At 70.7% G+C, this 57,671-nt stretch carries 46 protein-coding genes and 1 pseudogene (2 of these 47 only partly in view); 20 read left to right on the top strand and 27 right to left on the bottom strand.

The features are described 5' to 3' along the window. The 3 genes in view from MQN93_RS29925 to MQN93_RS29935 are tightly spaced (at most 57 nt apart) and all read left to right on the top strand, a layout consistent with a single transcriptional unit that may run on beyond the window. Nucleotides 1-602: the 3' portion of an ABC transporter ATP-binding protein gene (locus tag MQN93_RS29925; RefSeq protein ID WP_242711993.1), read on the top strand. It extends 322 nt beyond the left edge of the window; only the last 602 of its 924 coding nucleotides appear in the window; its start codon lies off the left edge, out of view; the stop codon is at nt 600-602. After that, nucleotides 599-1,372 (top strand): ABC transporter permease, encoded by a 774-nt coding sequence (locus tag MQN93_RS29930; protein ID WP_242711994.1) that lies wholly within the window; start codon nt 599-601, stop codon nt 1,370-1,372. The genes MQN93_RS29925 and MQN93_RS29930 overlap by 4 nt, the downstream gene beginning before the upstream one ends. A gap of 57 nt (nt 1,373-1,429) precedes the next feature. Then, entirely contained in the window at nt 1,430-2,440 is a 1,011-nt protein-coding gene (locus tag MQN93_RS29935; protein ID WP_037782654.1) for a COX15/CtaA family protein, read from the top strand. Between the two features lie 40 nt (nt 2,441-2,480). Here the strand turns inward: MQN93_RS29935 and MQN93_RS29940 are convergent, their stop codons facing one another. The 3 genes from MQN93_RS29940 to MQN93_RS29950 form a co-directional block, all read right to left on the bottom strand. Next, entirely contained in the window at nt 2,481-3,587 is a 1,107-nt protein-coding gene (locus MQN93_RS29940) for an amidohydrolase family protein (RefSeq protein WP_016436133.1), read from the bottom strand. A 56-nt stretch (nt 3,588-3,643) separates the two neighbouring features. Further along, nucleotides 3,644-3,976, bottom strand: coding sequence for a hypothetical protein (locus MQN93_RS29945; RefSeq protein ID WP_242711995.1), 333 nt, complete (start codon nt 3,974-3,976; stop codon nt 3,644-3,646). Between the two features lie 93 nt (nt 3,977-4,069). Next, entirely contained in the window at nt 4,070-5,023 is a 954-nt protein-coding gene (locus MQN93_RS29950; protein WP_037782652.1) for a heme o synthase, read from the bottom strand. Nucleotides 5,024-5,391: 368 nt separating this feature from the next. Between MQN93_RS29950 and tkt the strand changes: the two genes are divergently transcribed. Genes tkt through pgl form a run of 5 tightly spaced genes read left to right on the top strand, consistent with a single transcriptional unit; the run spans nt 5,392 to nt 12,079 of the window. Next, on the top strand, nt 5,392-7,479 hold the full coding sequence (gene tkt, locus MQN93_RS29955; RefSeq protein ID WP_242711996.1) for a transketolase: 2,088 nt from the start codon (nt 5,392-5,394) through the stop codon (nt 7,477-7,479). A gap of 33 nt (nt 7,480-7,512) precedes the next feature. Then, nucleotides 7,513-8,631 (top strand): transaldolase, encoded by a 1,119-nt coding sequence (gene tal / locus MQN93_RS29960; RefSeq protein WP_242711997.1) that lies wholly within the window; start codon nt 7,513-7,515, stop codon nt 8,629-8,631. A 3-nt stretch (nt 8,632-8,634) separates the two neighbouring features. After that, nucleotides 8,635-10,158, top strand: a complete 1,524-nt coding sequence (gene zwf, locus MQN93_RS29965) for a glucose-6-phosphate dehydrogenase (protein ID WP_016436128.1) — start codon at nt 8,635-8,637, stop codon at nt 10,156-10,158. Further along, nucleotides 10,155-11,300 (top strand): glucose-6-phosphate dehydrogenase assembly protein OpcA, encoded by a 1,146-nt coding sequence (gene opcA / locus MQN93_RS29970; RefSeq protein ID WP_242711998.1) that lies wholly within the window; start codon nt 10,155-10,157, stop codon nt 11,298-11,300. Before zwf ends, opcA begins: the two co-directional genes overlap by 4 nt. Beyond that, nucleotides 11,297-12,079, top strand: a complete 783-nt coding sequence (pgl, locus tag MQN93_RS29975; protein ID WP_242711999.1) for a 6-phosphogluconolactonase — start codon at nt 11,297-11,299, stop codon at nt 12,077-12,079. The genes opcA and pgl overlap by 4 nt, the downstream gene beginning before the upstream one ends. Before the next feature lie 99 nt (nt 12,080-12,178). Here the strand turns inward: pgl and MQN93_RS29980 are convergent, their stop codons facing one another. From MQN93_RS29980 to MQN93_RS30000, 5 genes are all read right to left on the bottom strand, one after another. Beyond that, nucleotides 12,179-13,018, bottom strand: a complete 840-nt coding sequence (locus MQN93_RS29980; RefSeq protein WP_016436125.1) for a carbohydrate ABC transporter permease — start codon at nt 13,016-13,018, stop codon at nt 12,179-12,181. Beyond that, nucleotides 13,015-14,352 (bottom strand): ABC transporter permease, encoded by a 1,338-nt coding sequence (locus MQN93_RS29985; RefSeq protein WP_242712000.1) that lies wholly within the window; start codon nt 14,350-14,352, stop codon nt 13,015-13,017. The genes MQN93_RS29980 and MQN93_RS29985 overlap by 4 nt, the downstream gene beginning before the upstream one ends. A gap of 6 nt (nt 14,353-14,358) precedes the next feature. Continuing rightward, entirely contained in the window at nt 14,359-15,687 is a 1,329-nt protein-coding gene (locus MQN93_RS29990) for an ABC transporter substrate-binding protein (RefSeq protein ID WP_242712001.1), read from the bottom strand. Nucleotides 15,688-15,746: 59 nt separating this feature from the next. After that, entirely contained in the window at nt 15,747-17,372 is a 1,626-nt protein-coding gene (locus tag MQN93_RS29995) for a glycoside hydrolase family 13 protein (RefSeq protein ID WP_016436122.1), read from the bottom strand. A gap of 172 nt (nt 17,373-17,544) precedes the next feature. Further along, on the bottom strand, nt 17,545-18,816 hold the full coding sequence (locus MQN93_RS30000) for an ABC transporter substrate-binding protein (RefSeq protein WP_242712002.1): 1,272 nt from the start codon (nt 18,814-18,816) through the stop codon (nt 17,545-17,547). Between the two features lie 126 nt (nt 18,817-18,942). On the opposite strand from MQN93_RS30000, the gene MQN93_RS30005 reads away from it, so the two are divergent. The 3 genes and pseudogenes from MQN93_RS30005 to MQN93_RS30015 all read left to right on the top strand — a co-directional run bounded on the left by MQN93_RS30005 (nt 18,943) and on the right by MQN93_RS30015 (nt 22,773). Beyond that, nucleotides 18,943-19,458, top strand: coding sequence for a PadR family transcriptional regulator (locus MQN93_RS30005; protein ID WP_016436120.1), 516 nt, complete (start codon nt 18,943-18,945; stop codon nt 19,456-19,458). A gap of 92 nt (nt 19,459-19,550) precedes the next feature. Beyond that, nucleotides 19,551-20,204: pseudogene (locus tag MQN93_RS30010) on the top strand (ABC transporter ATP-binding protein); the annotation flags it as partial. A 55-nt stretch (nt 20,205-20,259) separates the two neighbouring features. Then, nucleotides 20,260-22,773, top strand: a complete 2,514-nt coding sequence (locus tag MQN93_RS30015) for an ABC transporter permease (RefSeq protein WP_242712004.1) — start codon at nt 20,260-20,262, stop codon at nt 22,771-22,773. Between the two features lie 6 nt (nt 22,774-22,779). Here MQN93_RS30015 and MQN93_RS30020 read toward each other — a convergent pair whose 3' ends face one another. From MQN93_RS30020 to uvrC, 13 genes are all read right to left on the bottom strand, one after another. Continuing rightward, nucleotides 22,780-23,784, bottom strand: coding sequence for a proline-rich domain-containing protein (locus tag MQN93_RS30020; protein ID WP_242712005.1), 1,005 nt, complete (start codon nt 23,782-23,784; stop codon nt 22,780-22,782). A gap of 99 nt (nt 23,785-23,883) precedes the next feature. Next, complete coding sequence (gene pgi, locus MQN93_RS30025; RefSeq protein ID WP_242712006.1) at nt 23,884-25,539, bottom strand: glucose-6-phosphate isomerase; 1,656 nt, start codon at nt 25,537-25,539, stop codon at nt 23,884-23,886. Nucleotides 25,540-25,591: 52 nt separating this feature from the next. Continuing rightward, on the bottom strand, nt 25,592-26,860 hold the full coding sequence (locus tag MQN93_RS30030; protein ID WP_242712007.1) for an MFS transporter: 1,269 nt from the start codon (nt 26,858-26,860) through the stop codon (nt 25,592-25,594). A 129-nt stretch (nt 26,861-26,989) separates the two neighbouring features. Beyond that, a complete protein-coding gene (locus MQN93_RS30035) occupies nt 26,990-27,277 on the bottom strand; it encodes an RNA polymerase-binding protein RbpA (RefSeq protein WP_007448238.1) in 288 nt (95 codons plus the stop codon). Nucleotides 27,278-27,537: 260 nt separating this feature from the next. Then, nucleotides 27,538-27,774, bottom strand: coding sequence for a preprotein translocase subunit SecG (gene secG, locus MQN93_RS30040; protein ID WP_016436114.1), 237 nt, complete (start codon nt 27,772-27,774; stop codon nt 27,538-27,540). 108 nt (nt 27,775-27,882) lie between these two features. Continuing rightward, the gene (gene tpiA / locus MQN93_RS30045; RefSeq protein WP_016436113.1) at nt 27,883-28,659 is read right to left on the bottom strand and encodes a triose-phosphate isomerase; all 777 of its coding nucleotides are present in this window, start codon (nt 28,657-28,659) and stop codon (nt 27,883-27,885) included. Further along, nucleotides 28,656-29,876: a phosphoglycerate kinase gene (locus MQN93_RS30050; RefSeq protein ID WP_242712008.1), complete on the bottom strand. Its 1,221-nt coding sequence runs from the start codon at nt 29,874-29,876 to the stop codon at nt 28,656-28,658. Before MQN93_RS30050 ends, tpiA begins: the two co-directional genes overlap by 4 nt. 128 nt (nt 29,877-30,004) lie before the next feature. Then, nucleotides 30,005-31,012 (bottom strand): type I glyceraldehyde-3-phosphate dehydrogenase, encoded by a 1,008-nt coding sequence (gene gap / locus MQN93_RS30055; protein ID WP_242712009.1) that lies wholly within the window; start codon nt 31,010-31,012, stop codon nt 30,005-30,007. A gap of 227 nt (nt 31,013-31,239) precedes the next feature. Continuing rightward, nucleotides 31,240-34,194 (bottom strand): M14 family metallopeptidase, encoded by a 2,955-nt coding sequence (locus tag MQN93_RS30060; RefSeq protein WP_242712010.1) that lies wholly within the window; start codon nt 34,192-34,194, stop codon nt 31,240-31,242. A 177-nt stretch (nt 34,195-34,371) separates the two neighbouring features. Then, nucleotides 34,372-35,361, bottom strand: coding sequence for a DNA-binding protein WhiA (gene whiA, locus MQN93_RS30065; RefSeq protein WP_016436109.1), 990 nt, complete (start codon nt 35,359-35,361; stop codon nt 34,372-34,374). Then, nucleotides 35,352-36,419, bottom strand: coding sequence for a gluconeogenesis factor YvcK family protein (locus MQN93_RS30070; RefSeq protein ID WP_242712011.1), 1,068 nt, complete (start codon nt 36,417-36,419; stop codon nt 35,352-35,354). Before MQN93_RS30070 ends, whiA begins: the two co-directional genes overlap by 10 nt. Next, nucleotides 36,416-37,375 carry an RNase adapter RapZ gene (rapZ, locus tag MQN93_RS30075; protein ID WP_242712012.1) on the bottom strand — a complete coding sequence of 320 codons (960 nt, stop codon included), beginning with the start codon at nt 37,373-37,375 and terminating at the stop codon, nt 36,416-36,418. The genes MQN93_RS30070 and rapZ overlap by 4 nt, the downstream gene beginning before the upstream one ends. Continuing rightward, nucleotides 37,372-39,402 (bottom strand): excinuclease ABC subunit UvrC, encoded by a 2,031-nt coding sequence (gene uvrC, locus MQN93_RS30080; protein ID WP_242712013.1) that lies wholly within the window; start codon nt 39,400-39,402, stop codon nt 37,372-37,374. Before uvrC ends, rapZ begins: the two co-directional genes overlap by 4 nt. A 285-nt stretch (nt 39,403-39,687) precedes the next feature. On the opposite strand from uvrC, the gene MQN93_RS30085 reads away from it, so the two are divergent. The 3 genes from MQN93_RS30085 to MQN93_RS30095 all read left to right on the top strand — a co-directional run bounded on the left by MQN93_RS30085 (nt 39,688) and on the right by MQN93_RS30095 (nt 42,767). Next, a complete protein-coding gene (locus tag MQN93_RS30085) occupies nt 39,688-40,644 on the top strand; it encodes a hypothetical protein (RefSeq protein ID WP_016436105.1) in 957 nt (318 codons plus the stop codon). 168 nt (nt 40,645-40,812) lie between these two features. After that, the gene (locus MQN93_RS30090) at nt 40,813-41,859 is read left to right on the top strand and encodes a LacI family DNA-binding transcriptional regulator (RefSeq protein ID WP_242712014.1); all 1,047 of its coding nucleotides are present in this window, start codon (nt 40,813-40,815) and stop codon (nt 41,857-41,859) included. Further along, nucleotides 41,856-42,767, top strand: a complete 912-nt coding sequence (locus MQN93_RS30095; RefSeq protein ID WP_242712015.1) for a carbohydrate kinase family protein — start codon at nt 41,856-41,858, stop codon at nt 42,765-42,767. Before MQN93_RS30090 ends, MQN93_RS30095 begins: the two co-directional genes overlap by 4 nt. A gap of 82 nt (nt 42,768-42,849) precedes the next feature. On the opposite strand, the gene uvrA is transcribed toward MQN93_RS30095, so the two are convergent. Then, nucleotides 42,850-45,879, bottom strand: a complete 3,030-nt coding sequence (gene uvrA / locus MQN93_RS30100; protein WP_242712016.1) for an excinuclease ABC subunit UvrA — start codon at nt 45,877-45,879, stop codon at nt 42,850-42,852. Nucleotides 45,880-46,102: 223 nt separating this feature from the next. On the opposite strand from uvrA, the gene MQN93_RS30105 reads away from it, so the two are divergent. The 5 genes from MQN93_RS30105 (at nt 46,103) to MQN93_RS30125 (ending at nt 50,891) form a co-directional block, all read left to right on the top strand. Further along, nucleotides 46,103-46,789: a maleylpyruvate isomerase family mycothiol-dependent enzyme gene (locus MQN93_RS30105; protein WP_242712017.1), complete on the top strand. Its 687-nt coding sequence runs from the start codon at nt 46,103-46,105 to the stop codon at nt 46,787-46,789. Nucleotides 46,790-46,865: 76 nt separating this feature from the next. Next, the gene (locus MQN93_RS30110) at nt 46,866-47,522 is read left to right on the top strand and encodes an MBL fold metallo-hydrolase (protein WP_242712018.1); all 657 of its coding nucleotides are present in this window, start codon (nt 46,866-46,868) and stop codon (nt 47,520-47,522) included. An 821-nt stretch (nt 47,523-48,343) separates the two neighbouring features. After that, the gene (locus MQN93_RS30115) at nt 48,344-49,228 is read left to right on the top strand and encodes an ABC transporter substrate-binding protein (RefSeq protein WP_242712067.1); all 885 of its coding nucleotides are present in this window, start codon (nt 48,344-48,346) and stop codon (nt 49,226-49,228) included. Beyond that, nucleotides 49,225-50,142, top strand: coding sequence for an amino acid ABC transporter permease (locus tag MQN93_RS30120; RefSeq protein WP_242712019.1), 918 nt, complete (start codon nt 49,225-49,227; stop codon nt 50,140-50,142). The genes MQN93_RS30115 and MQN93_RS30120 overlap by 4 nt, the downstream gene beginning before the upstream one ends. Then, nucleotides 50,139-50,891 carry an amino acid ABC transporter ATP-binding protein gene (locus MQN93_RS30125; protein WP_242712020.1) on the top strand — a complete coding sequence of 251 codons (753 nt, stop codon included), beginning with the start codon at nt 50,139-50,141 and terminating at the stop codon, nt 50,889-50,891. Before MQN93_RS30120 ends, MQN93_RS30125 begins: the two co-directional genes overlap by 4 nt. 53 nt (nt 50,892-50,944) lie before the next feature. On the opposite strand, the gene aroQ is transcribed toward MQN93_RS30125, so the two are convergent. Beyond that, nucleotides 50,945-51,418 carry a type II 3-dehydroquinate dehydratase gene (gene aroQ / locus MQN93_RS30130; RefSeq protein WP_016436096.1) on the bottom strand — a complete coding sequence of 158 codons (474 nt, stop codon included), beginning with the start codon at nt 51,416-51,418 and terminating at the stop codon, nt 50,945-50,947. A 102-nt stretch (nt 51,419-51,520) separates the two neighbouring features. Between aroQ and MQN93_RS30135 the strand changes: the two genes are divergently transcribed. Continuing rightward, on the top strand, nt 51,521-52,567 hold the full coding sequence (locus tag MQN93_RS30135; RefSeq protein WP_242712021.1) for a S66 family peptidase: 1,047 nt from the start codon (nt 51,521-51,523) through the stop codon (nt 52,565-52,567). Between the two features lie 46 nt (nt 52,568-52,613). Here MQN93_RS30135 and MQN93_RS30140 read toward each other — a convergent pair whose 3' ends face one another. From MQN93_RS30140 to MQN93_RS30155, 4 genes are all read right to left on the bottom strand, one after another. Further along, on the bottom strand, nt 52,614-53,714 hold the full coding sequence (locus MQN93_RS30140) for a calcium:cation antiporter (RefSeq protein ID WP_037782642.1): 1,101 nt from the start codon (nt 53,712-53,714) through the stop codon (nt 52,614-52,616). Nucleotides 53,715-53,877: 163 nt separating this feature from the next. Next, the gene (locus MQN93_RS30145) at nt 53,878-54,879 is read right to left on the bottom strand and encodes a TerC family protein (protein ID WP_242712022.1); all 1,002 of its coding nucleotides are present in this window, start codon (nt 54,877-54,879) and stop codon (nt 53,878-53,880) included. 227 nt (nt 54,880-55,106) lie between these two features. Beyond that, nucleotides 55,107-57,110 (bottom strand): TerD family protein, encoded by a 2,004-nt coding sequence (locus MQN93_RS30150; RefSeq protein ID WP_242712023.1) that lies wholly within the window; start codon nt 57,108-57,110, stop codon nt 55,107-55,109. 107 nt (nt 57,111-57,217) lie between these two features. Further along, nucleotides 57,218-57,671 carry the 3' portion of a TerD family protein gene (locus MQN93_RS30155; RefSeq protein ID WP_037782640.1) on the bottom strand. Its footprint extends 125 nt past the window's final position, so only the last 454 of its 579 coding nucleotides appear in the window; the start codon falls outside the window, past its right edge; its stop codon occupies nt 57,218-57,220.

Here is a 57,671-nt window from a genome sequence, read left to right on the forward strand (position 1 = left end):
ACCCGCTGGACGTCGACGCCCTGATCGAGCGGCTGGGGCTCGGCTCCTGCGGCCGCACGGCCTACCGCCGGCTCTCCGGCGGCCAGCAGCAGCGCCTGGCGCTCGCGATGGCGGTCGTGGGCCGCCCCGAGCTGGCGTTCCTGGACGAGCCGACCGCGGGCCTCGACCCGCAGGCCCGCCACGCGACCTGGGACCTGGTGCGCGACCTGCGCGCCGACGGCGTCTCGGTCATCCTCACCACGCACTACATGGACGAGGCCGAGCAGCTCGCCGACGACGTCGCGATCCTCGACGCCGGCCGGGTCATCGCCCAGGGCTCCCCGGAGGACCTGTGCCGCGGTGGCGCCGAGAACACCCTGCGCTTCCTCGGCCGCCCCGGCCTGGACGTCGGCTCGCTCCTCAAGGCGCTTCCCGCGGACTGCAGCGCGGCCGAGCTGACGCCGGGTTCCTACCGGGTCAACGGCAAGGTCGACCCCCAGCTGCTGGCGACGGTGGCGTCCTGGTGCGCGCAGCACGGTGTGATGCCGGACCGCATCTCGGTCGAACGGCACACCTTGGAGGATGTCTTCTTGGAGCTCACGGGCAAGGAGTTGCGCTCATGACGACGGCCACCGGCACCTATACGCCGAAGCCGGGGGCCGCGCCGCTGCCCCGCATGATCGGCGCCCAGGCGGCGCTCGAGACGCGGATGCTGCTGCGCAACGGCGAGCAGCTGCTGCTCACGGTTGTGATCCCGACGCTGCTGCTGGTGCTGTTCAGCTCGGTGGACATCGTCGACACCGGCGCGGGCAGGTCCGTCGACTTCCTCGCCCCCGGCATCCTGGCGCTCGCGGTGATGTCCACGGCGTTCACCGGCCAGGCCATCGCGACGGGCTTCGAGCGCCGCTACGGCGTCCTCAAGCGCCTCGCCTCCTCGCCACTCCCCCGCTGGGGCCTGATGACCGCGAAGACGGCGTCGGTGCTGGTCACCGAGGTCCTTCAGGTGATCCTGCTGACGGTGATCGCCTTCGCGCTCGGCTGGTCGCCGCACGGCAACCCCGGCGCCGTTCTGCTCCTGCTGGTCCTCGGGACGGCCGCGTTCTCCGGCCTCGGTCTGCTGATGGCCGGCACGCTGAAGGCGGAGGCGACCCTGGCCGCCGCGAACCTGGTCTTCCTGCTGCTGCTCGTGGGCGGCGGGGTGATCGTGCCGATGGACAAGTTCCCGCAGGGCGCCCAGGACGTGCTCGGCCTGCTGCCCATCTCGGCCCTCTCCGACGGCCTGCGCGACGTGCTCCAGCACGGCGCCGCCGTGCCCTGGGGCGACCTGGGCATCCTGGGCGTGTGGGCGGTCGTGGGGCTGGCGGCCGCGGGGACGTTCTTCCGCTGGGAGTAGCTGGGAGCAGGGGACGTCATGGACCCTCGTGAACGAGTGCACAAGCGGCCGCCTACGATGGGGCGCGTGCCAAACGTGACCCGCGCCGACGCCGTGGCGGCCCTGCGCAACCCGCTCTCCTTCATCGCCGAACGCTGGACCCCGACACCCCGGACGGTCCAGCGGGCGGCTCTCTCCGCACTCGTCATGTCGGTGGTCATCGTCGTCACCGGCGGTGCGGTGCGCCTGACCGGCTCCGGTCTGGGCTGCCCGACCTGGCCCAAGTGCACGGACGACTCCCTGACCGCCACCAGCGCGATGGGCTTCCACGGGGCGATCGAGTTCGGCAACCGCATGCTGACGTACGTGCTGTGCGCGGCCGTCGGCTGGGCGATCATCGCCGCCCGCTCCCAGAAGCCGTTCCGGCGCGGTCTGACCCGGCTGGGCTGGGCGCAGTTCTGGATCGTGATGGGCAACGCGGTGCTCGGCGGCATCGTGGTCCTCGTCGGCCTCAACCCGTACACGGTCGCGGCGCACTTCCTGCTCTCCTCGGCCCTGATCGCGGTCGCGGCGCTCATGTGGCAGCGCACCCGCGAGGGCGACGCCGCGCCCCGGCCGCTGGTCGGAAAGCCGGTGCAGCAGCTGGTGTGGTTCCTCGTCCTCGCCTCGGTGCTGCTGATCGCGGTGGGCACGGTGGTGACCGGCGCCGGACCGCACGCGGGTGACTCCAAGGAGGTCGACCGGATCCCGATCGACTGGGAGACGGTCGCCAAGCTGCACGCCGTGCTCGCCTGGATCGTGGTCACCCTCACCTTCGCCCTGTGGTTCATCCTCAAGGCGGTCGACGCCCCCAAGGGCCCGCTCGCCCGCACCCGTGAACTGTTCCTGGTCCTGCTCGCCCAGGGCGTCATCGGCTACGTCCAGTACTTCACGCACCTGCCCGAACTCCTCGTCGGCCTGCACATGCTCGGCTCGGCACTGATCTGGATCTGGGTCCTGCGAGTGCTGTTCTCGCTGCGCGAGCGGCCGCCGGCGGTGGCGGACCTGCCGGGTCCCTCGGCCGAGGTGACGGTCGGCACGCGCGCGTAGAGCCGCTTCCCGTACGGCCTCGTGCAGCTCGGCGTACGGCTCACTCCAGCCCGTACACCCGGCGCGCGTTCCCCGCCGCCACCAGCCCCGCCACCCGCTGCGCGTCCGCGAGCGACCACGCCCCGTCGGAGACCCAGCCGCCCAGCACCCGGCCGAGGGCCTCGCGGAACAACCGAGCGCCGACCACGTGCAGTTCGGGCAGTCCGTGCGCTCCGCTGGAGAAGAGGATCTTGCCGAAGGGGGCGAGCTCCAGGATCTCCGCGAGGACCGTCGCCGCGCGGGCGCCGGTGCGCACCAGCGCCGCGCCCGAGTCGGCGTAGACGTGCGGGAAGACGCCGGCGAGATGGGCGGCGTGGCGGTGGTACGGATAGCCGTGCAGCAGGATCAGGTCGGTGCCCAGGCCCGCCGTCGCGCGGACGAAGTCCGTCAGCAGCACCGGGTCCGTGCGGTCGATGCGCTGGCCCGGTTCGCCGAGCCCCGCGTGCAGTTGGAGGGGCAGGCCCGAGGCGACCGCGATCCACAGCAGGTGCCGCAGCAACACGGGATCGCTGAGCTCCCCGCCCACCCGGCGGCCGCCCAGCCAGCGGGCCGCGGCGCCCCGCACCTCACCGGGCCCCGGAGGCTCGGGCGCGAGCGCGAGACCGTGCCGTACGCCCGCGACGGACGTGAAGGCCACGGCGTTCCCGGCGGCGCCGTGCACCGATTCGGCGAGGTTGGCGAGGAAGGACTCGACGGTGCCGGAGGTGTCGGCGACCTGTTCGGCGAGCAGTTCCAGACGGACGATCTCGCGGGCCTCGGCGTCACTCGCGGAGGCCATCTCCGAGGGACCGGTCAGATCGCCGGGCAGCCCCGTGTCGACCAGGTACGTCGTGATGCCGCTGCCCCGCAGCAGTCTGCGGCCCGCCTCCGGTACGCCGAGCTCACGGCGCCGGGCGAGATAGCGGGCGGGGGCGCAGTGCGGTTCCAGGCCGAGCAGCGGCGGGCACCAGCGCCGTACCGCGAAGCCCGTCTGGGTGTCGAAGAGGGTCGTGCCGGGTGCCGGCGGGCCCTCCGTGCGGGCCAGCTGGGCCTCGAAGGTGCCGAGGCCCAGCTCCGTCCTCAGTACGCCGTGGCAGTACTGGTCCACGAGGGACGGCGTTTCGATCATCCGGACTCCCGCGCAGTGGACCAGTGCTCTCACAGGTCCTAACGGGTGAACCGGCGTCAGGTGTTGCTCGAACCGCCCAGCTGGATCCCGGCCATGCGCTTCCACTCGTACGGGCCGGTGCGCACCTTGGCCGCGAACTCGCCGTCGAAGGACTCGTGGACGGTGATGCCGGCCTTCTCGACGGCCTTCTCGGCCAGCTCGTAGGAGGGCGCCATCAGGTCGCCCCAGCCGCCGTCCGCGCCGACGAGGACGATGCGCGCGCCGCGCTCGCCGACGTGGGCCACCTGCCCCTCGGCCCCGCCGTGCGCCTTGGAGAAGGCGCCGATCCGCTTGGCGAGCCGCGCCACCTTGCGCTCGGCCTTCGGGTCAACCTGCTCAGTCTCTGCCATGGCCAGGATGCTACCGACGAGTAGGACGAACGGCGACGGGCGGGGTGCGTGACCCCCGCCTCAGCGGGTGCTACCGCAGGACCTCAGCGGGTGCTACCGCAGGAAGGGGTCCACCGCCACCGCCACGAACAGCAGCGACACATAGGTGATGGACCAGTGGAACAGCCGCATCTCCTTCAGCTTGCCGCCCGTCACCTCGGCCTTGGCGCGGTTCTGCAGGGCGTGCGCCTCCCACAGCCACCAGCCGCCGGCCGCCAGGGCGACCGTCGTGTAGAACCAGCCGGTGTAGCCCAGCGGCGTCAGCAGCAGGGAGACGGCGACCATCACCCAGCTGTAGATGACGATCTGCTTGGCGACCACCTTGTTGGATGCGACGACCGGCAGCATGGGCACGCCCACGCGCGCGTAGTCCTCCTTGACCTTCATGGACAGCGGCCAGTAGTGCGGCGGCGTCCAGAAGAACATGACGAGGAAGAGGATGATCGGCGCCCACGACATGGAGTTCGTGACGGCGGACCAGCCGATCAGCACCGGCAGACAGCCCGCGATGCCGCCCCACACGATGTTCTGCGACGTACGGCGCTTGAGGATCATCGTGTAGACGACGACGTAGAAGAGGAGCGCTCCGAGGGACAGCCAGGCCGACAGCCAGTTGACGGCGAGGCCGAACAGCAGCGTCGAGACCACGGCGAGCGTGATGCCGAAGGCGAGGCACTCGCGCGGGCTGACCATGCCGGTGACCAGCGGGCGCTGCGCGGTGCGGTCCATCAGCGCGTCGATGTCGCGGTCGATGTACATGTTCAGCGCGTTGGCGCCGCCCGCCGACAGATAGCCGCCGACGCAGGTGAGCAGCACCAGCGTCAGGTCCGGCACGCCCTGCTGGGCGAGGAACATCACCGGGACGGTGGTGATGAGCAGCAGCTCGATGATCCGTGGCTTGGTCAGCGCCACGAACGCCTTGACACGGGCCCCGAACGGCCGGTGACGCGGGCTCTCGCTCGCACCGATTACCCCCGCTGGACGGGATTCGACGGCCGTCACGCACACCCCTACAGAGACATCCCAGCAAGCCTCACCCGTGTGAAGTCCCGGTAAAGGCTCGCGCGTACCACGCCACTTTAGACGTTGCCCATACCCCGGCCTTCGCGGGGGTGGGGTCGTGTTGGGCGGGGCCCGCCACCTGCGGCACACCGATGCGCCCGGTCGTCGTACTCGAGCTCGATTGAGCAGTCTCGCGAGCGGCTGCGTATTGAGATGCCGAACACCGATCAAGGCGGCCGGGAGGCGGATCCCCCGGAGTCCCGGCAGTCTGGAATGACTCGAAAAACTGCGCGTACTCACGGGGGTAGGCTCGACAGCGGCCGGTAGCGCCAAGTCACCGGCATTCGACATGTGGAGAGGAGCCCTGACTCAGGGTGAGCACCAAGCCGACCACCACAGACCTCGAGTGGACCGAGTTGGACCAGCGGGCCGTGGACACCGCCCGCGTCCTGGCCGCCGACGCCGTACAGAAGGTCGGCAACGGCCATCCGGGTACGGCGATGAGCCTGGCGCCCGCCGCCTACACCCTCTTCCAGAAGGTGATGCGGCACGACCCCGCCGACCCGGAGTGGGTGGGCCGCGACCGCTTCGTGCTGTCCGCCGGCCACTCGTCCCTGACCCTCTACACGCAGCTCTACCTGGCCGGCTTCGGCCTGGAGCTGGACGATCTGAAGTCCTTCCGCACCTGGGGCTCGAAGACCCCCGGTCACCCGGAGTACGGCCACACCAAGGGCGTGGAGACGACGACCGGCCCGCTCGGCCAGGGTGTCGCCAACGCGGTGGGCATGGCGATGGCCGCCCGTTACGAGCGCGGCCTGTTCGACCCGGACGCCGCGCAGGGCGAGTCCCCCTTCGACCACTACATCTTCTGCATCGCCGGTGACGGCTGCCTCCAGGAGGGCATCTCCTCCGAGGCGTCCTCGCTCGCCGGCCACCAGAAGCTGGGCAATCTGATCCTGCTGTGGGACGACAACCACATCTCGATCGAGGGCGACACGGAGACGGCCGTCTCCGAGGACACCGTCAAGCGCTACGAGGCCTACGGCTGGCACGTGCAGCGCGTCGCCCCGAAGCCGGACGGCGACCTCGACCCGCACGCGATCTACAACGCGATCGAGGCCGCCAAGGCGGTGACGGACCGGCCGTCGTTCATCGCGATGCGCTCGATCATCGCCTGGCCCGCCCCGAACGCGCAGAACACCGAGGCCGCGCACGGCTCGGCGCTCGGCGACGACGAGGTCGCGGCCACCAAGCGTGTCCTGGGCTTCGACGCGGAGAAGACCTTCGAGGTCTCCGACGAGGTCCTCAAGCACACCCGTCAGGCGCTGGAGCGCGGCCGCGAGGCGAAGGCCGAGTGGGAGAAGTCGTTCCAGCTGTGGCGGCAGAACAACGCCGAGCGCGCGGCCGAGTTCGACCGCGTCGCCAAGGGCGAGCTGCCGGCCGGCTGGGAGGAGAAGGTCCCGGTGTTCGAGCCGGGCAAGGGCATCGCCACGCGTGCCGCCTCCGGCAAGGTGCTGCAGGCCCTCGGTGCGATCGTCCCCGAGCTGTGGGGCGGCTCCGCCGACCTGGCCGGCTCCAACAACACGACCATCGACAAGACGAGTTCGTTCCTGCCGGCGGGCAACCCGCTGCCGGAGGCCGATCCGTACGGCCGCACGGTCCACTTCGGCATCCGCGAGCACTCCATGGCCGCGGAGATGAACGGCATCACCCTGCACGGCAACACCCGTGTCTACGGCGGTACGTTCCTGGTCTTCTCCGACTACATGCGCAACGCCGTGCGTCTGTCGGCGCTGATGCACCTGCCGGTGACGTACGTGTGGACGCACGACTCCATCGGCCTCGGCGAGGACGGCCCCACCCACCAGCCGATCGAGCACCTGGCCTCGCTGCGCGCCATCCCGGGCCTGAACGTGGTCCGCCCGGCCGACGCGAACGAGACCGCGATCGCCTGGCGCGAGATCCTGCGGCGCTACACCAAGGTCTTCGGCAAGGGCGCCCCGCACGGCCTCGCACTGACCCGTCAGGGCGTGCCGGTGTACGAGCCGAACGAGGACACCGCGCGCGGCGGTTACGTGATGCTGGAGGCCGACGGCGGCGAAGCGCAGGTCATCCTCGTCGCCACCGGTTCCGAGGTGCACGTCGCCGTCGAGGCGCGCGAGCAGCTCCAGGCGGACGGGGTGCCGACGCGCGTCGTGTCCATGCCGTGCGTGGAGTGGTTCGAGGAGCAGGACCAGGGGTACCGGGACAGCGTCCTGCCGCCGAACGTGAAGGCGCGGGTGGCGGTCGAGGCCGGGATCGGACTGACCTGGCACAAGTACGTCGGGGACGCCGGTCGCATCGTTTCCCTGGAGCACTTCGGTGCTTCCGCGGACGGCAAGGTCCTCTTCCGCGAGTTCGGCTTCACTGCGGAGAACGTGGCCGCCAAGGCCCGGGAATCCCTCGCGGCCGCCCAGCGCTGACGCTCATATACGACACGTAGGAGATGTAATTCCATGACAGACGCACTCAAGCGCCTCTCCGAAGAAGGCGTCGCGATCTGGCTGGACGACCTGTCGCGCAAGCGGATCACGTCCGGCAACCTCGCCGAGCTGATCGACCAGCAGCACGTCGTGGGCGTCACCACCAACCCGACGATCTTCCAGAAGGCGATCTCGCAGGGCGACGGCTACGACCAGCAGCTGACCGACCTCGCCGCCCGCAGGGTCTCCGTCGAGGAGGCCGTCCGCATGATCACCACGGCGGACGTGCGGGACGCGGCCGACATCCTGCGCCCCGTCTTCGACGCCACCGACGGCCAGGACGGCCGCGTGTCGATCGAGGTCGACCCGCGCCTGGCGAACAACACCCGGGCGACGGTCGCCGAGGCCAAGCAGCTGGCCTGGCTGGTCGACCGCCCCAACACGCTCATCAAGATCCCGGCGACCCCGGCGGGCCTGCCGGCGATCACCGAGGTCATCGGCCTGGGCATCAGCGTCAACGTCACGCTGATCTTCTCCCTGGAGCGCTACCGCGCGGTCATGGACGCCTACCTGGCCGGCCTGGAGAAGGCCAAGGAGCGCGGCCTCGACCTCTCGCTGATCCGTTCTGTGGCGTCCTTCTTCGTGTCCCGCGTGGACACCGAGATCGACAAGCGGATCGACGCCCTCGGCACCGACGAGGCCAAGGCGCTGCGCGGCAAGGCCGCGGTCGCCAACGCGCGCCTGGCCTACCAGCTGTACGAGGAGGTCTTCTCCTCCGACCGCTGGAACGCGCTGGAGAAGGCGGGCGCCCGCAAGCAGCGCCCGCTGTGGGCCTCCACCGGCGTGAAGGACAAGGCCTACAAGCCGACCCTGTACGTCGACGACCTGGTCGCACCCAACACGGTCAACACCATGCCGGAGGCCACCCTGGAGGCCACCGAGGAGCACGGCACGATCACCGGCAACGCCGTCGCCGGGACGTACGAGCAGGCCCGCGCCGACCTCGACGCCGTCGAGAAGCTCGGGATCTCGTACGACGAGGTGGTGCAGCTTCTGGAGGACGAGGGCGTCGAGAAGTTCGCGGCGTCCTGGAACGACCTGCTCAAGTCGACCGAGGCGGAGCTGGAGCGCCTCGCCCCCTCGGAGGGTTGATCTTTGTCGAGCAGCAACCCGCTGCGTGACCCCGCAGACCGACGGCTCCCGCGTATCGCGGGGCCGTCGGGCCTGGTCATCTTCGGCGTCACGGGCGACTTGTCACGGAAGAAGCTCATGCCCGCCGTGTACGACCTCGCCAACCGGGGTCTGCTGCCGCCGGGCTTCTCCCTGGTGGGCTTCGCCCGCCGCGAGTGGCAGCACGAGGACTTCGCCGCCGAGGTGCACGACGCCGTCAAGGAGCACGCCCGCACGCCGTTCCGCGAAGAGGTCTGGCAGCAGCTCATCCAGGGGATGCGCTTCGTGCAGGGCACCTTCGACGACGACGACGCCTTCGAGCGGCTGCGCGGCACCATCGAGGAGCTCGACAAGGCACAGGGCACGGGCGGCAACTTCGCCTTCTATCTGTCCGTGCCGCCGCGCTCCTTCCCCGTGGTCATCCAGCAGCTGAAGAAGCACGGCCTGGCCGACCAGAGCTCCGGCTCCTGGCGCCGCGCGGTCATCGAGAAGCCCTTCGGTCACGACCTGAAGTCCGCGGAGGACCTCAACAAGGTCGTCCACGAGGTCTTCGCCCCGGACCAGGTCTTCCGCATCGACCACTACCTGGGCAAGGAGACCGTCCAGAACATCCTGGCGCTGCGCTTCGCCAACACGATGTTCGAGCCGATCTGGAACCGGTCCTTCGTGGACCATGTGCAGATCACCATGGCCGAGGACATCGGCATCGGCGGCCGTGCCGGGTACTACGACGGCATCGGCGCCGCCCGCGACGTGATCCAGAACCACCTGCTGCAGCTGATGGCCCTGACGGCGATGGAGGAGCCGGCCTCCTTCGACGCGGACGCGCTGGCCGCGGAGAAGACCAAGGTGCTCGGGGCCGTACGGCTGCCGAAGGACCTGGGCCGCGACACGGTGTTCGGGCAGTACGCCGAGGGCTGGCAGGGCGGCGAGAAGGCGGTCGGCTACCTCCAGGAGGAGGGCATCGACCCGCAGTCGAAGACCGACACCTACGCGGCCATCAAGGTCGAGATCGACAACCGGCGGTGGGCGGGTGTGCCGTTCTATCTGCGCACCGGCAAGCGGCTCGGCCGCCGGGTCACCGAGATCGCGGTCGTCTTCCAGCGGGCGCCGCACTCCCCCTTCGACCACACGGCGACGGAGGAGCTCGGCAAGAACGCGATCGTCATCCGCGTCCAGCCGGACGAGGGCGTGACGGTCCGCTTCGGCTCGAAGGTGCCGGGCACCTCGATGGAGATCCGGGACGTGTCGATGGACTTCGCCTACGGCGAGTCCTTCACCGAGTCCTCCCCGGAGGCGTACGAGCGTCTGATCCTCGACGTGCTGCTCGGCGACTCGAACCTCTTCCCGCGCACCGAGGAGGTCGAGCTGTCCTGGAAGATCCTCGACCCGATCGAGGAGTACTGGGACCGGCACGGCAGGCCCGCCCAGTACCCGTCCGGTACCTGGGGTCCCGTCGAGGCGGACGAAATGCTCGCACGAGAGGGACGGAGCTGGCGCCGGCCATGAAGATAGACCTCACGGACACCACGGCCAGCAAGATCAACAAGGCGCTGGTGCAGGGCCGCCGGGCCATCGGCACGCCGGCCGTCGGCATGGTGCTCACGCTGGTCATCGTGACGGACGAGGAGAACGCGTACGACGCCCTCAAGGCGGCGAACGACGCCTCGCGCGAGCACCCCTCGCGCACGCTCGTGGTCATCAAGCGCGTCTCGCGCACCCCCCGCGACCGTACGCAGTCCCGGCTGGACGCCGAGGTCCGGGTGGGTGCGGAGGCGGGCACCGGCGAGACGGTCGTGCTGCGTCTGTACGGCGAGGTGGTCGACCACGCGCAGTCCGTCGTCCTGCCGCTGCTGCTGCCGGACGCCCCGGTGGTCGTCTGGTGGCCGGTCAACGCGCCGCTCGACCCGGCGAACGACCCGCTGGGCGCCCTCGCCCAGCGCCGGGTCACGGACACCTACGCCGCCGAGCAGCCGGTGCGGGAGCTGACCGCCCGCGCCGACACCTACACCCCCGGCGACACCGACCTGTCCTGGACCCGCATCACGCCCTGGCGCTCGATGCTGGCCGCCGCGCTCGACCAGGTCACCTGCAAGGTGGCGGCCGTCGAGGTGGAGGGCGAGGAGTTCAACCCGAGCTGCGAGCTGCTGGCGATGTGGCTGGCGGACCGGCTGGACGTGCCGGTGAAGCGGTCGCTGTCCAACGGCCCGGGGCTGACCGCGGTGCGCATGGCCACGGACACCGGCCGGATCGTCCTCGACCGGGCCGACGGCTCGCTCGCGACGCTGTCGATCCAGGGTCAGCCGGACCGTGCGGTGGCGCTGAAGCGGCGCGAGACGGCCGAGCTGATCGCGGAGGAACTGCGCCGGCTGGACCCGGACGACACCTACGCATCGGCACTGCGGTTCGGGGTGGAGCGGCTGAGCGAGGTGTCGGACGCGGGGGTCGCGTTCGACGAGGCGGCGGACGCCGTCCTGGAGCCGCCCTCCAAAAGTGACGAGCAGTCACCCGGCCTTGACGCCCCCTCGCCCGGCGGAGAGCCGGTCGAAGCCGCTGCTGAAGCTGCCGCGCCGGAAGCGGAGGCGGAGGCACCGGTGACGGACGCGCCCTCCGGGACGGCGGCTTCCGAGAAGAAGGCGGCGGCGAAGTGAGCACTCCGCAGCTGGTCGTGCACCGCGACAAGGAACTGATGGCGCAGGCCGCCGCGGCCCGTCTGATCACGAAGATCGTGGACGCGCAGGCCTCCCGCGGCTATGCGTCCGTGGTCCTCACGGGCGGCCGCAACGGCAACGGCCTGCTGGCGGCGCTGGCCGCCGCGCCGGCGCGGGACGCGATCGACTGGGGCCGCCTCGACCTGTGGTGGGGGGACGAGCGCTTCCTGCCGGAGGGCGACCCGGAGCGCAATGTCACGCAGGCCCGCGAGGCCCTGCTGGACTCCGTCCCGCTGGATGCGAAGCGGGTGCACGCCATGCCGGCCTCGGACGGGCCGCACGGCACCGACGTCGAGGCGGCGGCGGAGGGCTACGCGCAGGAGCTGGCGCGGGCCGCCGGTCCCGAGAACCACGGCGCGGTGCCCACCTTCGACGTCCTGATGCTGGGCGTCGGCCCGGACACCCATGTGGCGTCGCTCTTCCCGGAGTTGCCCGCGGTGCGGGAGACGGAGCGCACGGTGGTGGGTGTCCATGGGGCGCCGAAGCCGCCGCCGACGCGGGTGAGCCTGACGCTCCCGGCGATCCGCGCGGCCCGCGAGGTCTGGCTGCTGGCCGCGGGCGAGGACAAGGCGCAGGCCGCGGCGATCGCCCTCTCCGGCGCGGGCGAGGTCCAGGCCCCGGCTGCGGGCGCCCGCGGGCGCTCGCGCACCCTGTGGCTGCTGGACGCCGCGGCCGCCTCGCAGCTGCCGCGGTCGCTGTATCCGTCGGCGTCGCCCTGAGGTTCGTGTACGTACCTGAGGTTCGTGTACGCAGGGAAAGGCGGCGAGGGGCAACTCCCCTCGCCGCCTTCTCACTTCACCGGCCTCACTTCACCGGCCTCACTTCACCGACCCGGCCATGACTCCCTGCACGAAGTGCCGCTGGAACGCGAAGAACACGACCAGCGGCACGATCAGGGACACGAACGCGCCCGGTGCGAGCACATCGATGTTGCTCCCGAACTGCCGTATCTGCGACTGGAGTTGAACGGTCAGCGGCTGCGAGGAGCTGTCCGCGAACAGCAGGGCGACCAGCATGTCGTTCCAGACCCACAGGAACTGGAAGATGGCCAGGGACGCGATCGCGGGCCGCCCCACCGGCAGGACCAGCCGGGTGAAGATGCGCCACTCGCTGCCGCCGTCCATCCGGGCGGCCTCCAGCATCTCCTTGGGCATCTCGGCGAAGTAGTTGCGCAGCAGGAACACCGCGAACGGCAGCCCGTACGCCACATGGAAGAGCACGACACCGGGGATCGTCCCGAACAGGCCCAGCTCGCCGAAGAGTTTGGCCACCGGCAGCAGACCGATCTGGACCGGCACCACCAACAGGGCCACCACGACGAGGAAGACGCCCTCGCGGCCGGGGAAGTCCAGCCAGGCGAAGGCATATCCGGCCAGGGCGGCGAGCACCACGACCAGGAAGGTCGCGGGCACCGAGATGAGCACCGTGTTCCAGAAGGCCTGTGTCATCCCGGCGTTCTTCAGCAGCGCCGAGTAGTTGTCGAAGGACAGCTGACCGGGGCTGGTGAACGCCGTCCACCAGCCGCTGCTCGCCGAGTCCTGCGAGGAGCGCAGCGAGGACAGGAACAGCCCCGCCAGCGGAGTGAGCCACACCAGGCCGACCAGGACGAGGAAGGCCTGCACCAGGCCGCTGCTCAGCGTGCGCCGCACCGCGTTCATCGCTGACTCCTTCGGAAACGACGGACGTTGAAGACCATGGCGGGGACCACCAGCAGCAGAAGCAGCACACCGAGCGCGCTGCCGAGCCCCTGGTTGTTGCCGCCGCCGAACGACACCAGCCACATCTGCGTGGCGAGCACGGTCGCGTCCTCCTGCACGGGCCCGGGCGCGATGATGTAGACGAGGTCGAAGACCTTCATCACATTGATCACGAGGGTCACGAAGACCACCGTCAGCACGGGTGCGAGCAGGGGCACCGTGATCCGCCGGAAGATCTGCCACTCGTTGGCGCCGTCCATCCGGGCCGCCTCCAGGGCGTCACGCGGCAGCGTCGCGAGTCCGGCGCCGATCAGGACCATCGCGAAGCCCGTCCAGATCCACAGGTACGCCCCGATGATCGCCGGTGTGACGAGGGCGGGCCCGAGCCAGGAGACGCCGTCGTAGGGCTGCGCGAAGTTGGAGGCCGGGAGCTTCACCGTGTACGAGCCGGAGTCGAGGCCCTTGAACGCGAAGGAGCCGTCCGAGGACGTGGTCGTGGTGGCCGTCCTTCCGTCGTCGCCCACCGCCTCGACCTTCATCTGCGGAAGTCCGCTCTCGCGCCGGTCGACCTGGCCCTGCTTGCCGCCCCCGCCGGGGGTGAAGTCCAGGTAGACGACACCGCGCACCTCGTCGGCCGCCGCCTTGCGGGAGGCTGCCGCATAGGCGGGCTCGGCACCGCCGGGCAGGTCCTTGGGCGCCACGCCGACCAGGCCGAGCGCCACCGAACTCCCCGGCGACACCGCCTTGTTCGTGCGGTACGAGCCGTCCGTGCCCTTGGTGATCCCGAACCCCTCGCGGGCCCGCGCCGTCGGATACTGCGAGGTGCCCTTGAAGGCGTCGTGCACCGAGACCACGGCCGCGTTCAGGACGCCCTTGTCCGGGTCCTCGTCGTAGGCGAGCCGGAAGATGATGCCGGCCGCGAGGAAGGACACCGCCATCGGCATGAACAGCAGCAGTTTGAAGGCCGTGGCCCAGCGGACCTTCTCCACCAGGACGGCGAGGATCAGGCCCAGGCCGGTCAGCAGCGCCGGTGCCACCACGACCCAGATGGCCGTGTTGCGCACGGCCTTGAGGGTCGCGGGGTCGCGGAACATCTCGGTGTAGTTGTCGCCGCCCACGAAGCGCGTGCCGGACGCGTCGAAGAAGCTGCGGCCGATCGAGAACAGCACCGGGTACACCACGAGGGCGCCCAGCAGGAGCAGCGCGGGGAAGGCGAACAGCACGGCGATGGTCCGGGCCCGCTCAACGGCCCCGAGAGCGGGCGGACTTGCCTCTTTCACCACAGTCGCGGTCATGGGGCATCAGCCCTTGTAGGCCTTGGCGGCCGCGGTTTCCAGCTGCGCCGCGGTCCTCGCCGGGTCGGACGGGTCGCGCAGGAAGTCCTGGAGCAGCTTCCACTCGCCCGCGCCCTTCGTGCCGCCGAACGCCGCGGGCGCCTGGTCGGACATGTCGAAGCGGACCGAATCCCCGGCCCCGACGAGGGACTTGGCGGTCGCGCGGGTGACGTCGTCGCCGTACTCGCCGAAGTCGAGCTGCTTGTTCGGCGACAGGAAGCCGCCCGCCTTCGCCCAGACCGCGGCCGCCTCGGGGGTCGCCAGGTACTCCAGGAGCTTCATGCCGGCCTTGGCGTTCTTGCCGTCCTTGAGGACGACGGCCGCGTCACCGCCGCTGACCACGGGCGCCTTGCCGCCGTCGACCGCGGGGAAGGGGAAGAAGTTCGCGTCCGTGCCGATCGTCTTGCCGAACTGGTCCTTGGCGACCCCGGCGACGAAATCGCCCTCGTAGACCATGCCGGCCTCCGGCTTGGGTCCGAAGACCTTCTCCACCGAGCCCGGGAAGTCGGTGTTGAGGGCCTCCTTCTGGCCGCCGGCGATGAGCTGCTTGTCCTTGAAGAGCTTGCCGAGGGTGCCGAGGGCCTTGACCACCGACGCGTCGGTCCACTTCAGCTTGTGCGCGGCGAGGGCGTCGTACTTCTCCGGTCCGGCCTGCGAGAGGTAGATGTTCTCGAACCAGTCGGTGAGGGTCCAGCCGTCCTGTCCGGCGACCGAGAAGGCGGCGAGGCCGGAGTCGGAGACGGTGTGCCCGGCCTTCAGCATCGCGTCGTACGTCGTCGGCGGCTTGACGCCGGCCTGGTCGAGGGCGTCGGGGCTGTACCAGACCGTCGACTTGTGGGCGGCCTTGAAGTAGACGCCGTAGAGGGTGCCGTCGACGCTGCCGTACTTCTTCCAGACGGGTGCGTAGCCGGCGTCCACGGACTTCTCGGTGGTGGCCGACAGGGGCTTGAGCCAGCCCTTCTTCGCGAACTGCTGGAGCACGCCGACCTGCGGGACCATCACCACGTCGGGGGCGTTGCCGCCCTCGATCTTGCTGCCGACGACGGTGGAGACGTTGTCGCCGGTGGAGGTGAACTGCGTCTTGGCGCCGGTCTTCTCGGTGAACGCGTCCAGCACCTTCTGGAAGTTCTTCTGCTCGCTGCCGGACCAGACCCCGGCCACGGTGACCGTCTGGCCGCTGAGCGACTTGTCGCCGCCGCCGGCGGAGACCGGGCCGCTGCCTCCGCAGGCGGTCGCGCCGAGTGCCAGGGCGAGCGCGGTGCAGCCGGTGAGCAGGGTCGTGCGTCGTCGCATCATCGTTGATGTCCCTTTCGGGGATGGGTAACTGACGAGAAATCAGAAGGGGCGGGCGGCGATCAGAGGTCGCTCATCCACCAGGCCGCCGTCGAGCCGGGCAGCACCCCTGTGGGGCACGGGCCGCTGGACAGCAGCGGGGTGCCGGAGACCGGCGCGGGCGTGGGCGCCGTCCCGAAGTTGACGGCGCAGACCAGGCCGTCGCCGCGGACGAAGCCGAGGACACCGGGCGGGGTGTCCAGCCAGTCGAGCGTGCCCTCGCCCAACTGGGGCAACGCGGCGCGCAGTTGCAGCCCGTCGCGGTAGAGGTGCCAGAAGGAGCGGGTGTCGGCGAGGGCCCGGTCGGTGGCGTACTGGGCGAAGTACGACGGCTGCGGCAGCCAGGGCCGAGCGCTCTCGGCGCCGGAGGTGAAGCCGAACGGCGAGGCCTGTCCGGACCAGGGCAGCGGCACCCGGCAGCCGTCGCGGATCCGGGCCCGGCTGCCGGTGCGGCGGAAGATCGGGTCGGTGAGCACGTCGTCGGGCAGGTCGACGACCTCGGGCAGCCCCAGCTCCTCGCCCTGGTAGATGTACGCGGCGCCGGGCAGCGCCAGCATCAGCAGCGCGGCGGCGCGGGCGCGGGCGGCGCCCAGGCCGCTGCAGCCGGTGGCGGGTTCGCCGTAGCGGGTGACGGTGCGGACCTGGTCGTGGTTGTTGAGCACCCAGGTGACCGTGGAGCCGGTGCCGGCGATGTCCTGCATGGCCTCGCTGATGACCTTGCGGAACGCGTCGGGGTCCCACGGGGCGCTGAGCAGGTCGAAGAAGAAGGCCTGGTGCAGTTCGTCCGGCCGTACGTACTTCGCGTGTTCGCGAGCGCTCGGCACGGACACCTCGCCGACCAGGAGCCGTTCGCGGCCGTCCTTGGCCGTGTACTGCTCGCACACCGCCCGCCAGTGCCGCCACACGTCGTGCACCTCGGGCTGGTTCCAGGCGAGCGGGTTGACCGAGTCGCGGGTGCGGGCGTCGGCCTCGGGGTCGTCGGAGTCGGGCAGTTCGGGGTGCTTGAAGAGTCCTGCCGCCACATCGATGCGGAAGCCGTCGATCCCCCGGTCCAGCCAGAACCGCAGCACCCGGTCGAACTCGGCGCCGACCTCGTCGTTGCGCCAGTTCCAGTCGGGCTGCTCGGGGGCGAACATGTGCAGGTACCACTGGCCGGGCCGGCCGTCCGCCTCGGTCACCCGGCTCCAGGCCGGTCCGCCGAACATGGAGTGCCAGTTGTTGGGCGGCTCGGCACCGTCGGGGCCGCGTCCGTCGGCGAAGTGGAAGCGGGCGCGGGCCGCGCTGCCGGGTGCCGAGGCGAGCGCCTCCTGGAACCAGGGGTGCTCGCTGGAGCAGTGGTTGGGCACGATGTCCAGCAGCACCTTGATGCCGAGCCGCCGTGCGGCCGCCATCAGCAGGTCGAACTCGGCGAGGTCGCCGAAGAGCGGGTCGACGCCGCAGTAGTCGGCCACGTCGTAGCCGTGGTCGTGCTGGGGCGAGGGGTAGAAGGGGCTCAGCCAGATCCCGTCCACGCCCAGCTTCTTCAGATACGGCAGTCCGGCGCGGACCCCGGCCAGATCGCCGATGCCGTCGCCGGTGCTGTCCAGAAAACTGCGGACGTATACCTGGTAGATCACTGCGTCGCGCCACCAGCGGCACTTACTCAACATGCATGCATGTTAGGTAGGCGTGTCGTGGGGATGTCAATGAAAAGAACGCGCGCTACCGGTGAGTCAGGGTGCCAAATGCGGACTTTTCAGGGCGATGAGGCGGCAGATGAGATATCCGCGTTACCTAACACGTAACTACGAAGACTCCGGAGGCTCCGCGGACTTCGCGGACCTATCGGCCGGGGATCGCGGCCAGCTCCCGCGCCAGCCGGCGCACGGCCGCCGCGGGGCTCTCGTGCCCGGTCATCGCGTCGTGCACCACCGCCTGCACCACCAGGCTGACCTGGCCGTAGCGCGGGCTCTTGGGCCGCGGGGCGGCATTGAGCACGCTCTCGCGCAGGGTGGGGAGATAGGGGAACTGCCGTACCAGCGCGGGGTCTTCGTACAGCGCGGCGCGCACGGGCGGCAGCGCTCCGCGCGTGAGGACCTGGCGCTGGACGGGCGCGCTGGTGAGATAGGCGATCAGGCGCGCGGCCGAGTCCGGATGGCGCGCATGGGTGGTGACGGCGAGGTTGGAGCCGCCCAGCACGCTCGTCCCGGGCCCGTCGGGACCCGGCAGCGGCACCGCGCCGACCTTCCCGGCGACCGGGGAGCCCTTGGCGGAGGCGACGACATAGGCGTAGGGCCAGTTGCGCAGGAAGAGCAGCCTGCCGTCCTGGAAGGCCTGCTTGGACTCCTCCTCCTTGTACGTCAGCGCCTTCTTCGGGATCCAGCCCTCGCGCACGCCCCGGGCGAGGAATCCGATGCCCTCGCGGGCGGCGGCGGAGTTCACCGTGACGGTCGCGCCCTCGTCGCCGAGGATGCTGCCGCCGGCCGAGTAGACCGCCTCCGCGGCGTTGACGGTGAGGCCCTCGTACGGGAGGAACTGCCCGGCGTAGCCGTCGAGTCCGTACTTCGGCGCGATGGTCTTCGCGTCCCGCTCCAGCTCGGCCCAGGTGCGGGGCGGCGGGACGCCCTCCTTCTGCAGGATGTCCTTGCGGTAGAGGAGCAGGCCGGCGTTGGTGACGTAGGGGACCGCGTACAGATGTCCGTCGTAGGTCGCCGTGTCGACCACCGGATTCAGGAACGTGCCGAGCGGGAAGCGGTCGCGGGGCAGCGGACGGATCCAGCCCTCCGCCGCGAACTCCGACGTCCAGTTGACGTCGATGTTGAGGACGTCGAACCGGCCGCGGTCCCCGCCGCGCAGGTCGGTGACCATCTGGGCGTGGGTCTCGTCGGCGGAGTCCGGCAGCTCGACGAGGGTCACCTTCTCGCCGGGATGGGTGCGGTTCCAGCCTTCGAGGAGCGGGCCGAGATAGCCGGTGAGGTCTCCCGCGGTGGCGAGCGTGAGGGGCCCGCGGCCCCCCGCCGTGCCCTCGTCGGCGTGGGCGCCGGAGGTGACGTAGCCGGTCATGACCACGACGAGTACGAGAAGGCCCCTACCGGCGGCGTGTATCCACCGCATAGGTTCCTCCCTGTACACCGGCACCACGGGCAGCATCGCCCGGGACAGTGGCCATGTATACCTGTTAGGTATGCGCGATACTAGGGCCCGCGGCACATTACTCGGGATGCGGGGAGGAGAGCACGAGTGCGGCTGCCTCTCCTGGCCCTGCTGGCGCGCGGTCCGGCCCACGGCTACGAGCTCAAGCAGGACCTTGAGCAACTGCTGGGCTCCGCGTACCCTCAGCCGAACGTCGGCCAGATCTATGTGACCCTCGGCCGCCTCGAGAAGCAGGGACTGATCGAGGGCGAGGACGTCCAGCAGTCGAACCGGCCCAACAAAAAGGTCTACCACCTCACCGAATCGGGGCGGGAGGCGCTGCGCGCCTGGTTCGAGGAGCCCGAGGACGAGCCGCGGGTGCGGGACGAGTTCTTCATGAAGCTGGCGCTCGCTCCGCAGACCGGTCTCGCCGACCAGATCGCCCTGATCAACAAGCAACGGCGCCAGTACTTGAACACCATGCGCAACCTGTCGAAACTGGCCGCCGCCGAGAACCGGGACAACCGTGTCGCGCAGCTGCTGATCGAGGGCGCGATGCTGCACCTGCAGGCCGACCTCGACTGGCTGGAACGGTGCCAGGAAGAGCTGGAGGAGCTGGAGTGAGCGACAGTCCCGCTCCCGTGCTGCACGCCCAGGGTCTGCTCAAGACGCACTACGGCGAGGGCGCCCCCGCCCATGCCGTGCGCGGAGTCGATCTCTGTGTCCGGCAGGGCGAGTTCGTGGCCGTCACCGGCCCCTCCGGCGCCGGCAAGTCGACGCTGCTGCATCTGCTGGGCGGACTGCAGCGTCCCGACGGCGGCAGCATACGGCTGGACGGCGTGCCCACCGACAGCTGGAGCGAGGCGCGCTGGGCGGTGGAGCGCAGGAAGCGCATCGGCATCGTCTTCCAGTTCTTCAACCTGGTCTCGAACCTGTCGGTCGCCGACAACGTGGAGCTGCCCGCCCTGCTCGCCGGGGTGCCGCCCCGGCAGGCGCGCGCCGGGCGGGAGGAGCTGCTGGCCGAGCTGGGCCTCGCGGGCAAGGAGCGGAGCATGCCGGGCGAGCTGTCGGGCGGTGAGCAGCAGCGGGTCGCACTGGCCCGGGCCCTGGTCAACCATCCCCCGCTGCTGCTGGCGGACGAGCCCGCGGGCAGCCTGGACAGCAAGGGCACCCGTGAGGTGATGCGGCTGCTGTCCCGCTTCCACCGGCGCGGCCAGACGATCGTGCTGGTCACCCATGACGCCCGGCTGGCGAGCGCCGCGGACCGGGTCATCAGCTTCTTCGACGGGCGCATAGCCGACGACGCGGAACTGGACGGCAGGCCGACCCGCGGGACCGGGATATCCGGAGTGCTGGAACTCAAGGACTGACATGCGGGTGTACGACCGTTGCCGCGCGCCCCGCGGACCGAGGGGCTGAGCCGCCGTGCGAGCGACCTTGCGCTGGGCGCACTCCGATCTGCGCACCCACCGCGGCGAGGCACTGTTCCTGGTGCTCGCCACGGCCGGGATCGTGGTGTCGCTGCTGCTGGCCACGGCCCTGTTCGGCTACGCCACCAACCCCTGGCAACGCATCTTCACCCAGGAGCGCGGTGCGCACGTGTGGATCCACACGGCCGAGTCCGCCCAGGCGCGGAAGCTCGCGGACCTGGACGGCGTCCAGTCCGTCGCCGGCCCCTACCCCGCCGCCTCCACCACCCTCGCCTCCCGCGGCACCCGTGCCTCGGTGGAGCTGCGCGCCACGCCCGAGCGCCCCACCGTGGGCCGTCCGCTCCTGACCGCGGGCCACTGGCTGGACCCCGCCACCCCCGACGGCGTGGTGCTGGAGAGCCGACTCGCCCGTGCCCTGCTCGCGGAACCCGGCGACACGCTCACCCTGCCGGGCTCGGCCCGGACGGTGACCGTCCTCGGCGTGGCCGACAGCGCCGAGCCCCGCTACCGCCCCGGCGAACAGCCCGGGCTCGTCTGGGCGCTGCCCTCCGCCGTGCCCCACCCGACCAGCCAGGTCATCGGGCTGCGCCTGACCGACCCCGACGACACCGGCTACGCCGTCCAGCGCGCCGTCACCGTCCTCGGCGCCGGCGCCATCGGCGAGGTCTCCACCTGGCAGCAGGCCCGCGCCGAGGCACAGGGCGACAACCGGCTGCTCGGTCAGGTGCTGGGGCTGTTCGGCGTGGGCGCGCTGCTCGCGGCCGGGCTCGCGGTGCACGGCGCGATCTCCACCCGTATCCGCGGCCACCTCCGGGACATCTCCGTCCTCAAGGCGATCGGCTTCACCCCGGCCCAGGTCGTCCGCGTCTTCCTCTTCCAGCACATCGCCTACGCCGTGCTGGGCGCCGTGAGCGCCGCGGCACTCACCCAGGCCCTGGGCAGCCGCTTCCCGGGCCGCCTCGGCGACGCGGTCGGCGTCTGGCAGGGCCTGCCTGGCCACACGGTCGCCCTGTTCGCCATTCCGGTCGGCGCGGTGCTCTTCATCGGCGCGACGACGGGCCTCGCGGCGTGGCGGGCGGGGCGGGTGCCGCCGGTGCCGGTGCCTCGGGGGCCGGTCGCGGGCGGGCGCGGGCTGGGGGCGCGGTTTGCGGCGAAGGGCGGTAGCGGGACGGGCTTTCGGGCCCTTGCGCCCCGGCCTTCGGCCGCGGAGGACCACAGTGCGCGCCTCAGCACGCCGGTGCCGGTGTCGGTGCCGGTGCGACGGACGCTCGGTTTTCGGCGTACCGCTCCGGGCGACGAGCGAGGGGCCGGTTCGGTCCACGGCCTTCAGGCGCCGGCGTCTGCCGGGCCGTCGAGCGGGCAGCTCTCCGGCCTGGCGCGGCGGGCGCTCGCGCTGGGCGTGCCGCCCGCGCTGGTGCTGGGCTGGCACACGACCTTCGTCCGCCGGCTGCGGTCGCTGGCCACCGTGGCCCGGCTCGCGCTGCCCCTGCTGCTGATCGTCGTGGCGATGAGCGCCTGGACCACCATCGACCGCTTCCACAGCAGACCCGAGCAGATCGGCCTGCCGGCCGCGCTCACCGTCCACACCGACGCCGGCCTGAGCGACCGCGGCACCCGCGCGGTGCTGGACCGCGACCCGCAGGTCGCCGCCGCCTACCCCGGCGTCGAGGTAGCCGCGCTGGTCCCCGGGCAGACGGCCACCATCGCGCTGCGCGGCCTCGGCACCCGCCACCACCCCTACCCGTACGCCCTGGCCGAGGGCCGCCCCGCGCGCGCCGACGACGAGGCGGTGGCCGGGCAGGGGCTGCTCGATCTGCTGGACGTCCACGTCGGCGACTGGGTGCGGATGACGGTCGGCGACCAGCCGCAGATCCTGCACATCGTGGGCCGCAGCATCGAACCGGAGAACGCCGGCCGCGTCATCTCCACCTCGCTCGACACCCTCCGCGACAACGACCCACACCTCGCCCCGACGCTCTACCAGCTCCGGCTGCGCCCCGGGGCCGACCCCCAGACGGTGGCGGAGCAGCTGACCACCGCCGGGCACGGGCATCTGGACGTGCACGCCGTGACCAACCCGGCCGACGGGCTCTCGCCCCTGCGCTCGGTCGTCGCGGGGCTGATCGTCGTGCTCGCCCTCATCGGGCTCGTCGAACTGCTCACCGCGATCGGCGGCACCGTCCGCGAGGGCGAACGCGATCTGCTCGCCCTCAAGGCCATCGGCCTGTCCCCGCGCCAGATCACCGCGATCACGGTCACGGCCACCGGCTGCACCGCCCTGGCCGCCGTCGTCGCGGGTACGGCCGTGGGCACTCCTCTCGCGCACTGGCTGATCGACGCCCAGGGCAGATCGAGCGGGATCGGCGCGGGCATCGCCCAGGGTCCGTCGCCGGTACTGCTGGTCCTGTTCGGTGCGGCGGCGGTGCTGGGCGCCGCGGGGCTCGCCGCCCTGCCCGCGGCCCGAGCGGCCCGCCGCCGCCTCGCGGACACGCTCAGCGCGGTGACCTGACCTCGGTCAAGTCCCGTAGGGGCTGCGGGGGTTGTACGGGTTGTTGTAGGGATTTCCGTGCGGGTTGTTGTACGGATCGCCGTGCGGGTTGTTCTGCGGCGGACCGTACGGGCTTCCCTGCGGCGGGACGTACGGGCTGCCCGACGGAGGGCCGTACGGATGGCCCGGCGGAGAGCCGTACGGATGGCCCGGCGGCGGTACGAACCCGCCGGCACCCTGCGGTGCGTACGGCGGAGGCGGTGGCGGTGGCGATTGCGGCGGGGTGATCCGCGGCAGGATTGCCGGGTGCGCCGCCAGCCGGACGCCGTAGCGCTGTCTGAGCCGCCGCAGCTCCAGCAGTGCGATCCCCGTGACCGTCACGGGCGCGCCCAGGATGAAGACGATCCCCATCGTGAGGCTCAGGCCGTGCAGATCGCCGGTGAACAGGTCCGGGAGCGCCATCAGCCAGGTCGTGACCGTGGCGAGCAGCGGCGGCAGACCGCGGTGCACCACGGCGGTGCCGAAGAAGTTCCCCGACAGCTTGACCGCGCCCGTGATCACGAACACCGCCATCCACATCCCGACGAGGCTCAGCACGAGCTTGGCGACGACCCCGAACACGTCGCCCAGCCGGAAGAGCAGCACCGTCCCGAACACCGAACCGATGAAGAGCAGCAGCAGCTTGAGCGCACTGAGGAGCGGGCTCTTCAGCTGCCGTACCGTGCCACCGCGCCGCCAGACGAAGAGCATCACTCCGACCGTCAGCGGGGTGATGAAGAACAGCACGGCGGAGGCGGTGGCGGCGTTGTCCAGCATCTCGTCGAAGGCGAACCCGCCCTCGACGAAGGTGTAGACACCGAGAGCCGCGATCGCCCCGGCGATGATCCGCACCCGCTTGAGCTGCTCCACCGACGGGTCGACCGCCTCCGGGATCCACGCCGGATGGAACACCGCCCGCGCCACCTGATGAGGCTTCAGAAAGGTCCGCGCGGTCAGCCTCTCGCTGAGCCAACTCCCTTGTGCACTACTCACGTTGCACTCCCCCGAGCGGTCGTGTCCATGATCGCTCGGGGGATTCTACGGGACGCGCACGACCCCACGCCGCCCGCTTCCCGCACCGCGACGGTGACGTCATGCCCGGCCGCGCAGCTCCCGGTACCTGGCGACCAGCGCCTTGCTCGACTCGTCCAGACCCGGTACCTGGGCCCCCTCGGTCAGCGCGGGCTCGACCCGCTTGGCGAGCACCTTGCCGAGTTCCACGCCCCACTGGTCGAAGGAGTCGATGTTCCACACGGCACCCTGGACGAACACCTTGTGCTCGTACAGCGCGATCAGCTGGCCCAGCACCGACGGGGTCAGCTCACGCGCCAGGATCGTCGTCGTCGGGTGGTTGCCCTTGAACGTCTTGTGCGGCACCAGCTCCTCCGCCACCCCCTCGGCCCGGACCTCGTCCGGCGTCTTGCCGAAGGCCAGCGCCTGGGTCTGCGCGAAGAAGTTGGCCATCAGCAGATCGTGCTGCGCCTTCAGCGTCCCGCTCAGCTCGGCCACCGGCTCGGCGAAGCCGATGAAGTCGGCGGGGATCAACTTCGTTCCCTGGTGGATGAGTTGGTAGTACGCATGCTGTCCGTTGGTGCCCGGCGTGCCCCACACCACGGGCCCGGTCTGCCAGTCGACCTCCTGCCCGTCCCGCCCCACGTACTTGCCGTTGGACTCCATGTCCAGCTGCTGCAGATAGGCGGTGAACTTCGACAGATAGTGGCTGTACGGCAGCACCGCATGCGACTGGGCGCCCAGGAAGTTGCCGTACCAGATGCCCAGCAGGCCCAGGATCAGCGGGGCGTTGGCCTCGGCGGGCGCGTTCTTGAAGTGCTCGTCGACGATGCGGAATCCGTCGAGCATCTCGCGGAAGCGGTCCGGGCCGATGGCGATCATCAGGGACAGGCCGATCGCCGAGTCGTACGAGTAGCGGCCGCCGACCCAGTCCCAGAACTCGAACATGTTGTCCGGGTCGATACCGAACTCGCCGACCTTCTCCGCGTTCGTCGACAGCGCCACGAAGTGCCGGGCGACGGCCTCCTGACCGGCCTTCAGCTCACCGAGCAGCCACTCGCGCGCGGAGGTCGCGTTGGTGATCGTCTCGATGGTGGTGAAGGTCTTGGAGGCGATGATGAACAGCGTCTCCGCCGCGTCCAGGTCGCGGGTGGCCTCGTGCAGGTCGGCGCCGTCGACGTTCGACACGAAGCGGACCGTCAGGCCGCGGTCGGTGAAGCCGCGCAGCACCTCGTACGCCATCGCGGGTCCGAGGTCGGAGCCGCCGATGCCGATGTTGACGACGTTCTTGATGCGCTTGCCGGTGTGCCCCGTCCACACGCCGGAGCGGACCCGCTCGGCGAAGCCGGCCATCTTGTCGAGCACGGCGTGCACGCGCGGCACGACGTTCTCCCCGTCGACCTCGATCACCGCGTCCCGCGGGGCGCGCAGCGCGGTGTGCAGCACGGCCCGGTCCTCGGTGACGTTGATCTTCTCGCCGCGGAACATGGCGTCCCGCAGGCCGAACACATCGGTGGCGGCGGCCAGTTCACGCAGCAGCCGCAGGGTCTCGTCCGTGACGAGATGCTTGGAGTAGTCGATGTACAGGTCGCCCACCTGGAGGGTGTAGCCGGTGCCGCGGCCCGGGTCGGCGGCGAAGAGCTCCCGGAGATGGGTGTCGGCGAGTTCCTCGCGGTGCTCCGCGAGCGCGGTCCACTCGGGCGTCCGGTTGAGCCTGTTACGGCCGTCTGCGTTCATGTCCGACGTCAGCCTTCTTTCGTGCCTGTCCCAGCTGTTCCAACCTAGTTGATCAGCGCGGGGCGCGAGCCGTCGTGGCGTCGTCGTCCGGCGCAACAACAGGTACGTCCGGCTTGCGGGCAGGTATCAGCGCGAGGACGGACAGAACGAAGAACGAGGCGGCGAGCAGCGCCGGAGTGTTCGCGCCCCATGCGGTGGCCACGGCGCCGCCGAGGAGTGCGCCGAGCGGAGCTCCCGCGACGGCGAGAGTGCGGAAGGCGGAGCTGATCCGGCCCAGCATCTCCGCGGGCGCGCGCTGCTGCATCAGGGTCGTGGTGTTGACGTTCCACACCATGCCCATGAAGCCGAAGACGGCGAGGGCCGACGACGCCGCGATCAGGCTGCGCACCCCGCCCATGAGCACCAGGGCGCCGATCTGCACGGACCCGGCGAGCAGCACGGCCCGCGGGGCCCCGAGCCTGGAGGTGATGCGCCGGTTCACCGCTCCCCCGGCCAGGCCGCCGACGGTGTACGCCGTCATGGCCGCCGCGTATCCGGCGGTGCCGGCGTCCAGCCAGCCGGTCACCAGGAGCACCAGCGTGGCGATCAGCGCGCCCATGCCGATGTTGCACAGCGACGACGCGACGCACAGCCCGCGCAGGGCTCGGTCCCGCCACAGGGTGCGCAGCCCGTCCGCGATGTCCCGGCGCAGGGTGTCGCCCGCCGGTCTCGGGGCGCGCTCGGGCGCCTCGGTCCGCAGGGAGCAGACCAGCGCGGCGGCCAGCAGGAAGGTCGCCGCGTCGGCCGCGAAGGGCACGGCAGTGCCCGCCGCGATGAGCAGGGGCACCACGGGCGCCCCGATCAGACCGCCCGCGATCTGCTGCCCGGTCATCAGACGCGCGTTTGCGCTGCCGAGTGCCGCGCGGTCCACCAGCGCGGGCAGCAGCGCCGTCGAGGCGTTGTCGAAGAGTGTCTGGAGCGTGGTCAGGGCGAACGCGAGCACGATGAGCAGCGCGATGGAGGCGTGATCGAGCGCGACGGCCACGGCGAAGAGGGCGACCAGCAGCCCGCGCAGCGCGTCGACCGTCCACATGGCCCGCCGCTGGTCCACCCGGTCGGCGACCGCGCCGCCCAGCAGCCCGAAGACGATGCCCGGCAGATAGCCGCAGGCGGTCACCGATGCGACGAGCAGCGGGCGGTCGGTGAGCGAGACGGCGAGCAGGGGCAGCGCAGCGCCCCGCAGCGCGTCCCCGAACCGGGACACCACAGCGGCCGTCCACAGCCGCCCGAATCCCCCACGCCACGCGGGCGCGAGCACGCCCGTCTCCTCGACCGTCGCCACAACTCCCCCTCACGGTTGCCCGATGCACAAACCGTAGAGGGCAGCACTGACAATCGGTCCGGCGGCGATCGGCCGGGCGGGAAACAGCTCCGGCCAGGCACCACTCGGTACCCGGCCGGCCGTCAACTCCTAGATCTCGCCCCGCAGTTTGGCGAGCGCCTCGGCGAGGATCGCCTCGCCGTCCGCATCGCTGCGCCGCTCCCGGACGTACGCGAGATGCGTCTTGTAGGGCTCGGTGCGCGGCGGGTCCGGTGGGTTGTCCCGGTCCTGCCCGGCCGGGAAGCCGCAGCGCGGGCAGTCCCAGGTCTCGGGAACCTGCGCGTCGCTGGCGAAGCTGGGCTGCGTCTCGTGCCCGTTCGAGCACCAGAAGGAGATGCGCAGACGCGGCGCGGACTCGCCGCGCTCGGCCTCGCCCATCGGCCCCGCCCCGACCCGGCTTCCTCGGATCGCGTTGCCACTTGCCACGGTGTAACTCCCTGCGTGATGGTGCCGCGAAGCGAGTCGGCGTTTCGCTTCGTTGCGAGCGCCTCAGTCTACGTAAGGCCCAACGCGCGTCCAGTGATTGGAGTTACAACCTCCGTACCCAGACGCAAGCCCCATGATAGGCCGCGCTCAGTTGCGCGTACCGGACATGGGGCCTTACGTGCGGAATGCAGGTGTGGTCTGTGCGTTGCTGCTCAGCTGTTCGTCTTCATGATGATGCCGAGCACGACAATGCACGCGAACCACAGCAGACCGACCACCAGCGTGATGCGGTCCAGGTTGCGCTCGGCGACCGAGGAGCCACCGACGGACGACTGCATGCCGCCACCGAACATGTCGGAGAGGCCGCCGCCCTTCCCCTTGTGCATCAGCACCAGCAGCATCAGCAGCAGGCTGAAGACGATCAGGGCGATCGAGAACCCCAAAACCACGGCTGGACCAACTCTCTCGGATTCGGATGAACGACGGGGGCACAGCACCACGGCTGTGCCCCCGCAAGGGTACGACGGATCGCGTCTAGCGCATACTCCCAGCTCGTGTCACTGGTCGCGGAAGCGCACGATCTTGACGAACTCGTCGGCGTCCAGCGAGGCGCCGCCGATCAGGGCCCCGTCGATGTCGGCCTGGGCCATGATCTCGGCGACGTTGCCGGACTTCACGGAACCGCCGTACTGGATGCGCACCTGGTCGGCGAGCTCCTGGGTGTACAGCTCGGCGAGCTTGCCGCGGATGGCGGCGCAGACCTCCTGCGCGTCCTCGGAGCCGCAGACCTTGCCGGTGCCGATGGCCCACACGGGCTCGTAGGCGATCACGATGGTCTCGGCCTGCTCGGCCGGGAGGTCCTTCAGACCGCCCTCGACCTGGGCGAGGGTGTGCGCCACGTGGTTGCCCGCGTCCCGCACCTCCAGCTCCTCGCCGACGCACAGGATGGGGGTCAGACCGTGCTTGTAGGCCGCCTTGACCTTGGCGTTCACCTGCTCGTCGGACTCGTTGTGGTACTGCCGGCGCTCGGAGTGGCCGATCACCACATAGGTGCACTTCAGCTTGGACAGCATCGGGCCTGAGATCTCGCCGGTGTAGGCCCCGGAGTCGTGCGCCGAGATGTCCTGGGCGCCGTACTTGATCTTCAGCTTGTCGCCGTCGACCAGCGTCTGCACGGAGCGCAGGTCGGTGAAGGGCGGCAGGACGGCGACCTCTACGGCCTCGTAGTCCTTGTCCGCGAGGGCGAAGGCGAGCTTCTGGACGTGTGCGATGGCCTCGAGGTGGTTGAGGTTCATCTTCCAGTTGCCCGCCATGATCGGCGTGCGCGTGCTCATGCGGTGGAGTCCTCCAGTGCGGCGAGGCCGGGGAGCGTCTTGCCCTCGAGGTATTCGAGGGAGGCGCCGCCGCCGGTCGAGATGTGGCCGAATGCGGTCTCGTCGAAGCCCAGGAGGCGCACGGCCGCGGCGGAGTCGCCGCCGCCGACGACCGTGAAGGCCGGGGAGTCGAGGAGTGCCTGGGCGACCGCCTTGGTGCCCTCGGCGAAATCGGGGTGCTCGAAGACGCCCATCGGGCCGTTCCAGAAGACGGTGGCGGCGTCGGTGATCTTCGAGGCGTACAGCTTGCCGGAGGCCGGGCCGATGTCCAGGCCCATCCGGTCGGCCGGGATGGCGTCCGCGGCGACGGTGGTGGCGTCGGCCGGGGCCTTGGTCTTCAGGTCCGGGAACGCGGGGGCGACCACCGCGTCGACCGGCAGGACCAGCTCGACGCCGGTCTTCTCGGCACGCTCGATGTACTCCAGGACCGCCGGGATCTGGTCCTCCTGGAGCAGGGACGCGCCGACCTCGTGGCCCTTGGCCTTGAGGAAGGTGTACGCCATGCCGCCGCCGATGAGGATGCGGTCCGCCTTGCCGAGCAGTTCGTCGATGACGGCGAGCTTGTCGGAGACCTTGGCGCCGCCGAGCGCGACCACGTAGGGCCGCTGGACCTCGTCGGTGAGCTTCTTCAGGACGCCGACCTCGGTGGCGATGAGATAGCCGGCGTAGTGCGGCAGCCGGGCCGGCAGGTCGTACACGGAGGCGTGCTTGCGGTGCACCGCGCCGAAGCCGTCGCCGACGTAGACGTCCGCGAGGGCGGCGAGGCGGTCCGCGAACTCGCCGCGCTCGGTGTCGTCCTTGGAGGTCTCGCCGGCGTTGAAGCGCAGGTTCTCGATGACCGCGACCTGACCCGGCTGGAGGCCGTCCACGGCGTCGTGGGCGGCGGGGCCCACGGTGTCCTGGGCGAACGCCACGGGCGCGCCGAGGAGTTCACCGAGCCGCTCGGCGGCGGGCAGCAGGGAGAAGGCCGGGTCCGGGGCGCCCTTGGGGCGGCCGAGGTGCGAGGCGACGACGACCTTGGCGTCCGCCTCCACGAGGGCCTTGACGGTGGGCAGCACGGCACGGATGCGGCCGTCGTCGGTGATGGTGGTGCCGTCGAGCGGCACGTTGAGGTCGGCGCGGACGAAGACCCGCTGGCCGGCCACTCCTTCGGCGAGGAGTTCGTCGATCGTCTTCATAAGGGCTCCTGGTGAGGGTGCTCTGATCGTACGAGGGCTGCTGTGTACGTGAGTCAGGGCCCGGGCGGCGCGTCCCTGCGCCGCCCGAGCCCTGCGTTCACATCGAGTCGCCTGCTGCGTGGATCAGCTCAGAGCTGGTTGCCGACGAAGACCGTGAGGTCGACGAGGCGGTTGGAGTAGCCCCACTCGTTGTCGTACCAGCCGAGGATCTTCACCGTGTTGCCCTCCTGGACCATGGTCAGGGAGGAGTCGAAGGTGCAGGACGACGGGTCGCTGACGATGTCCGAGGAGACGATCTGGTCCTCGGTGTAGGACAGGTAGCCCTGCAGCTCGCCCTCGGAGGCCTTCTTGAACGCGGCGTTGACCTCGTCCTTGGTGGTCTCGCGCGCGAGCTCCACGACGAGGTCGGTGGCCGAGCCGGTCGGGACCGGGACGCGCATCGCGATGCCGTCGAGCTTGCCCTTGAGCTGCGGCAGGACCAGGGCGGTGGCCTTCGCGGCACCCGTCGTGGTCGGGATGATGTTCTCGGCGGCGGCACGCGCGCGGCGCAGGTCCTTGTGCGGGAAGTCCAGGATGCGCTGGTCGTTGGTGTACGCGTGCACCGTCGTCATCAGGCCCTTGACGATGCCGAAGTTCTCGTCGAGCACCTTGGCCATCGGCGCCACACAGTTGGTGGTGCAGGAGGCGTTGGAGATGACGTGGTGGTTCGCCGGGTCGTACTTGTCCTGGTTGACACCCATCACGATGGTGATGTCCTCGTCCTTGGCCGGAGCCGAGATGAGGACCTTCTTCGCGCCACCGGCGATGTGCTTCGCGGCGTCTTCCTTCTTGGTGAAGATGCCGGTCGACTCGACGACGATGTCGACGCCCAGCTCGCCCCACGGGATGTCGGCGGGGTTGCGCTCGGACAGGACCTTGATGGTGTGGCCGTCCACGGTGATCGTGTCGGCGGTGTGCGACACCTCGGCCTTGAGGCGGCCCAGGATGGTGTCGTACTTCAGCAGATGAGCGGTGGTCGCGGTGTCACCCAGGTCGTTGACAGCCACGATCTCGATGTCTGCACCCTGCTCCAGCAGCGCGCGGAAGTAGTTGCGACCGATACGACCGAAGCCGTTGATGCCTACGCGGATCGTCACGAACCGATCTCCTCGTTGGTACGCCGGCCATGCGGTGCCGGCGAGCTCTGTTTGGGATGTCCCCGACCACCCCCGACCCTACCTCCCGCGGGCCCTCGCGGTGACATCGAGATGCCGCATACACGGGCAGGCGGTCCGTACCCGCCAGTAGGGGTACGGACCGCCCGGCCGAAAGGGACGATCACTCCTTTTGACTACGGTGAGCTGTTCATCGTTGACCAGGAAGTTCACCCTTTGAGGGCTGCAAGCGCCTTCCTCAAGAGGGCGTTGCGGTCGGCCGCCGCCGTGACGTGCTCCAGGCCGAAGCCCAGCAGCACGGTCCGGTCGGTGGTGACGGCGCCGTACGTCTGGAACAGCGCCCCGGTGCGCGCCCAGTCCTTCAGGGCGGCCGGGCTGCCCGCGGGCGGTCCGGGCACGCTCCAGGGGCCGAGCGAGGTCTCGAAGCCCTCGGTCTGCGTCGCCGTGCCGTTCAGGACGAGCGAGGCCTCGTCGGCCAGGACGCCGTGTCCGCCGCTGCCCGGGTCGGTGACGTAGGTGATCGAGACCTCCACGGACTTGCCGGCGTAGGCGCTGAGGTCGTAGCCGACCTGTTGCCAGCCGTTGGAGGCGCCGGTGAGGCTGTTCCAGGTGCCGCTGGTGCCGATCGGGGTGCAGCCGCTCGGGGTGAAGGTGAGGTAGTGCTTCAGCCACGGGTGCTCGTTCACCAGGAAGCCCGCCTCGCACTCGGTCGGTACGGCAGTGCTGCTCGCGCCGCCCGCCTCGGGCAGCGTCGTCCAGTCGTCGGCGCCCGTGACATGGGCCTCGACGATCACATGGTCGTAGCCGGGCTCGGTGTCCCACAGCAGCCGGCTGCGCAGGGTGGGCCGGTCGGCGGCCGTGACACCGGTGAGGTCGACGGTGCGGCTGAGGCGCTTGTACGAGTCGTCGGTGTGCACCGCGGCCGCCATGAAGGAACCGGCGTACGGCCCGTACGGGTTGACGGCCCCGGCGAACCGGCCCGCTCCCGCGCTCGCGAACTGCGGGTAGGTGTCGACGGGCAGTTCCTCGGAGGTGACGCCATAGGTGCCCGCCCGGTCGAGCGGGTTGCCGGGCGCGGCGCCGAGGGGACCACCGGCGCCCGCGAGTTTGCCGGAGCCGGTGAAGCCCGTGGCCCCGGGGGTCGACGTACGCGAATAGGCACCCAGGTAGTACTGGCTGAAGTCGTTCGACAGGGTGCCGCCGCCGAGGTCGACGTTGCCGCCGGCCTGTTCGCCCGCCTCGATCAGCTTGCCGCCCTCGTTGAGGTAGGCACGCAGCTGGAGCTGGGTGGCGTTGCCGGGCACGCCCGCGCCCGTGTAGTGCACGACGGTCCGGAAGTGGTCGAGGACGCCGAGCGCGTCGGGTGCGCCCTGGGTGGCGACGTCCCAGACGATCGCCCTGCGGCCGTTGGCCTTCAGCGCGTCCACGTACGTCTGCGCCTGCGTGGCGGCCGCGCCCTCCTCGGCGACGACGAGCGTGTCGGCCCGGGGCCGCTCGGCGACGGTGTAGGTGAAGTGCTCGCTGGAGACCTTCTTCCCGCCCCTGGTCCTGCCGTTGAACCACACGTCGACCCTGTCGCCCGGGTCGGCGTCCTCGACCTCGGCCCGGTACTCGTCGAAGTGCAGGTTGTCCTCGCCGCCGTAGGTCTCGCCGCCCTTCCAGGACCTGAGCGTCCTGTCCTCGGTACGGCCGCCGTTGACGCGGTACTTGAGCTCCTTGTCGCGTATCGCCTTGCGTACGACGACGGAGACCTCCTGGTCGGCGCCGCGCGCGTACGAGGTGGAGAACGTCGCCGGGGTGAAGTCGGCGGCGCTCAGGCCGAGCGACGACGACGCGGTGTCGGGGTGCGGGGCGGTCTCGGCGACCGACAGCGCGAAGGGGATGTTCTTCTCGAACTCCCCCTGGATCAGCTTCTCGTCGTCCGGGAAGGTGAAGACGGACCGGCAGTCGGCCGCGTTCCACTGGTCGTCCGGATCGGCGTTCGAGGCGCTCTGGCAGGTCGACATCTCGGGGGTGAACATCGACATGCCGTTGACGTTGCTCGCGTGGCCGTCCGCCTCGCCGTTGGTGGTGTACAGCTCCGAGGAGACCTGCGGACGGTAGCCGGGGATCGCGGAGTTGTCCGGGGTGCCGGCCAGCGCCTTGTAGACCACGTCGTCCGGCGTGGGCGTGGCGACCTGCCAGCCGACGCCGTAGAGCAGGAGTTCGGCGGCGGAGTGGTAGTTGATGCCGTAGCTGAAGCCGATGCGCTTCTCGAGCCGGTCGATCGCCCTGGTCTCGGGCTCGGAGCCGGGGCTCGCGCCGCGGTAGGTCTCGCTGGTGGGGTTGGGGGACGAACCCTCGTCGTCGTAGCCCCACTTGTAGGCGAAGTTGCGGTTGAGGTCGACGCCGTCGCCGGTCGAGATGACGCCGTCGCCGTTGACGTCCCGCAGGTTCTTGCGCCACAGGCGGGTGTCGGAGCTCTGGAAGGTGTAGTCGTAGCCGTCGGGGTTGGCCGAGAGCACGAACCACAGTTCGGTGGAGTCGACGATCTTCCGGATGCGCTTGTCGGTCTTGTAGTGGTCCAGGTAGTAGTGCATCAGCCGCCGGGTCATCTCCGGCGTGATCCACTCGCGCGCGTGCTGGTTGGACATGTAGAGGACGGCGGGCCTGGAGCCGTCCTTGGACTTCTTCGCGCCCTTGGTCATCTTGAGCGCGAGGATGTCCTGGCCGTTCAGCGTCCTGCCGATGGAGACGACCTTGGTGAGGCCGGGGTTCTGCTGCCCGGTCCGGACGATCTCCTCCTTGAGGCCCCCGCTTCCGCTGTACGGGCGGAACACGCCCTGGGCGGCGTCCTCGGTGCGCGACTCGGCCTTTGCCGAGAGCGTGTGCTCGGTGAGGTCGACGCCCTGCTTGCGGAGCTTTGCGGCCTGCTCGCCGGTGAGTTGGACCTCGACGGAGGCGGTGCCCTTGCCGGGGACCTTCTCGCCGAGTTCGTGGGCGTCCTGTCCGGCCGCCAGCAGCAGGGGTACCTGCTGGGCCGTGACATCGGCGCGGTAGACGTGGATGTCGTCGGAACCGGAAGCCTGTTGGCTCCCGTTCTGCGCCTGGGCGATGGGTGCGAGGCTCGCTCCGCCGATCAGGAGCGCGCCGACAGCGAGGATCGATCTCGCTCTGTGTCTCATGAACCCCCCTAGCAGTTGATCACCACAGCAGCGAACTCTTGCCAGGCTCATGACAGTTCATGATCGAGTCAAGAGCGGCTCAAGGACAGGAAAACGCCGGTGCCCGCGCCCTCAAGTGGGCGCCGGCACCGGCGAGTTGAACGATCTTCGGTTACGGACCGCCGAGCGGGTCCCCGGTCAGCCGACGAGGCCGTCGGCCATCTCCTCGGTGAGGCTGGACTCCGTACCCGGAATGCCGAGGTCCGAGGCGCGCTTGTCGGCCATCGCGAGGAGCCTGCGGATACGGCCGGCCACGGCGTCCTTCGTCAGCGGCGGGTCGGCGAGCGCGCCCAACTCCTCCAGCGAGGCCTGCTTGTGCTCCATGCGCAGCCGGCCCGCGGCCGCGAGGTGCTCGGGCACCTCGTCGGCGAGGATCTCCAGCGCGCGCTGCACACGGGCGCCGGCGGCCACGGCCGCGCGCGCGGAGCGACGCAGGTTGGCGTCGTCGAAGTTGGCGAGACGGTTCGCCGTCGCGCGGACCTCCCGGCGCATCCGGCGCTCCTCCCATGCCAGCACCGACTCGTGCGCACCGAGCCGGGTGAGCAGGGCACCGATCGCGTCGCCGTCGCGGACGACCACGCGGTCCACGCCGCGCACCTCGCGCGCCTTCGCGGCGATCGACAGCCGGCGGGCGGCGCCGACCAGGGCGAGCGCGGCCTCGGGGCCCGGGCAGGTCACCTCCAGGGAGGAGGAGCGGCCGGGCTCGGTGAGCGAGCCGTGGGCCAGGAAGGCACCGCGCCAGGCCGCCTCCGCGTCGCAGGTGGCCCCCGAGACCACCTGCGGCGGCAGACCGCGGATCGGGCGGCCCCGGCCGTCCACCAGGCCCGTCTGCCGGGCCAGCTGGTCACCGCCGGCGACGACCCGGACCACGTAGCGCGAACCGCGGCGCAGTCCGCCCGGGGCCATCACGATCAGTTCGGAGCTGTGGCCGAAGATCTCCAGAATGTCCCGCTTCAGGCGTCGCGCCGCCATCGCGGTGTCCAGCTCCGCCTCGATCACGATGCGCCCGCTGACCAGGTGGAGGCCGCCGGCGAACCGCAGAATGGCGGAGACCTCCGCCTTTCTGCAGCAGGTACGGGTGACGGGGAGCCGGGAGATCTCGTCCTTCACCGCTGCCGTCATCGCCATGGGCCGATCCTTCCATGCATCCGAAAAATACGGTCGTACGCGGCGGCCAGCAGCTCCGGGTCGTGCCGCGGAGTTCCGTCCCTCCGGGCCACCGGCGCCAGCTCGACCGCTGCCCCGAGCCGCTTGGCCGCCTCGGTGAGGTCCTCGCGGTCGGGCACGGCAGCCTCGTCGGCCAGCACCACGTCCAGGGCGAGTTTAGGGGCGTGTCGTCCCAAAACCTCCAAATGACGCTGCGGGGAGAAGCCTTCGGTTTCTCCGGGCTGCGGGGCGAGGTTCAGTGAGAGCACCCGGCGCGCCTTCGTCCCCATGAGCGCGTCCAGCAGGTCGGGCACCAGCAGATGGGGGATGACCGAGGAGAACCAGGAACCCGGGCCGAGGACGACCCAGTCGGCGTCCAGGACCGCCTCGACGGCCTCGGGAACGGCCGGCGGATCGTGCGGCACGAGATGCACCGACTGCACCTCGCCGGGTGTGAGCGCCACGGTCGCCTGGCCGCGCACCAGGTCGGTCTCCTCGGGGCGGTCCGGGTCGTGCCCCCTGACCAGGGCCTGCAGCTCCAGGGGCACTGCGGACATGGGCAGCACACGTCCGTGCGCCCCCAGAAGCCGGCCGACCAGGTCGAGCGCCTGAACGTGATCGCCGAGCTGCTCCCACAGGGCGACGATCAGCAGATTGCCGACCGCGTGTTCGTGCAGGTCGCCCTGGGACTGGAAGCGGTGCTGGATGACGCGGGCCCAGGTCTGGCCCCAGTCGTCGTCGCCGCACAGCGCGGCCAGCGCCTTGCGCAGATCGCCGGGCGGCAGCACGCCCAGCTCGTCGCGCAGCCGCCCGCTGGAGCCGCCGTCGTCGGCGACGGTGACGACGGCGGTGAGGTCGCCGGTGATCCGGCGCAGCGCGGCGAGCGAGGCGGACAGGCCCATGCCGCCGCCGAGCGCGACGACCTTGGGCTGTGCGCCGCGGCGCCGCGGCCGGGCGCCGCGGGCCTCGACGGGCCGGCCGGTGCGCGCCTCGGGCGCCACGCGGCGCAGCCGGCTCAGCCGCGGTGAACGCTGCGTCATTCGCGTCCCATGTCCCGGTGCACGACCACCGTCTCCACGCCCTCGGCCGCAAGGCGCGCGGCGAGCTTCTCCGACATGGCCACCGAGCGGTGCTTGCCGCCCGTGCAGCCGATGGCGATGGTCACGTACCGCTTGCCCTCGCGGCGGTAGCCCGCCGCGATCAGTCTGAGCAGCTCGGCGTAGCGGTCGAGGAACTCCTTGGCGCCGGGCTGGTTGAAGACGTAGGCCGACACCTCTTCGTTGAGACCGGTGAAGGGGCGCAGCTCCGGGACCCAGTGCGGGTTGGGCAGGAAGCGCATGTCCGCGACCAGGTCGGCGTCGACCGGAAGGCCGTACTTGAAGCCGAAGGACATGACCGTGGCCCGCAGCTCGGGCTCCTCCTCGCCGGCGAACTGGGCGTCCATCTTGGCGCGCAACTCGTGCACGTTCAGGCTGGAGGTGTCGATCACCAGGTCGGCGTCGCCGCGCAGCTCGCGCAGCAGCTCGCGCTCGGCGGCGATGCCGTCGACGATGCGGCCGTCGCCCTGCAGGGGGTGCGGGCGGCGCACCGACTCGAAGCGGCGCACCAGGGCGTCGTCGGAGGACTCCAGGAAGACGATCCGGCGGGTGACGCGGCGGCTGTCGAGGTCGGCGAGGGACTCGCGGAGGTTGTCGAAAAAGCGCCGGCCGCGGACGTCCACGACCACCGCGATCCGCGCCACATTGCCCTGCGAGCGTGCGCCGAGCTCCACCATGGTGGGGATCAGCGCGGGCGGCAGGTTGTCCACGACGAACCAGCCGAGGTCCTCCAGGCACTTGGCGGCCGTGGACCGGCCCGCTCCGGACATACCGGAGATGATCACCAGCTCGGGGATGGCCGCGTCGGGGACCGGGACCGCATCGCCGCTCGCGCCCGTACTCACCTGTGCTCCGTCCGTGCCCTGGGGCTGTTGCCCGTCCTGATTGTTCACCTTCATGTCTCCTGCCCCCGTCGTTCGTCCGGGGCGCCCGTCGTCACGGGCTCCCCACTGGAACCCATGGTGCCGGGTTCCTCCTCCATGATCTCTCCAGTCGCCGTGTTCACGGCGGGTGCGGCCGGGGCCGCCTGGGCCAGGGCCACGGCGATCGTCTCGGCCGTCTTGCGGCCTATGCCGGGCACCTCGCAGATCTGGTCGATGGTGGCGGATCGCAGTTTCTTCAACGAGCCGAAGTGCTTCAGCAGTGCCTGCTTACGGGTCTCCCCGAGGCCGGGCAGGTCGTCCAGGGGGCTCGAGCGGAAGCGCTTGGCCCGCTTGGTGCGCTGGTAGGTGATCGCGAAGCGGTGGGCCTCGTCACGCACGCGCTGCAGCAGATACAGGCCCTCGCTGGTGCGGGGCAGGACGACCGGGTCCTCGTCGTCCGGCAGCCACACCTCCTCCAGGCGCTTGGCCAGGCCGCACACCGCCACGTCGTCGATCCCGAGGCCGTCCAGGGCCTTCTTGGCCGCCGCGACCTGGGGCCGGCCGCCGTCGACGACGACCAGCTGGGGCGGGTAGGCGAACTTCTTGGGGCGGCCGTCCTCCTCGGTGAGCGCGTCCTGGCCCTCGGACCACTCGCCCGTCTTCTCCTTCTCGGCGAGATAGCGCCGGAAGCGGCGGGTGATCACCTCGTGCATGGAGCGGACGTCGTCCTGGCCCTCGAAGCCCTTGATCTGGAAGCGGCGGTACTCGCTCTTGCGCTGCAGGCCGTCCTCGAAGACGACCATCGAGGCCACGACGTCGTCGCCCTGCAGATGCGAGATGTCGTAGCACTCGATCCTGAGCGGGGCGCTGTCGAGGTCGAGCGCCTCGGCGATCTCCTCGAGCGCGCGCGAGCGCGTGGTGAGGTCGGAGGCGCGCTTGGTCTTGTGCAGCGCGAGCGCCTGCTGGGCGTTGCGCTCCACCGTCTCCATCAGGGCCTTCTTGTCGCCGCGCTGCGGGATGCGCAGCGAGACGTTCGACCCGCGGCGGTCGGCGAGCCATTCCTGGACGGGCAGGGCCGGGTCGGGCAGGGCCGGGACGAGGACCTCCTTGGGGACGGAGTCGCCCTTCTCCTCGCCGTAGAGCTGCTGCAGGGCGTGCTCGACGAGGGCGCCGGTGGTGATCTCCTCGACCTTGTCGGTGACCCAGCCGCGCTGGCCGCGCACGCGTCCGCCGCGTACGTGGAAGATCTGGACGGCCGCCTCCAGCTCGTCCTCGGCGACGGCGATCAGGTCGGCGTCGGTCGCGTCGGCGAGCACGACCGCGTTCTTCTCCATTGCCTTCTTCAGGGCCCCGATGTCGTCGCGCAGCCGGGCCGCCCGCTCGTACTCCATCTCCTCGGCCGCCTCGGTCATCCGCTGCTCCAGGCGGCGGATGTACGTCCCCGTGCGGCCGGCCATGAAGTCGCAGAACTCCTCGGCCAGTTCGCGGTGCTCGTCCTCCGAGACCCGGCCGACGCAGGGCGCGGAGCACTTGCCGATGTAGCCGAGCAGGCAGGGGCGGCCGGTGCGCGCGGCGTTCTTGAAGACGCCGGCCGAGCAGGTGCGCACCGGGAAGACGCGCAGGAGCAGGTCGACGGTGTCACGGATGGCCCACGCGTGGCTGTACGGCCCGAAATAGCGCACGCCCTTGCGCTTGTGGCCGCGCATCACCTGCACGCGCGGGAACTCCTCGTTCATCGTCACCGCGAGGTACGGGTAGCTCTTGTCGTCGCGGTACTTGACGTTGAACCGGGGGTCGAACTCCTTGATCCAGGAGTACTCCAGCTGCAGGGCCTCGACTTCGGTGGACACCACCGTCCATTCCACGGAGGCGGCCGTGGTGACCATGGTGCGGGTGCGGGGGTGGAGGTTCGTCAGGTCCTGGAAGTAGTTCGCCAGTCGCTGGCGCAGGCTTTTTGCCTTTCCGACGTAGATCACCCGGCGGTGCTCGTCACGGAACCTGTACACCCCTGGGGAGTCCGGGATCTCACCCGGCCGGGGGCGGTAGCTGGAGGGATCGGCCATGTCTCACACCCTACTGGCGAGGGCCGACAGTGCGCCGAGCCTGTGGACAACGCCGGAGCGCACACCCGTCCAGGGCGATCGATCGGGTCTCGGCCAGGAGTACGTCGCGGTTGGGTTTCAGGTGTTGTCGGGACTAGGTCAACACGCTTCAATGCGTGGGAACTCGGGGCCGTGAAGGACGGCGTACGGATGTGAAGACTCTCCGGCGCCGGCGGGGTGGCCCCGCGAACAAGCGCAGAACCCGGCCCGACCAGCCGTAGTGAGCATTCACAGAAAGGCCCCTGCATGCCGCACGCCACACAGCACGCGGACGTCGCCGCCGTCGCCACCGCGGAACTGGACTCGGCCCTGCGGGGCGGCCCCTTCCACGTGGCGCTGCGTGCCGCGATCGCCGCCCGCGGACTGCCGCTGCAGCGCGTGCAGCACCATCTGTCCCGCCACGGGGTCAAGGTCGGTGTCACCAGCCTGAGTTACTGGCAGCAGGGTGCCCGGCGCCCGCAGCGCCCCGAGTCCCTGCGGGCCGTACGGGCACTGGAGGAGATCCTGCAGCTGCCGGAGGAGTCCCTGATCCGGCTGCTCGCCGAGCCCGACGAGAGCTCCTCCGCGCAGCGGGCCGCGGGCCGCTCCTACCGCTCTCTGGTGGAGGCCTCGGGCGTCCTGCAGCAGCTGCTGGCCGACCTCGGCTCGTCGCTCGACGGCGGGCTGCACACCCTGGGCCACCACGAGCTGGTGCGGATCGGCGCGCACCGCGAACTGGCGGGCCGCGAGTCGCACCACATCGTGCGCGCCCACAAGGACGGCATCGACCGCTTCGTCGCCGTCCACCACGGCGACCCGGGGTGCGCGCCGGAGCACATGCAGGTGCACGCCCTGGAGAACTGCCGCACGGGCCGCATACGCGTGCACCACGAGACGGGCGTGCTCGTCGCCGAGCTGCTCTTCGACACCCGTCTGCGGGCCGGTGACACCTTCCTCTTCCGCTACGGCATCGAGGACGGCACCGCCGGTGTGTCGCGCGAGTACGTCCGCGGCTTCGGGCCGGCCGGCGGGCAGTACGCGCTCCAGGTGCGCTTCGACGCGCTCGCCCTGCCGTCCCGCTGCCACCGTTTCTCCCAGCACTCACCGGCGGCCCCGCGCAGCGGTCGCCAGGAGCTGCGCCTGAGCGACCGCCACCACTCGGTCCACCTCGTGGAACCGCGGGTGCGGACGGGGGTCGTGGGGATCGGGTGGGACTGGGAGTGAGCTGCGGCTGACGCCGAAGGCCGTCTGCGGCTTGTGCCGCCTGTGTCGTTGCTTGTGCGGCCTGTGTCGTGAGGCACATGTGCGGCGAGGACGTAAACGCTTGCGCAAGCGTTTACGTCTGCGCCCGAATGGGATACCGTCCTGCGAAACGCAGGGAAGGGGAGCGCGATGGCCACGATGGCCGACGTCGCCCGCAGCGCCGGGGTTTCGGTGGCGACCGTCTCGCACGTCCTGAACGACACCCGGCCGGTGCTCCCCCACACCCGCCAGGCGGTCCTGGATGCCATCGACCGGCTCGGCTACACCCCGAACACCCTGGCCCGCTCCCTGGTGACCTCGCGTACGCAGTCCATCGGCCTGGCGGTGTCGGCGATCAGCAATCCGTACTTCACCGAGATCCTCCAGGGCGTCGAGGCGGCCGCCCTGGAACACGGCTACAGCCTGCTCATCGCCGACCCGCACGACGACCCCGAGCACGAGCGCAAGGTCGTCCAGCTGCTGCACGAACGCCGGGTCGACGGCATGATCGTCGCCCCCTCCGCGAGCCCCGGAGAACTCGTCGCCTACCTCCACCGGCACCAGGTGCCGGCCGTCCTCCTCGACCGGCTCCTCGACGCCCCGGCCGACGGCCCGTGCTTCGACCAGGTCTGCGCCGAGAACGCCGAACCGACCGCCCGTCTGGTCCGCCATCTCGCCGAACTGGGCCACCGCCGGATCGGCCTGGTCGCCGGTCTGCCCGGATACAGCACCACCCGCGAACGCATTTCCGGATACCGCCACGGTCTCGCCGCCTCGGGGCTCCCCTACTACGAGCACCTGGTGGCGCACGGCGACTCGTCGTCCGCGGGCGCCGAACACGCCACCGCGACGCTGCTGTCCCTGCCCGCGCCGCCCACCGCGCTCGTCACCGCCAACAACGCGATGACCATCGGCGCCCTGCACGCCCTGCGGGAACGCGGTCCGTCGGTGCCCGGCGACATCGCCCTGTGCTGTTTCGACGACTTCGCCTGGGCGGACCTGTTCTCGCCCCGCCTCACCGCCGTCGCCCAGCCCAGCCGGGAGATCGGTGCCCGGGCGGTGCGGGTGCTGCTGGACCGCCTCGCCGAGCCGGACCGCCCCGCACGCACCGTGCGGCTCCCGTGCACCTTCGTCCACCGCACCTCGTGCGGCTGCCCCGAACCGTCCGCGCAGTTGGAGAAAGGAACCGTCTCGTGATCGTCGTCGCCGGTGAGGCCCTGATCGACCTGGTACCGCAGGGCCCGGGCGCCCTCGCGGGCCTCAAGCCGGCGCTCGGCGGCGGCCCGTACAACACGGCCGTCGCCCTCGGCCGCCTCGGCTCCCCCAGCGCCTTCTGCTCCCGGACGTCGTACGACGCCTTCGGTGAGGCGCTGCTCGGCAATCTGCGGGCGACGGGGGTCGACGTCTCGGCCGTACAGCGCGGACATGAGCCGACCACCCTGGCGGTGGCCACGCTCGACGTGAACGGCTCGGCCGCCTTCTCGTTCTACGTCGAGGGCACCGCCGACCGGCTGTTCGCGGCCCCCGACGCTCTCCCCGCCGGGACGCGCGCCGTCTCCTTCGGCACCTGCTCGCTCGTCCTGGAGCCGGGGGCGACGGCCTACGAGACGATGATGCGGACCGCCGCCTCCCAGGGCGTCTTCACCGCGCTCGACCCCAACATCCGCACGAGTCTGATCCACGACGCGGACGCCTACCGGGACCGCTTCCGCAGCTGGCTGCCCTCGGTGACGCTGCTCAAGCTCTCGGAGGAGGACGCCGACTGGCTGGGCGGCTCCCCGCGCGAGTGGCTGGCCGCGGGGCCCACGGCGGTGGTGATCACCCATGGCGGCGACGGGCTCTCCGTCGCCGCCCGGGGCGGAGCCGAATACTCCGTGCCGGGCGAGAAGGTCGACGTCGTCGACACCATCGGCGCCGGCGACACCGTGAACGCCGCCCTGCTCCACGGCCTGTCGGCCCAGGACGCCCTGTCCGCGGACGGACTCGCCTCGCTGGGCGCCGACGGCTGGACCCGGCTGCTGCGGTTCGCGGCCCGCGCGGCGGCGATCACCTGCTCACGCGCGGGCGCGGAGCCGCCGTACGCCTCGGAAGTGGGCGAGGTGTAGCGGACGGGGTGGCGGCGGAGCTGCAACGGGCGGCGCCCCGCGGGAAGTTGTCCCGCGGGGCGCCGCCCGTTGCCCGTGCCGGTCAGGCCTTGCGTGCCCGCGTCGCCTTCTTCGCGGGTGCCGCCTTCTTCGTGGACCCGGCCGCCTTCTTGGTGGCCGTGTTGTTGGCGGCCTTCGCCGTCGCCGTCTTCTTCGGCGCCGACCTGGCCGCGACCGTCTTCTTCGCCGCCGGCTTGCGCGGTGCCTTCACCGAGGCCCCGTCGCTGATCCGGTCGGCGCCGAGGATCTCCCGCAGGAACTTGCCGGTGTGGCTCGCCGGGATCCCGGCGACCTCCTCGGGGGTGCCCTCCGCGACGACGAGTCCGCCGCCCGCGCCGCCCTCGGGGCCCATGTCGACGACCCAGTCGGCGGTCTTGATGACATCGAGGTTGTGCTCGATGACGATCACCGTGTTGCCCTTGTCGACCAGGCCCGACAGGACCTTCAGCAGCTTGCTGATGTCCTCGAAGTGCAGACCGGTGGTCGGCTCGTCGAGGACGTAGACCGTGCGGCCGGTGGAGCGCTTCTGCAGCTCGCTGGCGAGCTTGACCCGCTGGGCCTCACCGCCGGACAGGGTGGTCGCGGCCTGGCCGAGGCGGACGTAGCCGAGACCGACGTCGTTGAGCGTCTTGAGGTGGCGGTTGATCGCCGGGACGGCCTCGAAGAAGTCCATGGCCTCCTCGATCGGCATGCTCAGGACCTCGGAGATGGACTTGCCCTTGTAGTGGACCTCCAGGGTCTCCCGGTTGTACCGGGCGCCGTGGCAGACCTCGCACGGGACGTAGACGTCCGGGAGGAAGTTCATCTCGATCTTGATCGTGCCGTCGCCCGCGCAGTTCTCGCAGCGGCCGCCCTTGACGTTGAAGGAGAAGCGGCCCGGCAGGTAGCCGCGGACCTTCGCCTCGGTGGTCTCGGCGAAGAGCTTGCGGACGTGGTCGAAGACGCCGGTGTACGTCGCCGGGTTGGAGCGCGGGGTGCGGCCGATGGGCGACTGGTCGACGTGCACGACCTTGTCCACGAGGTCGTCGCCGTCCACGCGCGTGTGCCGTCCGGGAACGCTGCGGGCGCCGTTGAGCTCGCGGGCCAGGTGCGTGTACAGGATGTCGTTGACCAGCGTCGACTTGCCGGAGCCGGACACGCCCGTGACCGCCGTGAAGACACCGAGCGGGAAGGATACGTCGATGTCCTGGAGGTTGTTCTCCCGGGCGCCGTGCACCGTGAGTCGGCGTGACGGGTCCTGCGGGCGGCGGATGTCGGGCAGCGGGATCGACTTCTTGCCCGCCAGATACTGACCGGTCTGCGACTCGTCGTTGGCGAGCAGCTCCTTGAGGGAGCCGCTGTGCACGACCTTGCCGCCGTGCTCTCCGGCGCCGGGGCCGATGTCGACGACCCAGTCGGCGACCTTGATGGTGTCCTCGTCGTGCTCGACGACGATGAGTGTGTTGCCCATGTCGCGCAGCCGGACCAGGGTCTCGATCAGCCGGTGGTTGTCGCGCTGGTGCAGGCCGATGGACGGCTCGTCGAGGACGTAGAGCACGCCGACGAGGCCGGAGCCGATCTGGGTGGCCAGGCGGATGCGCTGGGCCTCGCCGCCGGAGAGGGTGCCCGCGGCGCGGTTGAGCGAGAGGTAGTCCAGGCCGACGTCGACCAGGAACTTCAGCCGCTCGTTGACCTCCTTCAGCACACGCTCGGCGATCTTCTTGTCGCGGGCGCTCAGCTTCAGCTCGCCCAGGAAGTCCGCGCAGTCGCTGATGGACATCGCGGAGACCTCGGCGATGGACTTCCCCATGACGGTGACCGCGAGGACGATCGGCTTCAGGCGCGTGCCCTCACAGGTGGGGCAGGGCACCTCGCGCATATAGCCCTCGAAGCGCTCGCGGCTGGCGTCGCTCTCGGCCTCGCTGTGCCGGCGCTTGACGAAGGGGACGGCTCCCTCGAAGGGCGTCGTGTACACCCGCTCGCGTCCGTACCGGTTGCGGTAGCGGACTTCGATCTGTGTCTTGTGGCCGTGCAGCAGGGCCTTCTTCGCCCGCTGGGGCAGGCCCGCGAAGGGGATGTCCGTCCTGAATCCCAGCGCGTCCGCGAGGGCGCCGATCAGGCGGCCGAAGTAGTCCTTGGTGTGCCCGTGCGACCAGGGGTGGATGGCGCCCTCGTCGAGGGACTTGTCCTCGTCCGGGACGATCAGCTCCGGGTCGACCTCCATGCGCGTGCCGATGCCGGTGCAGTCGGGGCAGGCGCCGAAGGGCGAGTTGAAGGAGAAGGAGCGGGGCTCCAGCTCCTCGAAGGACAGGTCGTCGTACGGGCAGTACAGATGCTCCGAGTACATGCGCTCGCGCTCGGGGTCGTCCTCGGGGAGGTCGACGAAGTCGAGCACGACCATGCCGCCGGAGAGCCCGAGGGCGGTCTCCACTGAGTCGGTGAGGCGGCGCTTCGCGGAGTCCTTGACCGTGAGGCGGTCGATGACCACCTCGATGGTGTGCTTCTCCTGCTTCTTCAGTGTGGGCGGGCTGGAGAGCTGGATCGTCTCCCCGTCCACACGCGCGCGGGAGTAGCCCTTGGTCTGGAGGTCGGCGAAGAGGTCGACGAACTCTCCCTTGCGCTCGCGCACCAGCGGCGACAGCACCTGGAAGCGGCTCCCCTCCGGCAGCTCCAGGACCTTGTCGACGATGGCCTGCGGCGACTGGCGCGAGATCGGACGGCCGCACTCGGGGCAGTGCGGCTTGCCGATGCGCGCGAACAGCAGACGCAGATAGTCGTAGACCTCGGTGATGGTGCCGACCGTGGAGCGCGGGTTGCGCGAGGTCGACTTCTGGTCGATGGAGACCGCCGGGGACAGACCCTCGATGAAGTCGACGTCCGGCTTGTCCATCTGGCCGAGGAACTGGCGCGCGTACGAGGAGAGCGATTCCACGTAGCGACGCTGGCCCTCGGCGAAGATCGTGTCGAAGGCCAGGGAGGACTTGCCCGACCCGGACAGGCCCGTGAAGACGATGAGCGAGTCGCGGGGCAGGTCGAGCGAGACATTCTTCAGGTTGTGCTCACGCGCGCCACGGACGATGAGACGGTCGGCCACAGCCGGTCCGCACCTTTCTTGAGAGAAGTGACAGGGGCAGGGCCCCGTGCTTCTTCAGACTAGGGGGAGCCACTGACAACGCCGGTCGGATTCCGGGTTGCATAACAATCCCCGGCCATCCAGCATGCCCGACGCCACGTGCGACCATATAGCACGCGCATTCGATTTACGGCACTGCTTCACCACCTTCACCCAAAGGTGTGGCGAAGCTAGGGTCAGCAGCATGATTGATCACGGTCATGACCTGGCGTCTGTACGAGACGCGACCGACCGGCTGCTCACCGCAGCCGCCAAACTGGACAACGCCGGGGTGACGCAACCGTCACGGTTGCCCGGCTGGAGCCGCGGCCACGTCCTCGCCCACCTCGCCCGCAACGCGGACGCTCTGGTGAACGTCCTCGAGGGCCGTCCCATGTACTCCTCCGCCGAGGCCCGCGACGCCGACATCGAGCGGGACGCCCCGCGCCCCCTCGACGTCCAGCTCACCGACCTGCGCGAGAGCACGGCCCGCTTCCTTCGGACGGGGGCCGCCCCTGCGGACTGGTCGCGCACGGTAGAGCTGCGCAACGGCGTCACGGACTCGGCGTCCCGGGTGCCCTTCCGGCGCTGGATCGAGGTGGAACTGCACCATGTCGACCTCGGCATCGGCTACGAGCTGGAGGACATGCCGGCGCAGTTCACGGAGCGGGAGATCGACTTCCTCGCCCGGCGCTTCTCCGGCAACCCCAATGTGGCGGCGGCGCGGCTGACGGACGGCACGCACGCGTGGCGTACCGGCCGCGAGACGACCGAGCCGGAGATCTCCGTGACGGGTCCGGCGCCCGAGCTGCTCGGCTGGCTGGCCGGGCGCCGCGACGGGTCCGGGCTGACCGTGCGGGGCGGCTCCCTGCCGACGCTGCCCCCGTTGTGACCGCGCTCCCGCCGTCGTGACCGCGCTGTCCACAGCCGGGGATGCGGGCGCACTCCCCGGCTATAGGCTGACCGCCATGACGTACAGCGGACAGGTGACGGTCGGCGGCCCGGCGGACGTGCACGAGCTCAAGGACCTGATGATCACCAAGATCGCGGTCGGCCCGATGGACAACAACGCCTATCTGCTGCGGTGCCGGGCCACCGATGAGCAGTTGCTGATCGACGCGGCGAACGACGCGGACACGCTGCTCGGCATGATCGGTGACGACGGCATCGCCTCCGTCGTCACCACGCATCAGCACGGCGACCACTGGCAGGCGCTCGCGCAGGTCGTCGCGGCCACCGGCGCCCGCACCTTCGCGGGCCGCGACGACGCTGCCGGCATCCCCGTCCCCACGGACGTCCTCGTCGACGACGGCGACACCGTCCGGGTGGGCCAGGTGGAGCTCACCGCGCGCCACCTGGTCGGGCACACACCGGGCTCGATCGCCCTGGTCTATGACGACCCGCACGGCCATCCCCATGTCTTCACGGGCGACTGCCTCTTCCCTGGCGGTGTCGGCAACACCCGTAAGGACCCGAAGGCGTTCGCGAGTCTCATCCACGACGTCGAGACGAAGATCTTCGCCGTGCTCCCGGACGAGACCTGGGTCTACCCGGGCCACGGCAACGACACGACCCTGGGCGCAGAGCGACCGCATCTGCCGGAGTGGCACGCGCGGGGGTGGTGAATCGCGGGCCGCGGGGGGTGGGGGATCGCGGGCGCGCGGGGCGGCGGATCGCGGGCGCGCAGGGCGGTGAGCCACACTCGCGGGGCGGTGAGCCGCGGGCGCGCAGGGCGGCGGATCGCGACCGCGCGGGGTGGCAAATCGCGGGCGCGCAGGGCGGTGAACCCCGGCCGCGAGGCGGCGAACAGCGGCCCCGCAAGGCGGCAAACCCCAGCCGCGAGGCGGCGAACCGCGGCAGCGCAGGGCGGTGAACCCCGGCCGCGAGGCGGCGAACAGCGGCCCCGCAAGATGGCAAACCCCAGCCGCGAGGCGGCGAACCGCGGCAGCGGGGCAGTGAGCCGCGGGCGAGCACGGCGGTGAACCACAGCCGCGGGGCGGCGAACCGCGGGCGCGCATAGTGATGAACCCCAGCCACGAGGCGGCGAACCGCGGCCCTGCAGGGTGGCAAACCCCAGCCGCGCACGGCGATGAACCCCAACCACGCGGAAGGTGAACCCCCGCCGGGCCCGGCAGGTGGCCCTCGGCCGCAGGGGCGCGCGTACGCAGCGTGCGCGCCCCGTGTGAACGGTTCACACGCGCCGGTGCCATGTGCACGCTCCCGGCGCCCCCTGCCGGGCAGTCAACTGGAAGCAGCCCCGCACAGGATGACGGCTCCTGTGCGGTACGGGCCGCCGGTCTTTCAATCCCCGCCCTCGACCGGCGGCCCCGGCGCTTTTCCGGACCAGTTCCTGCCCGTTCACACGACCGCAACACCTGCTCCCACGATGCGGACAGTTCCCGTTATGACCTCGACAGACGAGATGCGGGACTGCCAATCTCGCGCCATGCATCTCGCTCCCCACATACTGCGCCGCGCCGTCGCCGCGGCCACCGTCGCCCTGCTCGCCACGGCCGTCGGCTGTGCTCCGGAGCCGGAGGAGAAGGCGGCAGGCACACCGTCGGGTTCGGCCGAAAAGGCGTGCCCCCAGGGCAAGTTGGCGACGAAGACCTCGGGCAGGCTCACGATCGCCACGGACGAGCCCGCGTACGAGCCCTGGTTCAAGGACGACAAGCCCGCCAACGGCAAGGGCTTCGAGTCGGCTGTCGCCTACGCCGTCGCCAAGCAGCTCGGGTACACCAGGAGCGCCGTCGTCTGGCAGAGCGTGCCCTTCAACAAGGCCTTCGCGCCCGGGGAGAAGACCTTCGACTTCGACATCAACCAGGTGTCGATCAGCGCCGAGCGCAAGAAGGCCGTGGACTTCTCCTCCGGCTACTACGACGTCCGCCAGGCCGTCATCGCGCTGAAGGACTCCAAGGCCGCGAAGGCGACGGGCATCGCGGACCTCAAAGGACTCAAGCTGGGCGCCCAGGTCGGCACGACCAGCCTCGACTACATCACCGACGTGGTGCAGCCGAAGCAGCAGGCCGCGGTCTACGCCAAGAACGACCAGGCCAAGTCCGCGCTGAAGAACGGTCAGGTGGACGCCATCGTGGTCGACCTGCCGACCGCCTTCTACATCACCTCCGCCGAGGTGACCGACGCCAGGATCGTCGGGCAGTTCGAGAACCAGGGCCCTGCGCCCGAGCAGTTCGGGCTCGTGCTCGACAAGGGCAGCGCGCTCACCCGCTGCGTGACGGGCGCCGTGGACGCCCTGCGCAAGGACGGCACGCTGGCCGGCATCGAGAAGCAGTGGCTCTCCGACGCCGTCGACGCCCCGGTGCTCAAGTGACGGTCACCGAGGAGGAGTCGGGCGAGGAGCCGGGGAAGGACCCCGGCAGGGACGGCGGGCACGGCGACGCGTACGTCCCGTCCCAGCGCCGGCTGGAACGCGAACGCTACAAACGCGCGCGTGCCCGCCGCGCGACGGCGATCGCGGCAGCGTCGACCCTCGTGACGGGCGTCGTCCTCTATCTGATCGTCGTCAACGCGCCGGGCTGGCCGCGCACCAAGGAGACGTTCTTCAACTGGCAGTACGCGCGCGAGGCGTTCCCCAAGGTCCTCGAAGGGCTGTGGCTGAACGTCCGGCTGCTGCTGATCTGCGGCGCGGCGGTCCTCGTGCTCGGCATGCTGATCGCGATCGCACGCACCCTGCGCGGCCCCGTGTTCTTCCCGCTGAGGGTGCTGGCCGCCGCCTACACCGACTTCTTCCGCGGACTGCCGCTGATCATCAACCTGATGATCGTGGTCCTGGGAGTGCCCGCGCTGCGACTGCAGGGCGTGACCGTCGACCCGGTGCTCCTCGGCGGCACGGCACTCACGCTCACGTATTCGGCGTACGTGGCCGAGGTGTTCCGCGCCGGGATCGAGTCCGTGCACCCCTCGCAACGCGCGGCCGCCCGCTCGCTCGGCCTCACCAACCGGCAGGCGCTGCGTCACGTCGTCCTGCCGCAGGCCGTGCGCCGCCAGGTGCCGCCGCTGCTCAACGACCTGGTGTCGCTGCAGAAGGACACCGGCCTGGTGTCCATCGGCGGTGCCGTCGACGCCGTACGGGCCGCCGACATCATCGTGGGCCGCAGCCTCAACTACACGCCGTACATCGTCGCGGGGCTCGTCTTCGTGGCGCTGACCATCCCGATGACCCGCTTCACGGACTGGGTGACGGCACGGATGGACCGCCGACGGGCCCAGGGAGGATCGATATGAGCGACGCGCCCGTGCTGCGCATGGAGTCCGTCCGCAAGACCTTCGGCGGCTCGGTCGTCCTGCGGGACGTCGGCCTCGAGGTCGCCCCGCACACGGTGACCGCGCTGATCGGCGCGTCCGGCTCCGGCAAGTCGACGCTGCTGCGGTGCGCCAACCTCCTGGAGGAGATCGACGACGGCGCGATCTGGCTGGACGGCGAGGAGATCACCGATCCGCGCGTGGACCAGGACGCGGTACGGCGCCGTATCGGCGTGGTCTTCCAGGCGTACAACCTCTTTCCGCACATGACGGTCCTGGACAACATCACCCTCGCCCCGCGCCGTGTGCACGGCGTCGCCCGCGCGGAGGCCGAGCAGCGCGCCCATGAGCTTCTGGAGCGGCTCGGGCTCGGCGGCAGGGCGGGCGAGTACCCGGACCGGCTGAGCGGCGGCCAGCAGCAACGGGTGGCGATCGTCCGTGCGTTGGCGGTACGGCCCCGGCTGCTGTTGCTCGACGAGATCACCGCCGCCCTCGACCCCGAACTCGTCGGTGAGGTCCTCGCCGTCGTCCGGGACCTCAAGGACGACGGCATGACGATGGTGCTGGCCACGCACGAGATGGGCTTCGCGCGGGACGTCGCCGACCAGGTTTGCTTTCTGGACTCAGGGGTGGTCCTGGAGCGCGGGACCGCCGAGCAGGTCTTCGGCGATCCCCAGCAGGAACGCACACGGCAATTCCTGCGGCGCATCGTGGACGCGGGACGACTTTAAGGGGCGGACTGTAAGGAGCGGACTGTAAGGAGCGCCCGCCAGGACAACGGGCCTTACGCGTCCGCCTGTGCCGCCCCCGCCAGCGCGGCGACGCGCTCCACGCCGAACACATAGCCCTGCACCCCGCACCCGGCGATGACGCCGTCGGCGCGCAGCGAGACGTACGAGTGGTGCCGGAAGGACTCGCGCTGGTGGATGTTGGAGATGTGCACCTCCAACACCGGCATTCCGTCACAGGTGTTGAGCGCGTCCAGGATCGCGACCGACGTGTGGGAGTAGGCACCGGGGTTGATCACGATCCCGCAGTGGTTCAGCCGTGCCTCGTGGATCCAGTCGACCAGGACGCCCTCGTGATTGGACTGGCGGAAGTCCACCGTGCCGCCGTGCGCGGCCGCCGCCTTGGCGCACAGGGCCTCGATGTCGGCCAGGGTGTCCTTGCCGTAGATCTCCGGCTGGCGCTGGCCGAGCAGATTGAGGTTGGGCCCGTTGAGGATCATGATCGGGGCGTTGGCCAGGGTGCGGGGCACGGTTCCTCCGGTCCGGTGGGGTGCGGCGATCCGTCCAGGACCGCTGTTCGGACCCGGTTTATCACGGTGCATGCGCGGCGGTGCGGCCCGTACCCTCCCGGCATGACGACGATCTCGTACCCTCCCAAGCCCTCGCCCGGCGACCGCGTGGCCATCGTCTCGCCCTCCGCGGGCCTGCCGGGGCTCCTGCCGCGTCCCTTCGAGCTCGGGCTGGAGCGGCTGCGCAAGGAGTACGGGCTCGAACCGGTCGAGTACCCGGCGACCCGCACCATGGGCTCGACCCCGCGGCAACGGGCCGACGACCTCCATGCCGCGTTCGCCGACCCGGAGGTGAAGGCCGTCGTCGCCTCCATCGGCGGGGACGACCAGATCACCGTTCTGCCGCTGCTGGACCGGGAGTTGATCCGGGCGAACCCGAAGCCGTTCTTCGGGATGAGCGACAACACCAATCTCCTGCTGTATCTGCGCAACACCGGGATCGTCGGCTACCACGGCGCGACGGTGATGTGCGAACTCGGCCGCCCCGGCGCCATGCACCCGCAGACCGCCGACTCCCTGCGCGCGGCGCTGTTCACCTCGGGCCCCTACGACCTGAGGCCCGCCGAGCGCTGGAACGACGTCAACGGCGACTGGGCCGACCCCGCCACCTTCGAAGCGGAGCCGCCGTCCCGGCCGGGCGACGGCTGGACCTGGGTGAACGCCGACCGGGCGGTGGAGGGCCGCAGTTGGGGCGGCTGCCTGGAGATCCTGGGCTGGCTGCTCATGGCCGACCGCGAGATCGCGCACGACCTGTCCGAGTACGACGGCGGTGTGCTGTTCCTGGAGACCTCCGAGGAGCTGCCGAGCGGCGCCGAGGTCTTCCGCACCCTGCGGAACATGGGCGAGCGCGGACTTCTGCAGCGCTTCTCCGCCCTGCTGATGGGCCGGGCGCGCACCTGGTCCTTCGAGCGCCCCAACAGCCCCGAGGAGGGCGCTCGTTACGCCGCCGGACAACGCGAGGCCGTGCTGCGGGCCATGCAGACGTACGCCCCCGACACCATGATCGTCTTCGATGTCGACCTCGGGCACACCGACCCACAGGTCGTCATCCCCTACGGCGGCCTCGTCCGCGTCGACGGCCCCGCCCGGCGCATCACGGTCACGTACTGACGCGCCACGGCCTTCGGGTTCCACGACCGCTTCGACCACGGGGCCGTCAAGGATTGATCGCGAGCTCCAGATACGCCGCGAACAGCACCAGATGGACCCCGCCCTGCAGCGGTGTGGCCCGGCCCGGGACCACGGTCAGCGAGGCCACCACGACGGTCAGCGCGAGCAGCACCATGTGCACGGCGCCGAGGCCGAGGACGAGTGGTCCCGAGAGCCAGATCGAGGCCAGGGCGACGGCGGGGACGGTCAGGCCGATGCTGGCCATGGCCGAGCCGAGGGCGAGGTTCAGGCTGGTCTGCACCCGGTCGCGGCGCGCGGAGCGCAGGGCGGCGATGGTCTCGGGGAGCAGCACCAGCAGAGCGATGATCACGCCGACGACGGCGTGGTGCAGTCCGGCGGCCTCCACGCCCGACTCGATCGTGGGCGACACGCCCTTCGCCAGTCCGACCACGCCGATCAGGGCGAGCAGGAGCAGCCCGAGGCTGATCCAGGCGGTGCGGGCGGTGGGTGTCTCGGCGTGGGTGTCCGCGGTGATCACCTCGCCCTGCCGGGTGATCGGCAGGAAGTAGTCACGGTGCCGCACGGTCTGGGTCGTGACGAACAGGCCGTAGAGCACCAGTGAGGAGAGCGCGGCGAAGGTCAGCTGCACGCCCGAGAACTCCGGGCCCGGCTTGCTCGTGGTGAACGTCGGCAGCACCAGGCTCAGCGTGGCGAGGGTGGCCACGGTCGCGAGGGCGGCTCCGGTGCCCTCCGGGTTGAAGACCGCCGTGCCGTGCCGCAGGGAGGCGACGAGCAGGCAGATGCCGACGATGCCGTTGCAGGTGATCATCACGGCCGCGAAGACGGTGTCCCGGGCCAGGGTCGAGCCCTTGTCGCCGCCGTCCGCCATGAGCGTGACGATGAGGGCGACCTCGATGATCGTGACGGCGACAGCGAGCACGAGGGAGCCGAAGGGTTCACCGACCCGGTGGGCCACCACCTCGGCGTGGTGCACGGCGGCGAGCACGGCTCCCGCGAGGACGACCGTCACGATCCCGACGACGGCGCCCGGCAGGTTCCTCCCCCACGTGAAGGCCAGCAGCACGATCGCGAGCGCCGGCACGATCGACGTCCAGCCTGTCGCGAGTGCTCTCAGCCGAGCGATCATGCGGCGATCGTCGCAGAGGCCCACGGGCCCCGCACTCCGGTCGCAGGGACATGCCCTCCGGGCGGACGGGGCGCACCCCGCGGATGCGCGGGGCGCGCCCCGGCCTGCTGCGGTCGCGCAGGACGAGCGTCTGCAGTGCCGGCTCGTCCTGCGCCGGTCGCGGTCAGGCCTGGACGCTGTCCTTCGCGGCGTCCTGGCTTTCGGCCCGCGCCGCGTCGGCCTCCGCCTGCTTCCTGGACGCCCTGAGGCTGGTGATAGTGGTGACGATCAGGACCGAGCAGATCACGCCGAGGGAGACCGGTATGGAGATCTCCGGGACGTGCACCCCGGACTCGTGCAGTGCGTGCAGCACCAGCTTGACGCCGATGAAGCCCAGGATGATCGACAGACCGTAGCTGAGGTGGACCAGCTTCCTCAGCAGGCCGCCTATGAGGAAGTACAGCTGCCGCAGACCCATCAGCGCGAACGCGTTGGCCGTGAACACGATGTACGGGTCCTGTGTCAGGCCGAAGATCGCGGGGATGGAGTCGAGCGCGAACAGGACGTCCGTGGTGCCGATCGCGAGCATCACGACCAGCATCGGCGTCATGACCCGCTTGCCGTTCTGCCGGATCCACAGCTTGGTGCCGTGGTACCGGTCGGCGACGCCGAAGCGGCGCTCGGCGGCCTTGAGCAGCTTGTTCTCCTCGAACTCCTCGTCCTCCTCGTCGGCCCGGGCCTCCTGGATGAGCTTCCAGGCGGTCCAGATCAGGAAGGCGCCGAAGAGGTAGAAGACCCACGCGAAGCTGGCCAGGATCGCGGCACCGGCGGCGATGAAGACCGCCCTGAGGACGAGGGCTATGAGGACCCCGACGAGCAGCACCCGCTGCTGGTACGGGGACGGCACGGCGAACTTCGCCATGATCAGCACGAAGACGAAGAGGTTGTCGACACTCAGCGACTTCTCGGTGATGAAGCCCGCGAAGAACTCGCCGCCCGCCTGGCCACTGCCGAAGACGAGCAGACCGAGCCCGAAGAGCCCGGCGAGGGCGATCCAGACGACCGTCCAGATTCCGGCTTCCTTGATGGACACGTCGTGCGGCTTGCGGCCGATGAAGAAATCGATCGCGATGAGGGCGGCCAGGCCCACGATGGTCAGGACCCACAGGGTCGGGGAAACATCCACTGCGCCTCCGGCGGTACGTCACGGCAAATGTCGTCGTCGCTACCGGAGGTCTCTTCCACCCAGGCACGGGCCCTGGGCCGACGCCCCGGGATCCGATTGATCCGTATTGACGGGTGCGCCGCAGCAGACCGGGAGTACTCCCCTCCGTGAGGAAGACAGTACCCCAATCCCCAAGGAAAGGTAAAGCAATTGGTAAAAGAAAGACCAAATACGCAGGTCAGAGAGTTTTACTGATACTTGGTGCGAGCTGTCGCGACCTGGGTGAGCACCTGCTGGAGCACCTGGCTGCCGACCGGCACGAGCGAAGGCTCGTACGTCCAGGCGTGGCCGACCCACGGGTCGGCGAGGTGGTCGTCGGGCAGCGGGGTCAGTCGCAGCAGCGAACGCCACAGCGGGTCGAGCAAAGGTCCGTAGCCGGCGGCCTCCTCACGGTCCGCGACCATCATCAGGTGGACGCCGACGGCCGGGCCCTCGTCCGCGAGATAGCGCAGCTGGGTCACGGCCCGGTCGTCGAAGCCGTGCGGGAAGTCGTTGACGATCAGGAGCTGCTCGGCGGTGTCGAAGCCGGGCGGCAGCGAGTCGGCCGCTCCGCCGCGCACCGCCATCTGCACCAGGTCGACGCGCTGGGTGAGCCGCGTCAGCACGTCCGACACGCCTGCCGCCCCCAGGGCGGGCGGGGCCGCGAGCACACCGGTCTGCAGCAGTGGCGCGAGCGCCTTGGTGCCGGAGCCGGCCGGGTCGATGACATGCGCGGTGAACTCGCCCGCCGGATAGACCGCGAGCAGCCGGGCCGCCAGCGCCACGGCCGTCTCCATCGCGAGGTGCGGCAGGGCACCGGTGTCCGCGAGCGGGTCCTCGCCCGCGCCGGTGCGTCCGCTGTCGATCCACAGGCCCCGCTCCAGCGGCAGGCGCACCAGCATCGGGATCCGCAGCAGTTCGCTCTCGGGCAGCCGCAGATCGCCCAGGCGCAGTGCCATGGGCATCTCCATCGGCACGCGGTAGGCGTGCCAGACGGGGTTGTCCCAGCGGGCGTACGCGGGCGGCAGCGCGGGCTCGACGACGTCGGCCTCGGCGGCGAGCTGGGCGAGGTCGCGGTCGAGTGCCTGCCTGGCCTGGTCGACCAGCTGTGTGTACTTGGCGCGGGCCGCCTGGCGCGCGGCGTCGCCCTGTCCGCCGATCCTGCTGCGCGGGTCGGACAGGACCTGGTCAAGTTCCTTCTCCATGCGCGAGTCCGCGAAGTCTACGGCGCTGCGGTACGCGGCCGCGCTGCGGGCCAGGTCCTCGAACATGCCCCAGACCTGGTTGTACAGCCGCTCGTCCATCGACCAGCCGGTCGCATCACCCGCCACGGGCCGGGCCGGCTGCCCGGGCTGCGCCGGGGGCGCGGCCGGCGGGGGTGGCGGCGGGGCGGAGCTCTGCCGCCCCGGGTGGCTGTAGTTGACCGGGCTGTCGGCGCCGGGCGTCGACGGCTGGGTGACCGCGGAGGGATCGACCGGGCCCGTCGGGTGTTCGGACCGACCGCCCTGGGGCGGGTACGTCGACGAGGAGTGCGGGCCCGCGGGAGCGGGGGCGCCATGGCGGGCAGGGCCGCTCTGGTCGGGGCCGAGCGCCGGGGCGGCGGTCTGGCGCGTACGGTCGCCGTCCGCCGCGCGCTGCGAAGGGGCCTGCACGGAACGCGCGAGGCCCTGGGCCACGGCTTCGTTGATCGTGGCCGCGAGCTGCTGGGCCTCGGGCAGCCCCTGGTCGGTGAAGAGCTCGGCGAGGCCGCCCGCGTACCCCTGGCCCACCGCGCGCACCTTCCAGGCGCCCTGGCGGCGGTAGAGCTCCAGCGCGACGACGGCCGTCTCGGCGTCCAGACCCGTGATCGTGTAGCTGGCGACCTCGGCGCCGTCGAGGCCGGTGACCGCGACGAAGGGTGCGGCCACCGCGCCGAAGCGGCCCGGTCCGCCGGTGCCCGTGGGCAGGGCGAGCAGCACATTGACGCGGTGCACCTCGTCCGGCATGGCGCCCAGGTCCACCGCGAGCCGGTGGTCGGCGGCCGCCTGCCTGGAGACCTCGAGCCCCGGGAGGTCCGGAGTGCCCGGGTGGGCCACCCATTCGAGGCCGCGCGCCTTTCCGTCGGCATCGCTGAGCGTGGCCGAGGCCACGACCGGAGTGCCGGCCGAGATCCGGATCTCGAGGCGGGCCTGGGAGAGCGGGTGGTTCTGCCCCCGCACCAGCTCGGCCGTCATCGCCCTCGTCCCCCTGTATTGACGGTGTTGTGTGGTGTGGGCCGGCGCGAGGTGCGCCCGGCCATCGCCAAGGGCCCGTCTCGCGGACGGGCCCCGGCGGAGTCGGACTACAGGTGCGGCAGGATCGCCGGCATCAGGTCCTGGAACGTACGGCCGTTGGCCGGGGTGCCCAGGGCCGTCATCGTCCAGCCCGGGCCCGAACGGTGCACCTTCGCCATGATCTGGGCCGTGTAGGCGCCGCCGCCGGCCAGCGTGTAGCGGGCGAGCTCCTGGCCGTTGGTCTCGTCGACCAGGCGGCAGAACGCGTTCTGCACCTCCTGGAACGTCTGGCCCGTGAAGGAGTTCACGGTGAAGACGATCTGGTCGATGTGGACCGGGACGCGGGAGAGGTCGACGAGGATCGCCTCGTCATCGCCGCCCTGGCCGACACCGCCGACGAGGTTGTCACCGGTGTGGCGGACCGAGCCGTCGTCGCTCACCAGGTGGCGGAAGAAGACGACGTCGACCGGCTGCTTGTCCGCGAACAGGACGGCCGAGGCGTCCAGGTCGATCTCCCGCGTG

The organism is Streptomyces spinosisporus, from assembly GCF_022698145.1.
Lineage (GTDB): Bacteria > Actinomycetota > Actinomycetes > Streptomycetales > Streptomycetaceae > Streptomyces > Streptomyces spinosisporus.

Coding starts and splice junctions, on each gene's coding strand:
- MQN93_RS30125 (WP_242712020.1), top strand. CDS start 50,139: ATGAGCGACGCGCCCGTGCTGCGCATGGAGTCCGTCCGCAAGACCTTC.
- MQN93_RS30115 (WP_242712067.1), top strand. CDS start 48,344: ATGCATCTCGCTCCCCACATACTGCGCCGCGCCGTCGCCGCGGCCACC.
- MQN93_RS30035 (WP_007448238.1), bottom strand. CDS start 27,277: ATGGGCGAGGCCGAGCGCGGCGAGTCCGCGCCGCGTCTGCGCATCTCC.
- MQN93_RS30135 (WP_242712021.1), top strand. CDS start 51,521: ATGACGACGATCTCGTACCCTCCCAAGCCCTCGCCCGGCGACCGCGTG.
- MQN93_RS29985 (WP_242712000.1), bottom strand. CDS start 14,352: ATGACCGCGACTGTGGTGAAAGAGGCAAGTCCGCCCGCTCTCGGGGCC.
- MQN93_RS30090 (WP_242712014.1), top strand. CDS start 40,813: ATGGCCACGATGGCCGACGTCGCCCGCAGCGCCGGGGTTTCGGTGGCG.
- MQN93_RS30140 (WP_037782642.1), bottom strand. CDS start 53,714: ATGATCGCTCGGCTGAGAGCACTCGCGACAGGCTGGACGTCGATCGTG.
- tal (WP_242711997.1), top strand. CDS start 7,513: ATGACAGACGCACTCAAGCGCCTCTCCGAAGAAGGCGTCGCGATCTGG.
- pgi (WP_242712006.1), bottom strand. CDS start 25,539: ATGAACGCAGACGGCCGTAACAGGCTCAACCGGACGCCCGAGTGGACC.
- opcA (WP_242711998.1), top strand. CDS start 10,155: ATGAAGATAGACCTCACGGACACCACGGCCAGCAAGATCAACAAGGCG.
- uvrC (WP_242712013.1), bottom strand. CDS start 39,402: ATGGCCGATCCCTCCAGCTACCGCCCCCGGCCGGGTGAGATCCCGGAC.
- MQN93_RS29930 (WP_242711994.1), top strand. CDS start 599: ATGACGACGGCCACCGGCACCTATACGCCGAAGCCGGGGGCCGCGCCG.
- MQN93_RS30070 (WP_242712011.1), bottom strand. CDS start 36,419: ATGACGCAGCGTTCACCGCGGCTGAGCCGGCTGCGCCGCGTGGCGCCC.
- MQN93_RS30060 (WP_242712010.1), bottom strand. CDS start 34,194: ATGAGACACAGAGCGAGATCGATCCTCGCTGTCGGCGCGCTCCTGATC.
- MQN93_RS29995 (WP_016436122.1), bottom strand. CDS start 17,372: ATGTTGAGTAAGTGCCGCTGGTGGCGCGACGCAGTGATCTACCAGGTA.
- tpiA (WP_016436113.1), bottom strand. CDS start 28,659: ATGAGCACGCGCACGCCGATCATGGCGGGCAACTGGAAGATGAACCTC.
- MQN93_RS30000 (WP_242712002.1), bottom strand. CDS start 18,816: ATGCGGTGGATACACGCCGCCGGTAGGGGCCTTCTCGTACTCGTCGTG.
- MQN93_RS30150 (WP_242712023.1), bottom strand. CDS start 57,110: ATGACGGCCGAGCTGGTGCGGGGGCAGAACCACCCGCTCTCCCAGGCC.
- MQN93_RS29990 (WP_242712001.1), bottom strand. CDS start 15,687: ATGATGCGACGACGCACGACCCTGCTCACCGGCTGCACCGCGCTCGCC.
- whiA (WP_016436109.1), bottom strand. CDS start 35,361: ATGGCGATGACGGCAGCGGTGAAGGACGAGATCTCCCGGCTCCCCGTC.
- MQN93_RS29940 (WP_016436133.1), bottom strand. CDS start 3,587: ATGATCGAAACGCCGTCCCTCGTGGACCAGTACTGCCACGGCGTACTG.
- MQN93_RS29980 (WP_016436125.1), bottom strand. CDS start 13,018: ATGAACGCGGTGCGGCGCACGCTGAGCAGCGGCCTGGTGCAGGCCTTC.
- rapZ (WP_242712012.1), bottom strand. CDS start 37,375: ATGAAGGTGAACAATCAGGACGGGCAACAGCCCCAGGGCACGGACGGA.
- MQN93_RS29935 (WP_037782654.1), top strand. CDS start 1,430: ATGGGGCGCGTGCCAAACGTGACCCGCGCCGACGCCGTGGCGGCCCTG.
- MQN93_RS29945 (WP_242711995.1), bottom strand. CDS start 3,976: ATGGCAGAGACTGAGCAGGTTGACCCGAAGGCCGAGCGCAAGGTGGCG.
- MQN93_RS30050 (WP_242712008.1), bottom strand. CDS start 29,876: ATGAAGACGATCGACGAACTCCTCGCCGAAGGAGTGGCCGGCCAGCGG.
- MQN93_RS30110 (WP_242712018.1), top strand. CDS start 46,866: ATGACGTACAGCGGACAGGTGACGGTCGGCGGCCCGGCGGACGTGCAC.
- MQN93_RS30105 (WP_242712017.1), top strand. CDS start 46,103: ATGATTGATCACGGTCATGACCTGGCGTCTGTACGAGACGCGACCGAC.
- MQN93_RS30085 (WP_016436105.1), top strand. CDS start 39,688: ATGCCGCACGCCACACAGCACGCGGACGTCGCCGCCGTCGCCACCGCG.